Below are 57671 nucleotides of genomic sequence, written 5' to 3' on the forward strand. Positions count from 1 at the left end.
TGGCCCTGCGGCAGGTATGCGCGTGACCACATTCGCCATCTCATTGCCTCTGGGGATGTATCCTGCACCATCGAAGGCAAGGACCGCAATGACGACGATGTCGGCGTCTGCTTCGTTGGGAGCATCGATCTCGCGCGCGACCTGGTAAAGCACGGATTGGCGGTCGCCGACAAACAAGCGCCTCGATACCTTGCCGAAGAGCGCGAAGCCCGCAGTGCCAAACGCAACTTGTGGGCAGGGGAATTTATCGACCCCGGCGAATATAGACGGGGTGGTCGCCCATAGCTGCTACGATGGCCCAGGACGGCGTTAAGGTGCAGATCGAGGAGGACAACGCCGAAGCCGAATGGGCGATGGTCGTTACTTCCTCTTCGGAGTCTGAGGTGGCACTAGTGTGACATAAGGTGTCCTCGGCTCCTTGCCGGGCTCCCGGTAAAACGGGGCCAACTCGCCGGGTGGTCCGAGTGATTTGATGTAAAGATACACCGAACGCAAGTCGCTGTCGCTCATGGCTTGGACTTGGTACCAGGGCATTGGCGGCAAATTGACCTTGTTCTTGAGGTGGTCGACCCATTTGTCCTCGTTAAAGCCCATCGCCAAGTCCCTGAGGTTTGCTGCATAGGTTGTGCCCCATGGACCCTGCCAGCCAACGGAAGAGCCTTTCAATGCTTTCTCCGGGTCGATTTTCCCATCGGCTTCACGGTATCCTTCCGTGTGGCAGAAATGGCAGCCGCCTATGATCGAAATATACAAACCGCGCTCGACGGAAACTCCGTCGGCCGCCAGCAGGCTGGAAGGCACGATGCACAGAGCGCCGGCCGCAAAAATATCGATTGTTCGCATATTCGCTGCCTCCCCATGACTGATTGCCGCCCATCATACGTGAATGATCCGCAACCATTCGACGGGCATCGTCAAGGCGGGCAAACTACACCGGGCCCGTGTGCCGATAGCCAGCGATGTTGATTCCTCCTCTGGAAAGGGCAATGCTCGTGCATATGTGCGGGCCAGTCACGATCGTTGGCTCGGATATTTATGACCTCGACCGTGACGGCGTAGGCTGCGAAAACGGTTAGAGCCAACGTCGCTCATAGCGGTTTGATCGGTTCGATAAGCCCGGCGTAGTCGTTGGGCTGTTTGTTGACAGCTGCCGCATTGACCTCTCGGCCGACCCGATAGAACTGCAGGCTTCCATCAATGTCGTGACGCAAGATGTCCTTCAAGTCACCACCTGGCGTGCTGGGGTCGAGCCAGGCGTCGTAATAGGCTGGATCGAGGATGAGCGGCTGGCGGTCGTGAATCTGGCTGACAGGCGCGGCAGACGGCTGCGTGATGATCGTACAGCTGGTGACGTCGAGGTGCGAGTTGTAGGCCCACAGCCCGGCGAATGAGAATGGCGCGTGGCCGGGCTGGAAAATGTGCCAAGGGTCTCGCTTCTTGTCAGCTGGTGATATTGTCCACTCGTAGTACCCGTCGGCGGGGATGAGACAACGCTTTGACTTGAAGGCGTCGCGGAAGGCTGGTGTGGTGTCGACGCCTTCAATCCTGGCGTTGAACATCGCGGCCTTGGGCATTTCCTTGGCCCAGAAGGGCACCAGCCACCAGCGGCCGGTCCGAAGCTTGTGGTTGCCGTCGTCGCCAGCGGTGATGAACGGCACCTCGTCGGTCGGCGCTATATTGTAGCGTGGAGCGTCATTGCGGCCGACCTCAGCCGGCGCCGTCAGCCGGTAAAGGCGGCGGATTTCCGACCATGACAGATATCGGGTGTAGCGACCGCACATGGCGTTGCCCCCTAATTTAACAGCCTCGCGCTAATTCACAGGCCCGCGCGCCAGGTCGGCATATGCTGTCTTGAATTCGCGCTCGATCTGGCCTTGCACGATCCGGAACAATTCCTTTGCCTCTTCCTCATTGGGCATGAGGCTGACGATCAGATCGGTCATAATCCAGCCGGTCGCAAAAATGGCGCCGTCCGGCGTGAGTTTGTTCAAGATTTTGCACGCCTTCTTGGCTGCCTTCTCGATTTCTGGACGGTCGCGCATAATGTTGACAGACAACTCTTCTTGCCGGCCTTCGGCGGTGTAAAGCACCTCAATCATTACAACTTTCTCCCGTTCGTTGTGGCAAGTCAGCCAGCGCTTCGATGCCTCGATCCGCCTCATGTGGCTATCCTGCCAACAGTGAACAAAATAAGAACAAAAGAGTCAACCCAGCCTTGACGAGATGGGAAAATGCTCCCCATTTCCAGGTATGCCGGAGCAACCAGAAAAGTGGCCGAAGGGCGTCCCTTGGACTTTGTTGCATGCCCACGACGCCGGGCAGGTAGCGCGCATCCGGTGCGGGCATTGCAACATCAAGCGGTTCTACAAGCCGAAAGAGTTATGCGAGGTGATCGGCAACGTTTCGATTGATCAGGTGCGAGCAAAGGTTCGTTGCGAAAAATGCGGCCGCAAGGAATCAATGAGCGCGGAGCTGTTCCACCCAGTGGGGCAGGAGCATGTGACGATCCGGTACCGGCGCCTGGTTGAGATTCGATGGGAGCGGCGGGTGATCTGGAGAGATGAATGAATTAACAGAAAGGGCGCCCATCGGGCGCCCCTTGAAATTACTGGTCTTGAAATAGAGATTCCGATCTACCAGCCTTGCATTGAATACCAGTCATCGACGTCTCTCCGGACCCGGTCCTTCTCAATGCCGTATCTCTCCTGAATCTTTCCTTCGAGCTGATCGCGCTTGCCGGCAATGCGGTCCAAATCGTCGTCAGTCAGCTTGCCCCACTGTTCCTTGACCTTGCCCTTGACCTGCTTCCAGTTACCTTCAACGCGGTTCCAATCCATGGCCGTTGCCTCCTTGGTTGTACAGCAGTTGAAACGCCTTCAGCGCGGCTAGGTTCCGCTGGGAGATCGTGGCTTGAAGGAACATTAGCCGCCGCTGATGGTTGAGGCCTGCGGCGGGTGGTGCCCTCCATCGCTCGCCGAAGATCGGGCCTCCGATCGGCCCGCGCCCTTCCCTAAGAGGCGCGGGCTTTCAAACTCGCCCAAGGAGCCCGAATGATCGACAGCGCGACCGGATTAGGCCTTTACCGATGTCCAGGAAATCCGCCATTTGCTTGTATCATGGAGGGTTCCAGAGGTAGTTATGTCACCCAGGACACCTATCGTGCGGCGAAGCACAAGCCCGACTTTGACGCGTTGCCATGGGAGGCCGACTATAGGGTGGCTAACCAGAAGGCCTAAGTGCGATGGTGCGCGACCGCCGGCACCGTCGACCGAAAAGGCCTAGTGGTGCAATTCTCGTTCGGTTGAAAGCGCTGCCACACATTCTTCCAGAATGGCCAGGCGAAACCGAAGCCACTTTAATGTCGGCAAGACTTGGCCGGGCGCGCATCCTGCCTTGGTCGCGGGCCCGCATCGCAGGCTGCGCTCTGTCACGCCACAGGTGGCGCAGGGCGCCCGCAACAGCAAAGGTCTGACTCGTGCACGCATTGGGCCTGGAGGAGCAACAAACCCTTGTCAGCTGAGTTAGGGCTCCAAAGGAGCGACCAGCCCAGATGCCCATCTCAGAAGAACTGCGTGACGTGTATCTTAAATTCGAATGCCCTTATTGCCTTGTTCCAGTCGTCCATAAAGGCTCATGGTTTAAAGTGATCTCCAATTTCAAATGCGCAGGATGTGCCGAGAACGTTCGGATCGGCTACGCGGACAAGCTCGTCTTTTTTGAACAGCATCGGCAAAGGCGAAACGAAATCGCCAAGGATGCGCGCTAAGCTCTGGTTCCTCGAAGGGTTGCGATAGGCCGTAAGGACTAGTTGACCCAATGTACGCTTCACCTAATCGTTTTTTTTGCATGGCCGGAACGTCCCGTCACCAAGACTGTTGTGACTCACCCGGCACGTGCTCCCTCAGCGTTTGCCGGTGACCAAGATGAATCCATCATGGTCGGCCCGCGCCGCCTTGACCGAACGCGCGGGCCATTCAGTTTTAAAGCCCGTTGGCTTCGATCCGAGGGCGGCTTGTCGCCACCTGCGCGGCCGCGAAGCGGAGGCTCGATGCATATCGGAAGCGAGTGCTACAATTTCAGGTTCTGTTGGAAACCTTTTCTCCTAATCGACATTGCATTAGCACGGCTGCATTTAAGCAGCTAAAATCGATCAGGAGGAATTTCATGAACTCGAAAATGCTCGTCCTCGGCGCATCGCTCGCACTTATGACCGGTGCCGCCTTCGCCGGAAGTTCCACCGGCACTTCAGCGCTCGATGATCCGGCAAAAATGTCTCCCTTCTTCACTGACGCCGGCATGAAGACCATGAAGTCGGAAGCGGACGTCAAGGCAGCGTGGACGGCCATGAGTGCGGACGACCGGGCCGCAATAATGAAGGAGTGTGCCGACGAAGCCGTCGCGAAGTCGCATGCAGATTTCTGCAAAATGGCAATGCAAATGGGCAAATAGGCCCAAAATCACGTCAAAGGAAAAGCCCGCTGGCTCGCGCCGGCGGGCTTTTTTGGATCTGGTTGGAACATCCGACGCGCTCTTGTAGTTGGTTTCTTGCGGTGGGCTGAACGGCTTTCTTGGCCACTGCAGATCGCCCTCCGTGGACGATCGAGGCCCGCTGCCGTGCTGCGGTCGTCGTGCGGTTCCTCGAGCACACAAAGAATCTCGAGCCAGGAAGTGCAGCGGGCCAGTTTGGGGGCAGTCCTGTCCGCTCATCAAAAGTTAATGAGACCGCGGACCGAAGCCTCCGCATCGGCACTGTTTGCGTATTGGGAGTTGCAATGCCTATTTCAGATGACATGCGAGACGAAGATTTGGAATTTGAATGCCCAAACTGCGGCTGTCTGATCGTCAAGAAGGGCTCTTGGCTTAAAGTTATTTCCGCTTTCACCTGCAGCCGGATTGGGTACCCTGCCAAAGTTGCGCTTTTCGAACGAAAGAAGAAGAGTTCTGATCGGCCCGTCTGATAGACGTCAGTCTAACGGCGAAGGCCGCCTGGAAACTCGTGTTCATTTTCACGCTCGTCAATGACGCGGATCCAGTGGGGCTCGGCGATTTCGCGCTCCGCCTTCCGCGCCGCGCGTTCGGGGCTGGAAGCCTCAACAATGCGCCATGAACTAACCGTATCCCGATACATTTCGTGGACTACATATTTCGTCATGTCCTCTCTCCCGCCAAGTCAATAGCGACGTTAACTTTTGGCCACGTCAAAAGTTCCTTGCAAAGAGTGACCGCCTTCACAGGCTGAAGGCGTATTCGAAAATATGGCCGCGCTTTTCGTCCATGACACGAATCCAAACCACTTCATTTGTGCGCAAGGTGATGCCTCGTTCGGTTGCGTCCTGGGCTGCCCTAAAAGGCGTTTTAGCGTTGACAACGTGGGTAGCGGTGACGGCATCGCCAGCCATTTCCTCGACATGATATTTCGGCACTATCGCGCTCTCTTCCGCAATGCCAACGCTGCCCGTTCAAGCGTCTCGCGATCATTCTCCCCGTTCGAGGCCATGCTAGCGCAGCAGTCCTTCGTCTTCGAACGCGTCCCAGCCCTTCAACTCAGGCGAGGGGGAGTCATCTTTCGGTTTCCTGGAAACGTGAACCTTCGTTCCCATGCTTTTGCCCGCCCGCGTAAGCGCTGCTTTCCCGGCACCGCGTCGCCTGTTCTCTGCAACCTCGTGTGCATCCTCCTCCCGCCAAACGCTTGGCAGATCTCGGTCAAGGATGTCCTCGATGTGCTTTGCATCGAAGACATGAAAGGTGACGGCCTTGGATCGCCCGCGCATCTTCACCGTGCGTGTGCCGACGCTTTGCAGCCGACCGTCTTTCAGCCATTTGTGTCGCTCGCGCGAAGAGATCGCGAGGATATCCTCCACCTCGCGGGGAAGCACCGGCAGTGTTTCGATCCCCTCAAGCGCCATCGAGATCTTGGTCGATGCAGCCTTGAACTCGTCTGCATCGTCTTCGCCCATTCGCAATGCGATTTGACCAGTCTCAGCTTTGACGTGTTTCCGCACAGCCAACGGCAGGCGCGCGCGCAATTCGCGTTCGATCCCCTTCATGCGTACCGACGAGCCGAGTGTCGCTGCAGGCGACAATGGCCACTCGGCAATGAGTACAGGTGATGGTGTTGTGCTTCGTCCTGGCATCTTCGCACTCGCTTGGCGATGCCGGAATTTATGAAGCAACCTGGCACCTGCTTGCGTCAATGCCATAAGCGTCGGTACCTTGCGTTTCCGGACGCTCTTGCGGGCTTGCGCTTTCGTCTTCTTCTCCAGTTTAGCCAATAGATACCTCAACTGCGGGATCGGGCCGAGCCTTATCCGCTTCCTTCTCGTACGGTTCTGACCGCCAGCGAACCGGCTGGAAGCGCCTTCAAAAACTCGGTCTCGGGTTTTGTAAGGTGTATCCATGCCGTCCAGTCCTCCGCAGCACCACGATCTGCCGATTGTGGATGGGCGCAACGTCTGGTCCGGCCCCGTTCGTCAGCATTGTGAGTGTGGGTGGCTTATTGCCTTCCCCGTCGCGCCACAGCCCGGCGATTGCCATGAACGAAGCACTATTGAGCGTGAAGCGATGCTTCGCCTTGGATACTTCTTCCCGGTGAATTCGAAGAAGGCCGATGCCGGGATGAGGCAGCGCTTACTGTTGCCAAAATTCCGACCCTCGGAGCGGAAGTTGAAGATAGGTTCGCCTTTGGGGCCGGATTGCGGAAAGGCAAAGGTCATCTGCGTGAGTTCGATCGTATCGCCGGCGGCGCGCATGATCGGGGCAGGGTCGTTGATTGGAATGTCGCAGGCCATCGGCAAATCCAGCTCGGTCTGATGGCTGGGAATGTCGAGCGCCAGCGATTGCGTCATCCGGCAATATTCAGCCCAGGCGATATGCTGCTCGTAATCGTTGCACATAGCTGCCCTAGGCGTTTGAGAGAATTACATTGCATAACATAGTGCGCCTTTGGCTTCCCGGTACTGCGGTACGAGATGTCTACCGCCCGATAGAGTCGGCCGCCTTACCATGCACACCAAGCTATGCATGCGTGACGCAACCCACCTGCGACACGTCAGCGGAACATCTGGGTTTGGCATCGACTATTGTGACAAAGGTGCCGTCGAGACTAAACCTCTGAGTGACATGCGATTGTTCGGGTGATGAGGTGCACGTTGGGCTTAAGCGAATATCCGCTTTGCGCAGCAACTCGGACGTAGTGGCCAATTTTGCTGTTGCCCAAAAGCAGCCATCTAACGCGACCACCTGTAGATCGCTTGCCAGGGAGCTATCCCGACAAGTGGGCAGCATTGTCGGCAGGAGCGCTTCGTCCGACTTTACGGTCGGTACTCAAGGGGTGTCATGCAACGATCAGAGCGCAACGTGCCCAAGCACAGCCAGGCGTGTCAGGGGTGGTCGGAATGCTGTTGATTCAGCAGGGTCGACAAGGCCGTGATGATCTGAGGCAGGAAAAAAGGCTTGGCAATCATGACGCTTTCCGGAACACCCTCGGCGCCCCAGTGGATGGCGCTATCGCCACTCATGTAGATCACGGGTATTGTCGGGTTGGCCTGACGCAGATGCCGTGCAACGTCCCAGCCGGATTTGCCCGTCCCCAAGCGTATGTCGGTGACGATGCCCTTGAACTTGCCCGGCTCGGCGTCGAAGGCCGCGATGGCCTGAGCCGCATTGTGAGCCGCCACGACTTCGAAGCCAGCTTCTTCCGAGGCCGACTCAACGTCGAGCAGGATGAGCTGCTCATCCTCCACGACCAGAACCGCGCCATTACTCATCTGGACGCTCCCCTCGGAATTGCCACGCCACGGTCTAGGCAAGCTCATACTACGGTTTCGACCCCGTTTTAGTTCCATCTCATAAATTCAACTGGATGTGAGGCCCGACCTAAGTCTTGAAACAATGAGTCAGACGATCCGCGCCTAGAGCTTCGGACGCGTTTCAATCGGCGACAGCATCCGGCGGATCTGTTCGACAATAGTGCCGTCATTATAGGGCTTGGGAAAAAAGTGACTTCCTTCAGGCAGGCGGCTCTGTTCGACGATCGACCTGCCGGAAGCGACGATCAATTTGACCGGCGGCCATCGGTTTCGGATGTGGTGAGCCAATTTGATACCATCCATGGTGCCGGGCATGCCGACGTCGGTGAACACCAGAACGATGTCGGTTCGCGCCTCCAGCAGCCGAATTGCGTCGTCGGCATTAGTGGCTTCCAGCGCCTCGTAACCGGCATGAACGACGAGGTCGGCCGCGCCCATTCTGATGACGGCGTTGTCTTCGACAATCAGAATGACGGCCTTGCGGTTTGTGTTGATTTCTGCGGCCTGCGCGGGACCGACGTTCGCCTTGGGCAACGGTTCCCCTCGGTATGTTGGACTGGTCATCCGCTATGCTGCCGCCGGCACGTCGTCGCTGACAGCAGCAATGTGAGCGATCGATACAATGGTTCCGGGCTTTCCGTCGGCTACGCTGATGTCACTTTGCAGGTTCCTGGCAAGCGCCTCTATGATACCAGTGCCAAGCCCGGCCTTTGCGGCGTCGTCGCCGGTTGGAATGCCAATTCCGTCATCCCGAACCGAAAGGGTCCAGTCCTGTCCGTCCGAACGGTAGTCGACCGAAATCCTGCCGGACCGCTCCTCCGGAAATGCGTGCTTCAGAGCGTTGATCACCAGTTCGGTCACGATAAGGCCCAAACTTATCGAAATGTCCGATTTCACAACACTATCGTCGACAGTGACAACGATAGAGAGCCGCTCCCTGTCGGAGATCATTGAGGCGCCAAGGCTTTGACAAAGCTGGGTGAAGTAGGTCCGTAGCGAAACACTTTCAGCGCCGGACTGGGCGAGGTGCCGCTGCACGGCTGCGATCGACATCACCCTGTTGTGGGCGTCGGTCAGATGGCCGCGTGCCTCATCTGACTGGACCCTGCGGGCGCTCTGCATCAGCACACTGGCGATGATCTGCAGGCTATTTGCCACCCGATGCTGCACCTCCTGCATCAGGATTGCCTTGTCTCGAATAAGATCGTCTTTTTGCCGGGCATCGGCGCGAGCGTCGGTGACGTCGGTGACAGCCACAAGGAGCCGGATACGAGAATGGTCGCCGTCTTCAAGCACGCGGGCGTTCACCACCAACTGCCGGATTTTCTGGCCCGGCCGCTTGAGGTCGATCTCGTAGGCCTCGATGTTAGCGCTGCCCGAGGCGGTCGCCTTGAGCAATGAATTCAGCTTCGGCATATCCCATTCGCCCGCGCCGAGTTCCGACAGCAATTTGCCGGCAACTGCTGCGGGATCGATCTGAAAGGTCCGGCAAAACGACGCGCTGACAACAATAACCCGGAGATCATCAGTCAGGAACAAGAGCGGCTCGTTCGATGAAACGACCACTGCAAGAGTGCTCGCCGCTTCCAGGTGGACTGTTGAAACGGATGCCATGACATTGGCCCTCAAGGGCCGAAAGCTCGCGAAGCGAGCCATCACTCGGCAGGAACGTCGACCGAATTCATACTCGGCCGAAAAACATGACCCACCCTATCACATTGTGGGTCGTTAGCTATGGAATTCGGTCTTGCCTGACCCCGCGGGCCTTGGTCGCGATATGACGGCAAGACGCTCGTTCAGTTGTCCTCAGGACCCTCGGCCCTTGGATCGGCCATTAAGTTGCATGATCTAGTTGCCATCGTCTTCGGAAATCAGAAGCTGCATTCAGCTTTTGACGCGGGCTGCCAGGCCGCAATGCGCCTAATCTCAGCCGTAGAGATCAGCTTAGTGCATTCCTGAAACCAGACATCGCCTTTGGCCACGCTGCATAATGCGAGCACTGCATGAGCGTCTTACAATTCTTGAAACTTGGGATTTGGACAGTCAGGCCGTTTTCCGGAGCCTTTGCGCCGGACGGTGAAGGCGCTCTTCAGCGGCAGGAAGCCAAAGACCGCTTCGGATATCATGACGCTGGTCACCAGTAGGGCGATCATCGTCATCAGCAGCGACAGCGTGATGGTCGTCGAAATGATCCAGCGGACGTCGCGCCGTCCGCGTACGATGGTCCCGTACCAGCGCCGGTTGAAGAATTATTCGAAACGAGCAACAGGAACATCGCCGCTCCCACTATCTGCCGCCACGTTGCCGAGCCAACCATATGGCCCCGCATCCTGTCGATCGTGAACATGAAATCGTTGCTTGCCGCACCTTGGTGGCAGGATTGGCAGCGCTCGGCAATGGCTGTACGGCGAACCTGCCTGTCCGGGTCGTATTGTTGAAAGTGCCAGTCGCCGGTGCGCTGCTCCTCGCTGAAGTCGAGACCCCAGCTTTCGCCCTTTTCCATCACAAAGTAGTCTGTCAGGGTGTTGTCATTGTAGATTTCGAGCACCAGCCTGGTGCCGGGCGGCTGCGGCTGGCCAGCCCGCGCGATGTCGATCGTTTCCTGTAGTGCATAGGCCTGCTCTCCACCAGAGCCTCGCCGGTAATCGCCGTACATAACCATCTGATCGAAATCGGCTGGGAAAGTAACTCGGTTCTGAGCCTGCGCGCCATCTATGAACAACGCGAGGAAGCACAGACAGGCGAGACAGATAGAGCGGTACTTGTAAGTCATGACGGCTCCAGAACCCCCACACATCAGCTTGAATTCATTTTGCGAATAGCGTCTGGCAACGACCAGGGATTAGCTGCCCAGTTTGCATTGGTTTTAGAAGCGCGCTTTTTGATGCCACGCCTATTCGCGCGGCAAGCCTGACCAGAGGCGCATCGACCGAACTCAAGCGAGCTTTTCCAGCGTGATCGGAAGGCTTCGGACGCGTTTGCCGGTCGCGTGGAAGACGGCATTCCCGATCGCAGGGGCGACCCCTACGACACCGATCTCGCCGACGCCTTTGCCCCCCAGAGCAGTTGCCTGCATGTCCGGAATTCCAACCGAAATCACCTGGATGTCGGGCACATCGGCGTTGACCGGGACGGCATAGTCGGCAAAATTCGCGTTGATGGTGCGTCCGTCCCGCTGGTCGACGTAACCTTCCTCCAGGAGAGTCTGCCCGAGACCCATCACCATACCGCTGATCCACTGGCTTTCGGCAAGCTTCGGATTGAAGATCCTGCCGCTGTCGAATGCCGAGAACATGCGCTTGACACGGATCGTGCCAAAATCTTCATCGACGCGAACTTCCACGAAATGCGCACACCAGCTATGAGCTGAGACGCCTCCTTCCACGGCGTTCTTCAACTGGGCGAAACTGCGGTCGGCCCCGTTCTTCATCTCCTCGGTGGCACCTGGAGCAAAGGTGTTACCCTCGATTTCCAGTTTGTCTTTGCCCACTGCCTTCAACAGGTTCGCAATGCTGATGCCGCCGTTCGGTCGACGGGTCGGCAGCACCGAGCCGTTTTCGAACGTCAGGTCAGTCGCCTTCGCTGCTGCCAGAGGCGACTTCGGATCGGATGCGGCAATCGCCAGCAAGGCATCGCGCGCATTCCTGGCCGCCTTGTCCACCGCTCCCGTCAGGTTGTTGGCTTGCTGGGAGCCGCCAGCGAGCGCCGATCTGGGGAGGATGGTATCGCCCAGCCGCACCACGACGGTCTCGACAGGAACACCCAAGGCGTCAGCCGCGGTCTGGGCGAGAATGGTATAGGTCCCGGTTCCCATGTCGGTGCCTGCGCTGAGGACTTCGATCTGTCCACTGGCATGGAATACGATCTTGGCTTCGCTCGCAGTTCGGATCATGGGGTATGACCCGGCGGCCATTCCATAACCGATCAACTCGCGGCCTTCGCGCATCGAGCGAGGGGCCGGGTTCCGGTTCCACCAGCCGATGGCTTCCGCGCCGGCGGCATAGGCTTCGCGTAACTGTCGAGTGGTCCACGGCATGCTGTTGCTGGGATCGATCTCCGCCCAGTTGGCAAGGCGCAGCGTGATCGGATCCATGTTGAGCGCGTACGCCAGCTCGTCGATCGCACTTTCCAGAGCATAGGCACTGGGGTTTTCGCCGGGGCCCCGCTTCCAGCCGGGCTGGACCGTGTTGACCGGCACGACGTTGAGGCGTGACGAGAAGTTCGGCGTCGCATACATGATTTTCGTCACATTGTTGCAAGCCTCGACATGGACTTCGTCGATCGCTGTCTCGTTCCAGCTCTCATGGACGATCGAGCTTATCTTTCCGTCCTTCGAGGCGCCTATAGACAGGGTCTGCCGAGTTGCCGGTCGACCGCCAAGGCCGGTGAAGGTCTGCGGTCGAGTGAGAGAAAGCTTAATGGGCCTGCCAAGCCTCCGCGAGGCCGCGCAAGCCAGCCCTACATGCGGATGTGCCCCGATCTTGGACCCGAACCCACCGCCGACGTAAGGCGAGATCACCCGCACATTCTCGATATCGATGCCGAGCCATTCCGAGACCACGCTTCGTGCCCCGCCAACCCACTGGCTGGGCTCCCAGACGGTGATTTTCCCGTTCTCCCAGGAAGCGATGCACGCATGCGGCTCCATCGGCACATTGTATTCCCGTGACGTCGTGTAAGTGACGTCAACCTTGACCTCCGCATTGGCCAGGGCTGTCGCCGCATCGCCCCAGGCAGCCCCCATGGGATCGATGAGCTGCGCTTTTGCCTTAGGATCGTTGATGTCGAGAATAGGGTCGCCCTCCTCATATTCGACCTTGAGAATGCTTGCCGCTTCCGTTGCCTGTTCAAAGGTTTCAGCGACCACGAGCGCGATATGCATGCCGTTGAAACGGACCACATCGTCCTGAATTGGGGTAAATTCCTCGGTGGCTCCGCCGCCCTTGCTGTAAACGGTCGGCTTGTTGAGCTTCAGGGAATTCTGCGCGGTATAGACATCCAAGACGCCTGGTAGAGCCCTGGCGGCCGACGTATCGATATTGACGATACGCCCTGCCGGCCGCGTCGATTGGACGGTAACGCCATAGGCCAGGTTCTCCAGCTTCTGCTCGATCGCATAGGGGGCCTGCCCGGTGACTTTCAACGGGCCCTCGGCGCGGGAAAGTCGGGCACCGAGAGCTGGCGTCTTGGCAGGGGCGGTCTCAGCCGCAAAGGCTTTTGGCGAGAGGTCGACAGCGGCGCCGACGACAGCGGCTATGCCGACGCCGAGCTTCACGACTGTGCGGCGGTTGAGTTCGAACTCGTTGCCGTGTGTCATGCGATATCTCCTATCGTCATCAGGGCGCGTGCCACGACCTTCGGTGCCAGCTCGATTTTGAACGCATTGTGTCCGCTCGACTTTGCGCCATCGACGGCAGCTGCAGCAGCAGTGCGAAGCGTTGCCTCGTCGAGTGTCTTTCCCTTTAGCGCATCCTCGACCGCACGAAGGCGCCATGGCTTGGTGGCAACGCCGCCAACGGCAATGCGCACATCGCGGATCGTCTTGCCGTCCGCTTCCATCTCGATACCAACGGCAGCACTGGCTGCCGCGAACTCATAAGACGCGCGATCGCGGACCTTGAGATAATGCGAGCGCTTCAAGGTGGCCGAACGCGGGATCTCGATCCCGACGATCATCTCGCCGGGCGCCAACTGGTGCTCGAGATGAGGTGTCTGTCCTGGAAGCAGGTAAAATGCATCGATCGGGATGCGGCGTTCCACAGATCCATGAACGAGGACGGTGGCATCGAAAGCCACGAGTGAAACAGCAAAATCGCCGGGATAGACGGCGATACAGGCGTCGCTCGTGCCGAGCACCGCGTGATTGCGGTTGACACCCTCAAGCGCTGCACATCCGGAGCCGGGATTGCGCTTGTTGCAGTTCGAATAGGCGCCGGGGTCGCGGAAGTACGTGAAGCGGGTTCGCTGCATCAGGTTTCCACCGACCGATGCCATGTTGCGCAGCTGTGCCGAGGCAGCGCGCCATAGGCTTTCGGAAAGAGCCGGCGCAGCCTCCTTGATATCGGCGTGGTCGGCGACCTTGCTCATCTTGGCGAGCGCACCGATACGAATGACGTCCGCGGATACCTCGATCGTGTCGAGGCCGGAAAGGCGCGTGATGTCCACCACGCGGGCAGGGCGCTCGACATTCAGCTTCATGAGGTCAAGAAGCGTGGTGCCACCGGCGAGAAATCTTGTCTCTGGCTTGGCAGCCTCGGCAATCGCCATCGCGGCATCTTCGGCCCGGAGATACTCGAAAAGTCTCATAAAGCTGCCTCCTTCTTGAGGCGGCTAGCAGCATCGCGCACCGCGGCGACGATATGGGGGTAAGCGCCGCACCGGCAGATATTGCCGCTCATGTATTCGCGGATGTCCTCGTCGGTGCCTGCATGGCCTTCGCGAATACAGGCAACAGCCGACATGATCTGGCCGGGGGTGCAATAACCGCACTGGAAGGCGTCGTGCTCGATAAAGGCGGTTTGAACCGCGTGCATCACACCGTCGGCTGTCTGCAGGCCCTCGATCGTTGTGATCTGACGACCCTCGACCTGGGCCGCCAGGGTGAGACAGCTCAGAACACGCTCACCGTCGACGTGGACAGTGCAGGCGCCGCACTGTCCATGATCGCAGCCTTTTTTCGTGCCGGGCAGGTCGGCATGCTCGCGTAGTGCGTCCAGCAGGGTCGCGCGTACATCAAGACTGAACTGGTGGTGGCGGCTGTTGATGTCCAAGGCTAGCTGTCGGGGCTCTGACATGTCGTCTCCTCGAGTGGCGGGCGGGATTGGGACTTCTCGCGAAGCTGAGCGGACCGACGAAGCCTGGCGGCATCAGTCCGAGAGAAGGGACGTCTATTCCGAAGGCCGGTCGTTGGCGGGCTCCCTAAGGGTCAACCCTCAGGAGAGCACGGACGCCACATTCGGATTAGCCCCCAGAATTCGCATGAGCCTATCAACGGCGCTCATGAATAGACCTGCGACAACGGCAGTGCCGGATGGGACGTTCAGCTGTCGAAGGCCAGTGAGCTGGATAGCTCCTCATGGGCATCGACCTGTTGCTGCAGCAGAGCGAGTTTTTGTCTGACCATGCCAAGAGCATCGGCGCCGGCGATGAACCGACGGGGCAGCTCTGGCTTGTCGACCAGAGTGATCAACGCCTGCGCGAGTTTGGCCGGGTCGCCGACTTGCTGACCGTTCGCGGCTTTCCAGCCCGTGATCTGCTGGGCGCGACGTTCGCTGTAGTCGCTAACGGAAGACGGAGCATATTGAGTGGATTCGTCCGTCAGTAGCTCTGTGCGGAAAAACCCGGGGTTCACGATCATCGTTTCAATGCCGAACGGCGCCACCTCGGCTTGCAGCGACTCGATCCAGCCATCCACGCCGAATTTGGCCGCGGCGTACGCAGAACAGAACTCGAAGCCGACCAAGCCTGCCGTCGACGAGATTGCAATGACCTTGCCAGAACCCTGCGCGCGCATCACCGGCAGGACTGCACGGGTGACATTCATGGCCCCGGTCAGGGTGGACGCGAGCTGAAGTTCGATATGGGCTGGAGTCAGGTCCTCGAAATAGCCCGCATAGAAGCCCGCCGCATTGTTGACGAGCACGTCGAGGCGACCAAAGCGGTCAACGGTTGCCTTCACCGCGGCATCGGCGTCGGCCGGCTGGGTCACGTCCAACGTGACGACCAAAAGATTGTCCGACTGCCCGATCGCCTTGGCGACCCGATCCCGGTTGCGACCCGTCGCAACGACCTTGTCGCCGATGGCCAAGACCGCCTTGGCAAAGTCGAGACCCATGCCTCGCCCCGCGCCGGTGATCATCCATACTCTACTCATAGCCGTATCCTTCCTGGCCAGTATCTTTTCAATTTATGCCGCGTTGGCTTTTGGCACGTCTGTCTCAGCGGTGATCTTGAACCACCCGGTGGCGGACTGAATCACACCCCATAGTTTCGCTGGAATATCGATGCCCGGAACGCTCGACGGCCGGATTTCGGTCTCGATCAGATCCTCGCGACCGCTCTTTGCCAGCTCGACCCACTCCGGGTTCATCACCAGCCCTTGCCCAACTGCGACGAGCGTGAGGCCTCTGTGCAGGGCGAGTTCGGCCTGCCCGGGCGTTCTGACCTGGCCGGCGGCAACGACCGGAACGCGCCCGCCGGCTCGGCGCGTGATCAGGTCAGAGATAGTGTCGCCCTCGGGTGCCTCTATAGGCTTTGCCTCGAGAACGCTCGTCAGTGATGCGTGGAGGTAGTCCACACCTTCGTCGATAAGACATTCAATCAGCTCGTACGTGTCAGCGATACGCAAGCCACCTGCCTCGGCTTCCTCGGGTGACACCCGGTACCCCACGAGGAAGGGGCGGTCCGCGTGCGCCGCGACCACTCGCTTCACTTCACGCACTACGGCAATTGGGAAACGCATCCGATTTCGAGGGTGCCGCCCCATTCATCGCCACGCTGATTGTAGAGAGGCGAGAAGAAGTTCTGGATCAGAAATCCGTGAGCACCATGCAGTTCGATGCCATCGAAGCCTGCCTCAATGGCCCGTCGTGTCGCCTCGCCAAAGGCGGCAATGATCGCGAGGATTTCGTCATTCGTCAGTGCACGTGTCTTCACGCCGCCCGGATTGAAGGGGCCAGGCGGGACTTCCAGCGCACTGGCGCCGACAACCTCGCCGCCGGGAATAAGCGCCGGCACGGCCTTGTTCCCGGCGTGGAAGATTTGCAGCACGGCTAGGGCCCCGCCGCTTTTGGCCGCTGACGCCAGCCGAGAGAGGCCTGGGATGAAACAGTCGTCATAGGAGGCGAATTCGCCCGTAAAGCCGATACCGTCGGGCAACACATGGGTGCAGCCTGTGAGCACAAGCCCGACGCCGGTCGCCCGACGGCGGTAATAGGTGATCTCCGCATCAGAGACCGTTCCGTCGTCGTTGGCCGACCAGGTGGTCATCGGCGCCATGACAATCCTGTTGTCGAGGCTCAACCCGTTCGGAAATTGGAACGGCTGGAAAATCTGTCGTTTGGTGTCCACAGGCGTTTCCCTTTCGACACGCGTTTCGTTGTCTCTAAGGGTGAAATAAGGCATGGGACTCGATACGATTAGCCGCTATAATCTGCATGAAGTTAGAAATGGGGTTGATAAATGAGGCGCGGAGATTTCAGCGAGCTGGCAGTCTTCATCGCCGTGGCGGAAGCAGGCAGCTTCACACGCGCCGCAGCAAAGCTTGGCCTATCGCAGTCGGCGCTCAGTTACGCTGTCAGGACGCTGGAACAGCGCCTGGGAGTCCGGCTGATCTCACGCACCACACGCAGCCTATCCGTGACCGTAGCTGGAGAGCGCTTGCTGCGAAGCCTGCGACCGGCCTTCGATCACATCGAAAGCGAGATCGCCGCCGTCACCGCCCTGCGTGACAAGCCTACTGGCCTCATTCGCCTGACGACATTCCGGTATGCTGCCAAATCAGTACTGTGGCCTGTCCTCACCAAGCTTCTGCTGGAGTATCCGGATATCGAAGTGGAATTGAGCCTGGACGAGGGTCTCGTTGACATCGTTGCAAGCAAATTCGACGCCGGTATCCGGATCGGCGAGCAGGTCCAGAAGGACATGGTGGCAGTAAGGATCGGCCCGGACCTGCGTATGGCGGTAGTCGGATCACCGTCGTATTTTGCAAACCGAACGGTTCCAAAGACACCGCGCGAACTTGGGGAACACAGAGGCATCAGTTACCGTCAGAAGACCGGCGGCGGGCTCTTTGCCTGGGAGTTCGAGAAAGGCGGTGAGAAAATTGAAGTCAGGATGAATGGCCCACTCGTCATCAATGACGGTGAAATGCTGGAGGCTGCGGCCCTCGACGGGCTCGGGTTAGCATACACGTTTGAAAGCCAGGTCGCTCCGTTCATCGCAGACGGACGCCTGATCCGGGTGCTAGAAGACTGGTGCCAACCCTTCTCGGGCTATCACCTCTATTATCCCAGCCGACGCCAGCACACTGCAGCCTTCGCTCTTCTTGTCGAGGCACTCCGTCTCAAGGCGTGACAGGGGGCAAAACCGTACACACACATGCCGCTCTAACTTGGCATAGTGTGAGTTATCCTTCCCTCATCAACACAATGTCGCGGGACGTCTACAATCGGGTTGCCCCCACGCAGGCAGAGCAGGCGCCCTGGCAGCTCGTCCTAGAAAAGGTCTCACTTACCCCTGAACGGACTGCGTCGCGGTGAACGGCCGATTCCAGAATTCCGAGGTTGGAAGCCGACATTCCGCTTCCGGCCCAAAAGCTGCCGGTCTGAATCGCGCTTCATTGCAGCCGTCAAGGTCGCCTCCGCCGCTTTCCAAAAGCAGACATCACAAGTGAACGCTCTGATCGTGGTCGGACCCGAGCGCCAATCCGACGGGCAAGCCAAATCCCAAGGTTATGCGCCACGCCGTCCGGATCCAGATTGATTCACTCGGCCATAACGTTTGGGGCCGGACGGGTGGCGGTTCCAGCAGGCGGCCTAAGGGGCAAAGTCTGGCCGTTGTCGCCTCAGCCCGGACAGGTGCCGTTTGCAGGGACTTCAGGAAGGAAGAAGCTTCGCCGCTCGCAAGGGGTCAGTTCGCGAGGGACGGTACGCCGGGCGAATTCAATAAGCTCGTTGGGTGTCTGGAAGACGCGAACGATGCTGACTCTTTGTTCGCCGGAAACAATCGCGACATGGGCGCCGTCGGAACTGAAAGCTGCGCGTGTAAAGCCCGGTCGAAAGGTTGCTTCGTCCTGGCTCCCAAGGACGGCAATCTGGCGCCCCGATTGCGCCGCCCACAACCGCACCGTTCGATCTTCGGTCGACGCGGTCACGACATACAAGCCATTGGGGCTGAACTCGGCGCTGTCCAGCGCGCCGCTGTGGCCCCTGAGAACCCTTTCCGGACTACCTGCGACGCTCCAGATCCGGGCGGTTCCATCGCGTGAAGCAGTCAGCAGCGACTGGCTGTCGGGACTGAAGGCGACTGCCGTCACCGCGCCGGTATGTCCCTCCAGCGTTCTAACGCTTGTCCCCTCGGTGGTCGACCAAATTCGGGCCGTGTGGTCGAGTGAGCCCGTGGCGACGAGTTGACCGTCAGGGTTGAAGGCCCCCGCCGTGATGCGATCCTGATGCCCGACAAGAGCACGTAGTTCGGCTCCGCTCGTCGTCAGGAGGTGTCCCACATTGTCTTCCCTGGCCGAGAGGATCCGACGTCCGTCAGGGCTAAGAATGGCTTGCGGCAGATTGCTGCTTGTGTGGATGACAGCCAGTTCGGCGCCGGTCGTCGCGTCCCACAGTTGGGCGGTGCCGTTGATCCATGCGCAAACAAGCGATTTGCCATCGCGACCAAACTGGATCTTGATCAGTCCGGCATCTGATCGGAACTGGGCGGTCTCGTGTCCCGTGGCCACGTCAAAAATTCGGACCACGCCCTCAAGAGACGCCGTGGCGACGCGCCTCCCATCTGGGCTGAACGAGGCGCTTTGAATGATCTCGTGCGTGTCGAGGCGGATTATCTCGCGCCCGCTCACGACATCCCACAGGTGCGCTGCGCTGTCGCCGCCGCCGGTCAGCAGGTGGACGTTGTCGGGACTGAAGGCCGCGAAAGTCGGGCGATATTCATGTGAGAGCGCCGTCGTCAGGGCGCCGTCGACATCCCACAGCCGAGCGGTGCCATCGTGTGAAGCAGTGAGAAGAATGTTGCTGTCAACCGGGCTGAATTCCAGATGCTCGACCAAAGATTCATGACCGGCGATGGTCGTGACCAACGAGGCGTGTTCAACGTCCCAGACGCGGATCGGCCCATTGATCGAGGCGGTCGCAAGGAAGCGGTCGTCCGGGGTGAAAGCACCGTTCATCTCCACATCGCGTTCATCTGTGTCGATGTCAGGTTTCAACCCTGAAACCTCCTGGCCGAGCACATCATCCGGCGTTCCTAACGATCCATCCCAAATCCGGGCAGTGCCATCCAGTGATATGGTGGCGATCCGCTGACCCCCGTGGCTGAAAATCACGCCGTTCAATTGCGTGTCGCTCTTGCTGCCGGCCAACTTTGCGATCTCGGTTCCTTTCGACAAATCGAAAAGGCTGGAAGTGTCGCGGTGTGAATGCCAACCCCACGGGCCGGCCACCATCCGGCTTCCGTCCGGGCTGAACGCCAGGGTGTAGGGCCAGGAGGTCACTCGGATCGACCGTGTCAGCGCGCCGTCTGCGGTATTCCAGATCGAAACAAAATGCTTGCCTGCCGTCGCGAAGCTGCGGCCGTCTGAACTGAAAGCAGCACGCGTATATGCGTCGCTGCTTACACCTAGGACTTTCTTTCCGGTCCGAGCATCCCAGAGCGTTGCATCGCTGTTCTCTCCCGCCGTCAACACCCGGGTGCCATCCGAGCTGAAGATTGCCGTCGGGTAATGGCCTACCGGCCGCAGGATGTAGAGCTGCTCTCCCGAGACGGCGTCCCAGAGACGTGCCGTGCCGTCCCTCGCGGCCGTCAGGATACGGCTCCCGTCGGGGCTGAATTCGGCCCTCTCCACGGCCCCATCATGACCTTTTAGAATTGCAGTTTCGGCACCGCTGGAGATGTCCCAGACTGCTGCAGTTCTGTCATAGGATGCGGTGACGATGCGATCACCTGTAGGATTGAATGCCGCATGCGACACACCGGCGCCAGGGCGGAGGATTTTGATCTGCCGGTGCGCCAGCAGCGCCTTGTAGAGAGCTGCCTCCGCCTCAAAGAGATAGGGCCGCTCGGGTTGCTCTTTCGAGGGTAGCGCCTCAAGCGCCAACCGGATCGCAGCCTCGGTGTTGCCTGCCGCGGCGGACCGCTCCGAGAGGAACGAGAGCGAAAGGTACTGATTGCGCAGCGCCTGATCGCGTTGGCCTCTTGCTTCCTCCCGCGCTTTGAACGCGACCAGTGCGCCTGCACCCGCCATAAGAGCGAGCATTATTGCCACGATAGCGGCGTTCCGTGTCCGTCGGGCAAGCCGGTTTGCTGCGGCAGCGGCGAGGCTTCGGCGCTCGGCCTCGCGCTCCAGGCGCTCGCGTTTTGCCTCTTCGGCGGCCTCGATCAGCGCCAGCTCTGCGTGACGGTCCTTCTCCTCCTTCTGCCGATGGGCACGCAAGGACTCCTCGATGTATTCAAGGACGGCATCGTCGACCTCTTCCCGCCTTGACAGCATCAACTCTTCGCCCTCCGCCAGACGTTTGCCGGACGGAAGGAGAAGCTCTCGATTCCTGCTTTCCAGGTGCCATCGGTGGGCGTCAGCCCTCAGGCGTTCGCGCGTCGCGAGGAAGTTGCGGTTTGCATTCACAATGTCACCGGCGCGCGGCCAACGGCTCAACAGTGCCTCATGCGCAAGACGAACGAAGACATGCCCTGCGGCGTCCTCGTCGCTGACGAGGAGCCGGGCGTCGATTAATGCCCTGACGAGGGCCGATCGCGCGGGAGTGCCCGCGACTTCGGTATACAGGGCCGCACGTGCCGTGACCGTTTCATCGCCCAGGTTCGCCGTGGTGAGGGCGCGCAGCACCGCGGGCAAGGCCTCCTGGATCTCCGGCGCGAGCAAGTCCACGACTTCATCGGCGCGGCGCGCGATTGCGCCTTCGAGCCCACCGAGCGCGCGATAATGCGCAAAGGTGAGAACGCGTCGGTCGCCGCTGGCTTGGTACAACGCGTCGAGGACAAACTCGAGAAGCGGCAATGATCCGGGATCGGCAGTTGCTGCCGCCTGCAGCACGTCATCGAGCCGCCCCAACTCGGCACTCTCCTCGAAGCGGAGCCCGGCCACGACCGCAGGTTCGCGGATCATCTGCGCGATCTCTGGGCCGGTTGGTGGCAGAAGTTCGTAGCTGGCGAGGCCGTCCTTGAGCGTCGAGAAACCTTGGACCTCACCGCAGCGGTGAAAGAAATCCGAACGGATCGCCGCTATCACCCAGACCAGTCCGCTCGCGGCCAGCACCGCCATGAACCGCACAAGGGCCTCGCGCGTCGCCGGCTGCTTCTCCGTCGTGAACAGCTCCTCTAGTTGATCGATGACCACAAGCAGTCTGATCTGCGAGCGGGCCGGCCCGGCGGCCTTGCGAAGTGCCTGTCGGACCATCGCCAGGGCTCGATCCGGCGTGCTTCTGCAGAGTCGAGCAAACTCCGCGGCTGTTGCTTCTGAGGACAGCTCCGGCACAGCGGCGCCGTGAAGCAGCGCAGCAGCCAACACAGCGAATGCATCCGGTCCTTCGGAGAGGCGGATCAGGCAGCGGCGCCACAAGGATATGCCTGCCACGGCTCCAGGTCGCGTCAATGACGGCAGCAGGCCAGCGCGCAGGAGGGAAGACTTGCCACAACCGCTCATTCCGTAGATGAGCAGGAATGCCGTGCCGCTTGCTGCCTGCTGCTCCAGTCTGGCAGTGCAGGCGGCAATCGCCCGCGCTCGGCCGAAGAATAGATCGGCATCTTCGAATTCGAAGGCATCGAGACCGCGAAATGGCGACCTGACCGGTTCCTCGGACGCAAGACATACGCGGTAGATGCGCAAGGCACGGGCGACATCCTTCAGTTTGTGCTCGCCGAGATCGATGAATTCCAGCGAGAGGTGGTCCTGAGCCTGGGAGCGGACCGCTTCCGTGATGCAAATCCCGCCGGGGCGTGACAAGGTTTGAAGACTAGCTGCGACCTCGACGGCCTCGCCCCTGAGGTGCTCGCCCTCGGCGACGACGTAACCGAGGTCAACGCCGATGCGGAAGCGCAGCCGCTTTGTCTCGGGAACCTCGCAGTTCCGTCTATGGACCTCATACTGGATCTCGTTCGCACACCGCAACGCCTCGACAGGGCCAGCAAACTCCGCAAGGACTGTCTCTTCGACGCTCGCAAAGACACGACCGGCATGTTTTATCAGCAGCCGATCAAGGACCTGCCTGTAGGCCGGGGTAGGTGCAGCAATGCTCCGCTCATCCTTGCCTGCCGGCCGGACCTCGGCGGCCAATTCTGCCGCCAGAATTGTAATCATTCTTGGTCCGGCATTTGAGGGAAGGACCAACCTGTAACCGCGCCTCGGCACTGTCTGCACGACGGCCTGGCGACTGTCGTTGAGCGCCGCACGGATCTCGTGAATGCATTGGACCAGGCTGTCATCGGTGACGGCTAGCCCGTTCCAGACCGCCTTCATCAGCTCGTCCTTGGTAATGACGCGATCAGCGTTCTCCAGAAGGTGGCGAAGTACCGCGAAGGTCTGGTGGCGAACTGCGATTGTCCTGTTGAACTGATCGCGCAAGGTCTCCCTGCTCACGTCGGCGGTCACGCCGTTGAGTACGAACGTCGTGGGCGGCGAGCTATTCAAGCCGGTTCCCCTCAAGCACGAAGCCGCAGTCCCATACTAGCACGGTTTCGCGCTGCGAAGACTGATCATCATCCAGCCCGTGCGGGGAGCTCGGATTTCGGCGAATGATCGTAAGCCGTTCGTGACTTGGCAAATGCCCCGGACCGACAATTCCACATTCCATTGTCGGTGAGAGGGGTTCGCTATGGACTGCTTAGTACGGATTGCTGGAAGCATGGGTGCAAGACCAGTGCTGCGGCTCACGGGCGCCTTCCTGCTCACCCTGTTCTTCGCGACAGCGCCACAGGCTCACTCGACGGACCGTCCCGCGGGCGCCCTGGCCGAAGTCGATTTGCAATTGATCCTTGCCGTGGACGTCTCGCCGTCGATGAGCAGAATTGAGCAAAAAGTGCAGCGCGACGGCTATGTTGATGCTTTCCGCCACGCGGATATCGCGATGGCAATCAAGGCGGGAGAACTGGGAAGAATCGCAGTGCTCTATCTGGAGTGGGCGGGGCCAAATCAGCAAACCGTCATCGTGCCGTGGACAATTGTCGAAAGCCGCGAGGATGCTCTGACTTTGGCGGACAGGCTCGCTGCTCTGTCGTTGACCGAAGGCCGGGGAACGTCGATTTCCGGCGCGTTGCAGGCCGCGAATGGACTGTTCGCGAAGAGCGGCTTGCGCAGCCCGCGCCGTGTTATTGACGTATCCGGCGACGGACCGAACAATGCCGGAGCACTCATTGACCCCATCCGGCAGTTTCTTCTCGCGGAAGGTGTGACGATCAACGGGCTGCCTATCGCACTGCCCCGCATTGGCGAGGCCGACGGGTTTGCGCGGTACGACCCCTCCAGGCTGCAATCCTATTTCGAGCGCTGCGTCATCGGCGGACCGGACGCATTTGCAATCGGCGTCACCGACGCCGCGATGTTCGCCACCGCGGTCCGTCGAAAGCTGGTTCGTGAAATCGCCATGAACATGGATCAGGTAATCTACGCCGCGTACACCGAGCGTTCCGGCCCCACGGTCGATTGCAACATGATCGGTCAGTTGCCAGGCCGATGAGGCTCGGCAATGTGGTGCCAGCAACGGACTAGCTTCGCGCATCGCTGCCGACAGGTAGCATCAACAGCGATGAACGCCGTCAAAGGGCTGAAGGGCTGCTTGTCGACAACTTCGTTCCGAAACCGGAAGGGCAAGTCTCGGCCCCATTGCAGTCGTGCAAGCACGGTCGGCTGACGGTGTTTACGCGAAGCGTATGCATCTGCCCGTCGCGAAGAGCGGACAAATGCTTTTCCATTTCTGTGGGGATATCTGTGGGGTAGGCAATGTTCGGGTTGCCTAACCCATTGTTTTTTCTGGTCGGAGTGGCAGGATTTGAACCTGCGACCCCCTCGTCCCGAACGAGGTGCGCTACCAGGCTGCGCTACACTCCGTGACCAGACCGCGGGCTTATAGCCGCCGTACTTCGTTCCTGCAAGCGGCAATGGCAGCGCTTCTGTCGCATTTCGTTCGCTTTCGTCGGGCATTGCCGCAAAGCGTGGATTTCCCGCCCGGGATAAACCCGACTTAAAGCCTTGCGTGCTAGGCAGCAGCCTCGATAAATCGTGTTTTCGCCATCTGGAGCTCTGCTGTCTTGCCCCTGAAAATCGTAGGCGACGCCCGGCCCAACAGCTTCGAATTCGAAACCGACGCGCTGATCAAGGCGTCGGGATTTCGCGAATACGATGCGCGCTGGTGGTTCGGTCACCCCGGCTCCGCGCAGCCGCCGGAGCTGAACCTGATCGGCGTCCAGGCGCTCGGCATGGGGCTGGGCACGCTGATTCGGCGTCTTGGCGCCGGGCCAGACATCGTCACCGGCCACGATTTCCGCGCCTATTCGCTCGGCATCAAGCTGGCCCTGGTCTCCGGCTTGATGGCTGCGGGCGCCAGGGTAAAGGACATCGGCCTGGCGCTGTCGCCGATGGCCTATTTCGCCCAGTTCGCCCTCGATACATCGTCCGTCGCCATGGTCACGGCGTCGCACAACGAAAACGGCTGGACCGGGGTCAAGATGGGCGCGGCGCGGCCGCTGACCTTCGGACCAGAGGAAATGAGCGCGCTGAAACAGATCGTGCTGGCCGGCGATTTCGATCTTGTCGGTGGCGGTTCCTACGAATTCGTCTCCGGGTTCCGCGAGACCTATCTCGACGATCTGGTCGGCGGCAAGCGCATCGCGCGCAAGCTCAAGGTTGTGGCCGCCTGCGGCAATGGCACCGCCGGTGCCTTCGCGCCGCAGGCGCTGGAGCGCATCGGTTGTGAGGTGATCCCGCTCGACGTCGAGCTCGACCACACTTTCCCGCGCTACAACCCGAACCCGGAGGACATGCAGATGCTGCATGCCATCCGGGACAAGGTGCTCGAGACCGGCGCCGATGTCGGGCTTGGCTTCGACGGTGACGGCGACCGTTGCGGCGTGGTCGACAATGAAGGCAACGAGATCTTCGCCGACAAGGTCGGCGTCATGCTGGCGCGGGATATTTCGAGCCAATATCCAAACTCGACCTTCGTCGTCGACGTCAAGTCGACGGGCCTCTTCAACACTGACAGCGTGCTGCGCGCCAATGGCGCGGTCACCGATTACTGGAAGACCGGCCATTCCTACATCAAGCGCCGCGTTGCCGAACTCGGCGCCGTCGCCGGCTTCGAAAAGTCGGGCCATTTCTTCTTCAACCCGCCCATCGGTCGCGGCTACGATGATGGTCTCGTCACGGCAATAGCCATTTGCCAGATGCTCGACCGCAATCCGAAAAGCTCGATGGCTGATCTCTACCGCGCACTGCCGCTGACCTTCGGAACGCCGACCATGTCGCCGCATTGCGCCGACGATGTAAAGTACGGCGTGGTCGAACGCGTGGTGACAGACTTCCAGGCAATGCAGCGCGACGGCGAGGCTTTTGCCGGCCAGAAGATATCGGACCTCATCACCGTCAACGGCGTGCGCGTCGTCGCCGAGGACGGCACCTGGGGGCTGGTGCGGGCGTCATCGAACAAGCCGGAGCTTGTCGTGGTTGTCGAAAGCCCGGTATCGTCCGACCGCCGCCGCCAGATGTTCGAGGCCGTCGACGCCGTGCTGCGCCGCAGCCCGGACGTCGGCGCCTACAACCAGACCTTTTGATTTGGACATTTCATGACCGAGCGCATTGTCAGTTTTGTCATGAGCGGTGGCGTCGGTTCGCGGCTCTGGCCGCTGTCGCGCGAGGACAATCCGAAGCAGTTCCACGATCTTTCCGGCGATGGCTCGATGCTGGCCAAGACACTGAGCCGGCTGACGGCGCGGCCGGAAGGCGAAACGCCGATCTTCCTGATTGCCGCCGAGCGCCATGCCGAGCGTGTCCATGCCGACCTTGCCGGCCTCGACCTCTCAGGCGGCGGTCCGCTATTCGAGCCGACCGGCCGTAACACCGCTGCTGCCGTGGCGCTGGCTGCGCTGCGCACGTTGTCCGAATTCGGCGACAGCCTGGTGATGGTGGTGCCGTCGGACCACGAGATAGCGACACCGAAGCAGTTCTGGCAGAGCGTCGAGGCCGGCTGTCAGGCGGCGCTTGCCGGCCGTCTCGTGGTGTTCGGCATCAAGCCGACGCAGCCCGAGACCGGCTACGGCTATATCGAGGTTGCAGACGAGAAGAGCGGCGTCTTCGACGTCTCGCGCTTCGTCGAAAAGCCTGACCTTGCCACCGCGCAGAGCTATCTCAAGGCCGGCACTTTCTACTGGAACACCGGCATCTTTCTGTTTCGCGCCGGCGCCATGCGCGATGCGTTCGCGGCGTTCCAGCCGGACATCTGGCAAGCCACGGAAGCGGCCTACAAGGCGGCGACATCGGATCTGTCCGGCCTCTATATGCCGCTGGAGCTCTACGCCGCCGTCCCGTCGAACTCGATCGACTACGCCATCATGGAGCGGGCCAAGGACATCGCCATGGTGCCGGCCGGCTTCCGCTGGAACGACCTCGGCTCCTGGCAGTCGCTGCTCGATGTCGGCCCTGCCGATGCCAAGGGCAATGTCGTGGTCGGCGATGTCGTCGCCATCGATTGCGAGAATTCCTACATCAGAAGCGACGGCCGGCTCCTGTCGGCGATCGGCATGAAGGATGTCGCTATCGTCTCGACCGCCGACGCCACCTTCGTCGCGCCGGTCAGCCACAGCCAGCACGTGAAGAAGATCGTCGAGCAGCTGGAGAAATCGGGCCGGCTGGAAACCAGGTTCACGCCGGCGCATGACCGCGTCATCGAAAGCGGGGCCTGGCGGCGGCGCGTGCATCACTGGCTGTTCGAGGAGACCTTGCCGCTGTGGTCGACGGCAGGCGTCGATGAGCGCCATGGCGGTTTTCACGAGGCGCTCGGCTTCGATGCCAACCCTCTATTGAAGCCCAAGCGCATGCGCACAACGGCGAGGCAAGTCTATGCCTTCGCCGTCGCTAAGGCGCGCGGCTGGGACGGGCCGGCGGACCGCCTGATTGCCCACGGCATCGCCTTCATGTCTGGCAAGGGCCGCACCGACAGAGGCGGTTGGGTGCGCACACTCAATGTCGACGGCTCCGTCGCCGATGCGACCGAGGACGCCTACGACCACTCCTGCGTGCTGCTGGCGCTGGCGCACGCGCATATGTGCGGCAACCCGGATGCGCTGCGGCTCGGCGAAGAAACGTTCTCCTTCCTCGACGCGCATCTCGAAGACAGCCGCATGACCGGCTTTCTCGAGACATCGGACGGTGAGGGCGAACGGCGCTCCAACCCGCATATGCATTTGCTCGAGGCTTTCCTCGCCTGGTACGAGGCGACAGGCGACCGCACCTATCTGCGACGCGCCGCCCGCATCATCGACCTCTTCCGCAGCCATTTCTTCGACGCCGAGAGCTGGACGCTGGGCGAATATTTCGACGCTGGCTGGAAACCGGCTGCCGGCGAGAAGGGCACATGGACCGAGCCCGGCCACCATTTCGAATGGGCCTCGCTGCTCACCGATTTCGCCGCCCGCAGCGGCCAGAGCGAGTTGAGCAATTTTGCCCGCAAGCTCTATGCCTCGGCCATCGCCAACGGCCTCAACCGCGCCACCGGCCTTGCTTACGGCGCTGTCTCAAGACAGGGCCTGCCGCTCGACCTTGTGTCGCGCAGCTGGCCGCAGGCCGAAGCGATCAAGGCGGCGATCGCACTGGATGGCTCGGGCGGTCCCGACCTGAAACCCGAGATCGAGGCGCGTGTCGGCCGCCTGTTCCGCTGGCACATCGACCCGGCCCCGCTCGGCCTGTGGATCGATCGCATCGACGAACGCGGCCGCTCGCTGGCGAGCGACGTGCCGGCCAGTATTTTCTATCATCTGGTCTGCGCGCTGACGCAGTATCTTGATGGAACGGCGCAGAAGGGGTGAGGCGCTTCGGTCCCTAATACGGGCTCGCCACGTCCCCGGTCTCGACATACACCGCTTTCAGCTGCGAATAGAGCGCCAGCGCCGCCAGCGAATTCTCGCGCCCGATGCCGGATTGCTTGACGCCACCAAACGGAATCTCCACCGGCGTCAGATTGTAGGCGTTGATCCAGCATGTGCCGGCCTGCAACTCGGCGATCACCCGATGCGCGCGCTGCAGGTCGCGGGTGAAGACGCCGGCGGCGAGGCCGAATTCGGTGTCGTTGGCGCGGTCGATCACCTCGTCCTCGCCGTCGAACTTCAGCACGCTCATCACCGGCCCGAAAATCTCCTCACGCGCAATGCGCATGGTGTCGGTGACGCCGGTGAACACTGTCGGCTCGACGAAGAAGCCGCCATCAAAACCCTGTAGTGACGGTACACTGCCGCCGCAGGCGAGCGTCGCGCCATCCTGCTGGCCGGCCTTGATGTAGGAGACGACCTTCTCCTGCTGTGCCTTGTTGACCAGCGGCCCCATCTGCGTCTCCGGATCGAGCGGGTCGCCGATGCGGATCTTTTTCGTCCGCTCGACCAGCCGGTCGACGAAGCGGTCATGGATGCCGCTCTGCACGAAGACGCGCGTGCCGTTGGAACAGATCTGGCCCGTGGAATAGAAATTGCCCAGCATGGCGCCGCCAATAGCGTTTTCGAGATCGGCATCATCGAAGACGATCAGCGGTGACTTGCCGCCGAGCTCCATCGTCGCGTGCTTCATCTTCGAACCGGCAAGCGACAGCACCTTGCGGCCGGTCGGCACCGAGCCGGTCACCGACACTTTGGCAACGACATCGTGGCCGACAAGGCCGGCGCCGACATCGCCATAGCCCTGGACGACGTTGAACAGCCCATCGGGCAGGCCGGCTTCGCTGTAAATCTCGGCCAGCGCCAGCGCCGACAGCGGCGTGTTTTCCGACGGCTTGAACACCATGGCGTTGCCCATGGCGAGCGCCGGTGCCGACTTCCAGCCGGCGATCTGGATCGGATAGTTCCAGGCGCCGATGCCGACGCATACGCCAAGCGCCTCGCGGCGCGTATAGGCAAAGGGTCCGCCGAGATCGATGGCCTCGCCGTTGAAGGCGGCAACCGCGCCGCCGAAATATTCGAGGCAGTCGGCCGCCGACGGCGCATCCGCCACCAGCGTTTCCTGGATCGCCTTGCCGGTATCGAGCGTCTCGATGCGCGCGAGATCGGCGTTGCGGGCGCGCAAAATGTCGGCTGCGCGGCGCAGGACGCGGCCGCGCTCCACTGGCTTCATCCGCGCCCAGGCCGGTTGTGCCGCGCGTGCGGCTTCGATCGCCAGTTCCAGCACATTCGGCGTCGCCGAATACAAGGTGGCGATGATCTCGCCCGTCGCCGGATAGATCACCGGCAGCGGCGCACCACCTTCATCCTCGATGTAGCGGCCGTTGACATAGTGCGATGCCGTTGGCTGGGCGCGCATATGAAGTCTCCAATGATCTTCGCTGGACAATGCCCTATCGATCCGCGACCTGCCAGCGCGGATTGATCCAGGGTTCCTGGTTGGACGGCGCCAGCGGCGTGCGGCCGAGAATGTGGTCGGATGCCTTCTCGCCGGTCATGATCGACGGCGCGTTGAGATTGCCGTTGGTGACGCGCGGGAAGATCGAGGAGTCCGCGACGCGCAGTCCTTCGACGCCGATGACGCGGCATTCCGGATCGACGACGCTCATGATGTCGTCGGCGCGGCCCATCTTGCAGGTGCCGCACGGGTGGTAGGCGCTCTCGGCATGATCCCGGATGAAGGCATCGAGATCCTCGTCCGACTGGACGTGCGAGCCCGGCGAGATTTCCTTGCCTCGAAAACTGTCGAAAGCCTTCTGGCCGAAGATCTCGCGGGTCAGCCTGATGCAGTGGCGGAACTCCGTCCAGTCATCTGGATGCGACATGTAGTTGAAGCGGATGACCGGCGTTGCTTTGGGGTCGGGTGAGCGCAGCGTCACCGAGCCGCGCGACTTCGAGCGCATCGGTCCGACATGCGCCTGGAAGCCATGCGATTTCGCCGCCGCCTTGCCGTCATAGCGCACCGCCGCCGGGATGAAATGATACTGGATGTCGGGGTAGTCGACGCCGGCAGCTGAGCGCACGAAGGCGGCCGCCTCGAAATGGTTGGTGGCGCCGAGACCGGTCTTGAAGAACAGCCACTGCGCCCCGATCAGCGCCTTGGAGAACGGATTCAGCACCGAGTTCAGCGTGATAGGCCGTGTCGATTCCTGCTGGATGTAGAGCTCCATATGATCCTGCAGATTGCGGCCGACACCGGGCCGGTCGGCTACGACCTGGATGCCGTTTTCAGCGAGATGCGCGGCCGGGCCGATGCCGGACAGCATCAGGATCTTGGGCGAATTGATCGACGACGCGGCGACGATCACTTCACGTCGTGCCTTAACGACCTGAATCTGTTTGTGAGCTTCGATCTCGACGCCGACGGCGCGCTGATTCTCGATGATCACGCGGCGGGCGAAGCCTTTGACCACACTGACATTTTGCCGTTTGAGAGCCGGCTTTAGATAGGCTGATGCCGCCGACCAGCGGCGGCCGCCGCGTATGGTCTGCTCCATCGGCCCAAAGCCTTCCTGCTTCGAACCATTGTAGTCGTCGGTCAGTTCGAACCCGGCCTGGCGGCCGGCCTCGACAAAGGCGCCGTAGAGCGGATTTTTGCGCGGGCCGCGCTGGACGTGCAGCGGGCCGCCGTGGCCGCGCCAGCCGTCCTCGCCGCCGTCATTGTCCTCCATCCGCTTGAAGTAGGGCAGCACGTCGGCGAAGCTCCAGCCAGTCGCGCCCTCTTCGGCCCAATGGTCGAAGTCGCGGGCGTGGCCCCTGACATAGACCATGCCGTTGATCGAGGACGAGCCTCCGATCACCTTGCCACGCGGCGTCGCCAGCACGCGGCCGCCGAGATGTGGTTCCGGCTCGCTGGCAAAGCCCCAGTCGTAAAGGCTCATGTTGAGCGGGATCGACAGCGCCGACGGCATCTGGATCAGCGGTCCGATATCGGTGCCGCCAAACTCGATGACGATGACCGAATGCCTGCCGTCTTCCGACAGCCGGTAGGCCATGGCCGAGCCGGCCGAGCCGGAGCCGATGATAACGAAATCTGCTTCAAGCATGGTTCATATGCGCCATGAAATCGGCGAGCGAAACGTTGCCGCCAGTAGCCACAACCAGGACGGTTTTACCCGCCACATTCACCTTGCCGCCGAGCAGCGCCGCCAGCGATGCGGCGCCCGATGGTTCGAGCACCAGCTTCATCCGCTCGAAGGCGATTTTCATTGCGCGCCGCACCGACGCGTCGTCGACGGTGATGCCGCGTACGCCGGCGGTCTTGACCGCCGCGAACGGCGCATCGCCCGGCCGTCGCGACATCAGCCCGTCGCAGATCGATTTCGGCGCGATCGGCATGGTCTCGATGGCGCCATGATCCAATGACGCTCCCATGCCGTTGAACCCTTCCGGCTCGACGCCGATGATCTCGGTCGCCGGCGACAAATAGTGGAAGGCGAGCGACACACCGCCGATCAGTCCGCCACCACCGACCGAGCAGAACAAGAGGTCGGCACTGGCGTCCTTTGCCTCGAGTTGTTCGAGCGCTTCGAGCCCGGCGCCGGCCTGGCCAGCAACGATCTCCGGATCGTCGAAGGGATGCAGCAAGGCCAGCCCCTCGGTCTCGGCAATCTCCCGCGCCTTGGCGGCAGCAACTTCCTCACGGGCGCGCTCGCCATGATCGGTCAGCACGACCCGCGCGCCATAGCCAGCGGTGGCATCCCGCTTGGCGGCCGGCGCATCGATCGGCATGACGATGGTGACGGGAATGCCGAGCGCCTGGCCGGCAGCCGCCAGCCCTTGCGCGAAGTTGCCGGAGGAGTAGGCGACGACGCCTTTCCTGGCTTCTTCAGGCGACAGCCGCTTCAGCCGCCAATAGGCGCCGCGCACCTTGAACGAGCCCGCCCATTGCAGCGATTCCGGCTTGATGAATACGCGCGCAGCACCGGTCTCCTTGGCGAGCGCCGCGGATTCCAGCAACGGCGTGATCTGCGTCGCCCTGGAGGTGACGGCGTAGGCCTGCTTGAGATGATCGAGGGAGGGAACGAACGTTGTTGTCATCATTCGCCTCGCGGATACCTTTTGCTTTCTTCGAGATTGTCGAGATTCATGTGGTTGCGCATGTAGCGCTCCGATGCTTTTTGCAGCGGCTGGAAATCCCATGGGTAATAGGCGCCGTTGCGCAACGCCGGGTAGACGACCCAGCGGCGCGCCTGGCTCTCGCGCACCGCGGCATCGAAGGCCACCATGTCCCAGCGCGCCCGGACTGCTCTGGTGAAAGCTGCCACGAGGGCGGCGTGCGTCGGATCGTCGGCAAGGTTGTCGCGCTCGAGCGGGTCGGCTTCGAGATCGAACAGTTGCGGCGGGTCGAGCTCGCAATGGACGAATTTGTATTTGCCGTCGCGGATCGCCACCAGCGGCGCGTAGGAGCCTTCGGCTGCGTATTCGATCAACACGGGCGTGGTGCGCTGTCCGCCCTTGGCAAGCGGCAGCAGCGACTGGCCGTCGGTCCATGGGGCGATCGCCCCGATGTCGATGCCGGCGAGGTCGCAGAGCGTCGGCGTCACGTCGAGGTTGGAAACCGGCGCCTCGATCAGCCCGGATGGCACGCCATTGCCGGCGATCATCAGCGGCACCCGCACCGAGCCCTCGAAGAAGCTCATCTTGAACCACAGGCCGCGCTCGCCCAGCATGTCGCCATGGTCCGAGCAGAACAGGATGGTGGTGTCGTCGAGCATGCGCGTGCGCTTGAGAACGTCCAGAAGCTCGCCAAGCTTGTCGTCGACATAGGAGATGTTGGCGAAATAGCCGCGCCGTGAACGACGCACCTGCTCACGGGTAATGTCGAAGGAGGGGTAGTCGGAGGCATGATAGAGACGCTGCGAATGCGCGTCCTGATCGTCACGCGCGATGAAGCCCGTTTCCGGGTCCAGCGCCTGGCTGTGTTCGTAGAGATCCCAGTACTGCTTGCGCGCGACGTAGGGGTCGTGCGGGTGCGACAGCGAAACGGTAAGGCACCAGGGCCGATGCTCCGCATCGTCCTGCTCGCGCGACAGCTGGTAGAGTTTCTGCGTCGCCAGGAACACGACCTCGTCGTCATACTCCATCTGGTTGGTGGTCTCGGCGACACCGGCGCCGGTCACCGAGCCGAGATTGTGGTACCACCATTCGATGCGCTCGCCGGGCTTGCGGTAATCCGGCGTCCAGCCGAAATCGGCCGGATAGATGTCGGTGGTCAGCCGCTCCTCGAAACCGTGCAACTGGTCGGGCCCGACGAAATGCATCTTGCCCGACAGGCAGGTGTAGTAGCCGGCGGCGCGCAGATGATGGGCGAAGGTCGGGATCGAGGAGACGAACTCCGCCGCATTGTCGTAGACCCCGGTGCGCGACGGCAATTGCCCGCTCATGAACGAGGCGCGGCCGGGAGCGCAGAGCGGCGAGGCCGTATAATTGTTGGCAAAGCGAGCCGAGCGGGCGGCCAGCGCCTTCAGATGCGGCACATGCAGGAAGTCGGCCGGCCCGTCGGGGAACAGCGTGCCGTTGAGCTGATCGACCATGACGATCAGGAAATTGGGTCGCCTTGATGTCACTGAGGCTGTCACTGTGTCTGTCGCCCGCCGAGTTTGATTTCCAGATAGTCTTCGACCAGCGCGATCGCGGTCGCCGCGTCCGGCACGCCGTCCTTCAGCGCGCGCCTGATATAGAGGCCGTCGATCAGCGCTGCGGTTGCTTCCGCCGCACGGTCGGCTTCATGCCTGGCCAGGATGCCGGTCAGGCCGCTCATCAGGTTCGAATGCAGCCGCCGCGCATAGACCCTGAGCAGTCGGCGCAAAGCCGATGATTTCTGGGCCTCGACATAGAAGGCGAGCCAGGCGGCGATGGTTTCCGGCTGGAACTGGATGTCGGAGAAGTTGACGGCTACCACGGCCGAGACGCGTTCGCGCGGCGTGGCGGCGGATTGAAGAGCACGCCGCATGTCGATGGTCAGTTCTGCCAATATGTGCCGCATCGTCGCCAGCAGCAGTTCATCCTTGGCGCCGAAATAGTGGTGGGCGAGCGCGGAGGATACGCCGGCCCGGCCGGCAATCTCCGACATGGTCACGTCAAGCGAGCCGCGCTCGCCGATCGCCGAGATCGTCGCGTCGATGAGCGCCTTGCGGCGCAACGGTTCCATTCCGACTTTCGGCATAGTTGTTCCCGGCTTTTGTCCCGCATGATTATTTTTTATTGATCCGTCAATCAACAAAAAATCGATCCTATGGCGGGCTGCACCAAGCGATTGTCCGCTTGCGGCCCTTTTCGGCGCGGTGGGGATTGTTTATATTTGAACAATAAAGGCGAACTGCGCCATGAGCCCACATGTTAGGCTGGCGCCAAGGATGGAGACCGCCATGACCGCATGCATCGTTGGCTGGGCGCATTCGCGCTTCGGCAAGCTCGAAGGCGAGACGCTGGAAGGCCTGATCACCAAGGTCGCGGTCGACGCGCTCGACCATGCCGGCATCGGCCCGGACGAGGTCGACGAGATCGTGCTCGGCCACTTCAATGCCGGCTTCTCCCCGCAGGATTTTACCGCCAGCCTGGTGCTGCAGGCCGACGACCGGCTGCGCTTCAAGCCGGCGACCCGGGTCGAGAATGCTTGCGCCACCGGTTCGGCCGCGGTCCGGCAAGGCATCCGCGCCATCGATGCCAATGCCGCCCGCGTCGTGCTGGTGGTCGGCGCCGAGCAGATGACCACGACACCCGGTCCCGAGATCGGCAAGAACCTGCTGAAAGCTTCCTATCTGCCGGAGGACGGCGACACGCCGGCTGGCTTTGCCGGCGTCTTCGGCAAGATCGCGCAGGCCTATTTCCAGCGCTATGGCGACCAGTCGGACGCGCTCGCCATGATCGCCGCGAAGAACCACAAGAACGGCGTCGACAATCCCTATGCCCAGATGCGCAAGGATTTCGGCTACGAATTCTGCCGCCAGGAAAGCGAAAAGAACCCCTTCGTTGCCGGTCCGCTGAAGCGCACCGACTGTTCGCTGGTTTCCGACGGCGCGGCAGCCCTTGTGCTGACCGACACGTCGACGGCGCTGAAGATGCGCCGCGCCGTCGCCTTCCGCGCCAACGAGCATGTCCAGGATTTCCTGCCGATGTCGAAGCGCGACATCCTGTCGTTCGAAGGCTGCGAACAGGCCTGGAACCAGGCGCTTAAGAAGGCCGGCGTGACGCTGGACGACCTCTCCTTCGTCGAGACGCATGACTGCTTCACCATCGCCGAACTGATCGAATATGAGGCGATGGGCCTGGCCAAGCCCGGCGAGGGCGCCAAGCTGGCGCTCGACGGCACGACGGCAAAGGACGGCCGGCTGCCGGTCAACCCTTCGGGCGGCTTGAAAGCCAAGGGCCATCCGATCGGTGCCACCGGCGTATCGATGCATGTGCTGACCGCCATGCAGTTGACCGGCGAGGCCGGTGGCATCCAGGTGCCGGGCGCAAAGCTTGGCGGCATCTTCAATATGGGCGGTGCTGCCGTCGCCAACTACGTTTCCATTCTCGACCGGATCAGATAAACCGCCCTGCATTTCTGGGAGGTGACATGACAAATCCGGTTCTGGTCGAGGTCTTGCGCGGCGCGATCGTCGAGAGCGCCCATCGCGGCGCTGTCGCGGTCTTCGACGGTGACGGCAAGCCTGTCTGGGAAATCGGCGATACGGCGCGGCCCGTGTTTCCGCGCTCCGCGGTCAAGGCAATCCAGGCATTGCCGCTGGTCGAAACGGGTACCGCTGACGCCTACGGCTTCGGCGACCGCGAACTGGCGCTGGCCTGCGCCTCGCATTCGGGCGAGCCGGCGCATGTCGAACTGGCGCAGGCGATGCTGGCCAAAGCCGGTCTCGACAAATCGGCGCTGGAGTGCGGCGCGCATTGGCCTTCCAGCCATGGTGCGGAGATTGCACTGGCCCGCGCAGGCGGCTCGCCAAATGCGCTGCACAACAATTGTTCCGGCAAGCATTCCGGCTTTCTCTGCACCTGTGTGCATTCGGGGTTTGCCCATCAGGGCTACGTCAAGCCCGGCCACCCCTTTCAGGAGATGGTACGAGACGCCATGCAGGCGGTGACCGGCGCTGCCCACGATGCCAATGACCGGGCCATCGATGGTTGCTCGATCCCGACCTACGCCGTGCCTCTGAAAAGCTTCGCGCTGGGCTTTGCCCGTATGGCGACAGGCAGGGGCTTTGGCCCTGAGCGCGCCAAGGCCGCCAAACGTCTGCTCGCGGCCTGCATGGCCGAGCCCTTCCTGGTTGCCGGCACCGGCAAGGCCGATGTCGCGCTGATGCAGGCCGCGCCCGGCCGCATCTTCGTCAAGACCGGCGCCGAGGGCGTCTATTGCGCCGCCGTTCCCGAGCTTGGCCTCGGCATTGCGCTAAAATGCGACGACGGCGCCGGCCGCGCCGCCGAGGTGATGATTGCTGCTGTGCTCGTCAAGCTCCTCAAGACCGACGAGGCGCTGGCAGCAAACCTTCTGGAACAGTCCAACCCGCCGATCGAAAGCCGCATCGGCGCCCAGGTCGGCTCGCTGCGCCCGACAGCGGCGCTCAGCTGATGCGGTTTCGTTCAACCGTCAGATGCGCATAGCCGGTATCGCTTGATTTGGCGAGGTCGCCGGTCGCCGGTTCGGCCCAGCGCTGGCCAATGATGGCGCCGTTCCTGGCGCCGTCGATGACATTGTCGGAAATAATAGCCGAGCCGGCTCCCTCGACGACCGTGACGGCGATGCCGGTTCCGGCCTGACGGATAATGTTTCCCGTCGCCACCACATTGCGCATATAGGCGCCCCAGCCGATCTGCATGCCGTAGAGCGGCGCGTTCTCGATGACGTTGCCGGACACTGTGGTGTCGGCCTCGACGCTGATGCCGACGCCGAAGCCCGGCGCATCAGCGGGGTAGGGGCCTGTGGTGGAGAGATTGCGCACGATGTTGTTCGAGCACACGCCTATGCGGCCGCCCTCGTTGAAATTGACGATCGAGATGCCGTTGGCCGCACCATCGACGATGTTGTTGCCGATGATGGCGCCCTCGAAGGAGAATTCGGAATAGAGCGCGGTTTCGCCCGAGCGCGAGCAGGTGTTGCCGGTCATCTGCAGATTGCTGGAACTGTTGGCGCGGATCGCCGAGAAGGCGCAGTCCGAGACGATGTTGCCGGAGATGGCGACATTGCCGGCGCGGAAGGCGTTGATGCCATTGCCGTTCTGACCGGTGCCGCCGCTGCGCGCGCCAATCCGCTGCACGCGGTTGCCGCTGACGACGGTGCCGTCCTCGGCCTGCTGCCAGCGGTGCACGAGGATGCCGCCATTGCCGCAATCGGACACCGTATTGCCCGATATCTCAAGGCCGGCCGCTTCGACGGAGTAGATGCCGGCGTCCGCTGCTCCCGAAATCTCCGTGCGCTCGACGCGGCCCGATGCATGCTCCAACGCCAACCCGTGCTTGCCGCTGCCGGTGATCATGCAGTTGTCGATGACCAGGCGGGCGACGCGTCGCAGGTCGAGCAACCCTTGCGCATCGTCGGCCAGAGAGCCGTTGGCGCCATCGAAGACCAGCCCGGTGAGTTCGATATGCTCGGCCTGTTCGGCCGTTAGCAAATGGCCATTGCCGCCATAGAGAATGCGCGAGGCGCCGGGCACGCCGGAAAGCCTGACACGGGCTGGCAAGGTCAGGTTGGATACGACATAGTTTCCGAGCGGCAGGAACACCGGCGCGTTGCGCTCGCTCGCCTCGGCAAGCATCTTGGCGAAGGCTTTGCTCTGGTCGTCCGCTGCGTCCGGCTGCACGCCAAGCTCGGCGGCGTTGATCGAGCCGCGTGCTGCCGTCTTAGCCAAGGCGTTGCCCGACGAAAGACCGAGCACGGCAAAGCCGGCCGTCCCCTTTAGCAGCACTCGTCTGTTCAACATCGGCACATCCCTTGCGATCCCCCGGCTAACCGCAGGAATCATGCCAGCCGCAGCGGTCTTCGCCCGGTCATAGTCCGGGCAATGACCGGGTCCGGCAAGTGGCTTGTGCAGTCGCCGAAGCGAGCCTAAGTTCATCCGATGAGCAGAGCCTTCACCCGCGAGGAAGACAGCGAAAACGCCATTGCCGGCATTGGCGAGCGGCCGATCAGCCCGCACCGCAATCTGGTAACGGAGCGCGGGCTGGCGCAGATCGAGGACAATCTGACGGATCTGCGCGACATATTGGCGAAAGCCGAGAGAAAAGCAGACCGCGAGCGCATCGCCGTGGTGTCGCGCGACCTGCGCTACTGGACAGCGCGCCGCGAAAGCGCCGAACTCTCCGTGCCGGAGCCGGGCAGCGACCAGGTGCGTTTCGGCATGGGCGTCACGCTGGAAGGCGACGACGGCAAGAAGGTGCACTGGAAGATCGTCGGTGAGGACGAGGCCGATCCTTCAAAGGGCAGCATTTCCCACGTCTCGCCGATGGCGGTGGCGCTGTTCGGCAAGAAGGTCGGCGACGTCGCAAGCGTCAACGGCAAGGAATGGGAAATCATTAAGCTGTCGGAGAGCTGACTGCGTCTAGTTTGCCAGTCTTTGCAACGCGGCCTCATACTTGTCCATGACATCGCGCGCGGCACGCATTTGCCTTTCGAGATCGTCACACGGAATCGGCCTTAGGATGATGCCGTCATCGGTTTCGATGATCTGGAGTTCATCGCCCACTTGCAGCCCCAAGCTTTCGAGCATCTTCCGCGGCAAGATTACAACGCCCGATCCGTCCTCAAGTCCGTGAATGATGGTGTTCATGTCTATACCGTAGGTTGCGCCATACACTATGACGCAACTCTGATAGGCATTGCAACTGTTTCGCTCAGCCCGCCAGCAGCCGATCCAACAGCCGATCCGCCGCTTCCGGGATAACCGTGCCCGGTGGGAAGATTTCCGCAGCACCAGCCGCAAGCACCGCATCATAATCCTGTGGTGGGATGACGCCGCCGGCGACGATCAATATGTCGGCGCGACCGAGTTTCTTCAGCGCATCGCGCAGTTCGGGGATCAACGTCAGATGGCCCCCCGCCAGCGACGAGGCGCCGACGATATGGACATCCTGCGCCACCGCCAGTTTCGCGATCTCATCCGGTGTCTGGAACATCGCACCGACGGTGACGTCGAAGCCGAGATCGGCAAAGGCCGTAGCGATAACCTTCTGGCCGCGGTCATGGCCGTCCTGGCCCATCTTGGCCACCAGGATGCGTGGCTTGCCGCCGGACTTCTTCTCGAAAGCCTCAAGCTTCTCCAGCAGCCGCTCAACCGCCAGATTGTCGCCAAGCGCATTGCGATAAACGCCGGAGATCGTCTGCACCGAGGCGACATGGCGGCCAAAGACCTTTTCCAGCGCCAGCGAGATCTCGCCGACGGTCGCATTGGCGCGCGCGGCGCGGATGGCGAATTCCAGCAGGTTTTCGTTACCTTGCGCAGCGCGGGTCAGCGCATCGAGCGCGCTCTCGACCGCGCCGACATTGCGCGTGCCTTTCAGGTTCTGCAGCTTCGACAATTGCCGGGCTCGGACCTCGGCATTGTCGATCTTCAGCACGTCGACCTCGATGTCGTTCTCCGGGCGATGCGCGTTGACGCCGACCAGCATCTGTTCGCCGGAATCGATGCGCGCCTGGGTGCGCGCCGCCGCCTCCTCGATGCGCAGTTTTGGGATGCCCTGTTCGATCGCAGCGGCCATGCCGCCAAGGCTCTCGACCTCCTCGATATGTGCAAGCGCGCGCGCTGCAAGATCATGTGTCAGCCGCTCCAGATAGGCCGAGCCACCCCACGGGTCGACAATGCGCGTGGTGCCGGATTCCTTTTGCAGGATGAGCTGCGTGTTGCGGGCGATACGGGCCGAATGGTCGGTCGGCAGCGCCATCGCCTCGTCGAAGGAATTGGTGTGCAGCGACTGGGTATGGCCCTGCGTCGCCGCCATCGCCTCGATCATGGTGCGGGTGATGTTGTTGTAGGGGTCCTGCGCTGTCAGCGACCAGCCGGAGGTTTGGCAATGGGTGCGCAGCGACAGCGAACGTTCGTCCTTCGGCGCAAAATTCTTCTGCATCAGGCTCGACCACAAAAGCCGCGCGGCGCGGAGCTTGGCGACCTCCATGAAGAAGTTCATCCCGATCGCCCAGAAGAAGGACAGCCGCGGCGCAAAACGGTCGATGTCGAGACCGGCGGCGACGCCGGCGCGGGCATATTCGATGCCGTCGGCGATGGTGTAGGCGAGTTCCAGGTCGGCGGTCGCACCGGCCTCCTGCATGTGATAGCCGGAGATCGAGATCGAATTGAACTTCGGCATGTTCTTCGAGGTGTAGGAGAAGATGTCCGACACGATCCGCATCGAAGGCTTCGGCGGATAAATGTAGGTGTTGCGGACCATGAACTCCTTCAGAATGTCGTTCTGAATGGTGCCGGCGAGATCCTTCTGCGCAACGCCCTGTTCTTCGGCTGCCACGATGTAGAGCGCCATGATCGGTAGCACGGCGCCGTTCATGGTCATCGACACCGTCATTTCGTCGAGCGGGATGCCGTCGAACAATTGCCGCATGTCGAGGATGGAATCGATGGCCACGCCCGCCATGCCGACATCGCCGGCAACGCGCGGATGATCGCTGTCATAGCCGCGATGGGTGGGGAGATCGAAGGCGACCGACAGGCCTTTCTGGCCGGCAGCGAGATTGCGCCGGTAGAAGGCATTGGATTCCTCGGCCGTCGAGAAGCCGGCATATTGCCGGATCGTCCAGGGCTGCTGGACATACATGGTCGGGTAGGGGCCGCGCACGAAAGGCGGCATGCCCGGATAGGTGTCGAGATGGGTGAGGCCCTTGAGGTCGTCCTGACTGTAGAGATGCTTGACGGCAATGCCTTCCGGCGTCAGTCGCTGGCCCTTGACCTCGACGGGCGCGCGCCGCGGCGCCGACCAGCCGATCTCTGAGAAATCCGGGATCAAGGCGCGGCTCCGATCGACTGGTCGATGCGCACCGGAAACAGGGCCTCGCACACCGCCACGCCCTCGGTGAAAGGAGGCCGCCGCTCGGCCGCCAGCGTCTCGACCGGGGTCTCGCTTTTCAGCGGGTAAAGCGTGGTGCCGATGATTGCCCGTTCACCCGACCGGTAGGCCTCGGCGCGGCGCTCGGATGCTGCCTTGACGCGCGCCTGGATGTGGCCTTGCTGCAGGCTTGCCAGAACGCCGCCTTCCGCTTCGATCCTCTGGAATTCTACCCACGCCGCTTCGCACAGGCCCAGGGTCAGCGCCTCGACCGCGCCCGAGCCATAGGTGGGGTCGGCGACATGGTCGATATGGCTCTCATTGGCCATGATCAGCTGCGCATTGCGGGCAACACGGCGGGCAAAAGGTGCCGGCAGGCCATGAGCGATCGTGTGCGGCAGGATGGAGATCGAATCGGCGCCCCCGGCGGCTGCGGCAAAACCGGCGATCGCAGTGCGTAGAATATTGGTCTCGGGGTCTGCCGCCGTCATCATGCGGAACGACGTCTCGGCATGGATATTGGCGGTCGAGGCCGGGATCGAGCACGTCTCCTGGATTCGCGCCCACAGCCTGCGCAACGCCCTGAGCTTGGCCGTCGACAGGAACTGGTCCTGGTCGACGCTGAGCGCAAAGCCGATATGCGGCGCGGCATAGACAAGCGGCTGGCGTGCGTCCTCGAACATCCTGAGATAGGAGACCGCGGAAGCGAGCATGGTGCCGAGCTCCTGCGCCTCGGTGGCGCCGGCATTGTGGAACACCCGCCCGTCAGCCTCGAGCAGCACGCCTGGCACGCCAAGCGAAAAGAAATGCGCCAGCGATTGCGGCATCGATGCCTGCAAGGCCTCGATCGACATCCGCAGCCGTCCGGTTCCGGCAAAGATCGCCGCCGGGTCGATGCCGAAGGAGAGGTTGAGCTTCGCCGGATCGGAGCGGCGCTTGCCCAGAAACGCCACTAGCCAGTCGGCGACGGCGCGGCTCCAGGGATGGGCGTCGATGCGGATCTGCACGCGGTTGAGCGGCACGCCGTCCAGCACCGTCTCCAGCGCCTGCGCCGTCCTCGGCAGGCCATAGCCGAACGCATTCGGGGCGCCTTCGAAGACCAGCGACAATCCCGTCGCGCCTTGCGCCACGTCGTCCAGGGCCTGCGCCTTGGCGCGGCCGATATCGGGATCGTCGATGCGCTGGCTGACGATCCAGGGCAGTTTGGGGTTGGCGCGCACAAGCGGTTCGGCGCCAGCAGCGCGATCGTAGAGCGGCTCGATGCGGATGGCGTCGTCGGTGTGCGAGACCAGACTGTCCTCGAAGGATGCGCCGGCCAACGCTTTTTCGGCCAAGGCCAGCCATCGCTGGCGCTCGACGTTTGTGGGTTCGATTTCCTTGGTCAAGGCTCCGGCGCCCATCAATTTTCCTCGTTCTTATGCGGCCGCACCAGCCTGGAGCGGTTCAGTCTACGGTCCCCTGTCCGATATCGCAATGCAATGCGCCCTTCAGGGTCCGAACTCGATCTCTCTGATATAGGTCAGCCTGCGTGGACGAACCATGAACGATTGCCAAACACCGGCAAAATCCGCAAGCTCCAAAAAGCCGATTTGGAGCATTGGCCAGCTTAGACAATTGGCCCATCTGAGGATTTGGATTGTCGCTGTGCAACGGCCTCACTATACGTGCGGCAAGGCCATTGGCTTTAACACCAGTTTGCGGAGACATGGACATATGGCTGACGAGACCAGCATTTTCCTCGGCGCCAGCCGCAAGCCCGACGACAGCTACCAGCGCGCCGAGCAGCTTTTGCTGCAATATGGCAATCGTCATGGCCTGATCACCGGCGCCACTGGCACCGGCAAGACGGTCAGCCTGCAGATTCTGGCAGAAGGGTTCTCCAATGCCGGCGTGCCGGTGTTCTGCGCCGATATCAAGGGCGACCTGTCCGGCATCGCCATGATGGGCAAAGCGCAGGATTTCCTGGTCAAGCGGGCCGATCAGATCAAGCTCGATCCCTACGATTTCCAGGAATTCCCGGTCATCTTCTGGGACCTGTTCGGTGAGCAGGGCCATCCGATCCGCGCCACCGTCTCGGAAATGGGGCCGCTGCTTTTGTCGCGGCTGATGAACCTCTCCGAAGCGCAGGAGGGCATCATGAACATCGCCTTCCGCATCGCCGACGAGGACGGTCTGCTGCTGCTCGACATGAAGGATCTGCAGGCGCTGTTGGCCAACATCGCCGAGCGCGCCGACGAGATCAGCTCGCGCTACGGCAATGTCACCAAGCCGTCGGTCGGCGCCATCCAGCGCACGCTGCTGGTGCTGGAACAGCAGGGGGCGGCGAATTTCTTCGGCGAGCCGGCACTGCGCATCGCCGACATCATGCGCACCACCCGCGACGGTCGCGGCGCCATCAGCGTGCTCGCCGCCGACAAACTGATGATGAACCCCAGGCTCTACGCCACCTTCCTGCTCTGGCTGATGTCGGAGCTGTTTGAGGAATTGCCCGAGGTAGGCGACCCCGACAAGCCGAAGCTGGTGTTCTTCTTCGACGAGGCGCATCTGCTTTTCGACGAAGCGCCGAAGGTGCTGATCGACCGCGTCGAGCAGGTGGTTCGCTTGATCCGCTCCAAGGGCGTCGGCGTCTATTTCGTTACGCAGAACCCCTTGGATATCCCTGAGAAGGTTCTCGCCCAGCTCGGTAATCGCGTGCAGCACGCGTTGCGCGCCTACACGCCGCGCGAACAGCAGGCCGTGAGGACGGCCGCCGAGACGTTCCGGCCCAACCCGGATTTCGACTGCATGACCGCGATCACCCAACTCAGCACCGGCGAAGCGCTGGTCTCGACGCTGGAGGCCAAGGGCGTGCCGTCCATGGTGCAGCGGACGCTGATCCGCCCGCCGTCGTCCAGGCTTGGCCCGATCACGCTGGACGAGCGCCGCAAGCTGATCGACCTGAGCCCGGTCGCCGGCCAGTACGACCAGACCATCGACCGCGAATCGGCTTTCGAGATGCTGCAGAACAAGGCCAAGGATGCGCAGGACGCGGAGGCACAGCAGGCCGACAGCGGCCGTTCGCGCTGGACCATTCCGGGCTTTGGCAATGACGATCGGCCACCGCCGCAATCAACCGGCCGCCGCGCCCCGGCGCCGCGCCCGTCCAACCGCCAGACCGTGGCCGAGGCCGCGATCAAAGCTGTCGTGCGCTCGGTTGGCTCGTCCGTCGGGCGGGCGATCGTGCGCGGGATTCTGGGCAGCCTGTCCAGGGGACGGTGAACAGTGTCGGCCAGCCCGCCTCGGACATGATCAGCGGCCAGAACATCGCCATCGACGGCGGCTGGTGAGGGATGGCCGGCCTGCTGGAACTGCGCGACGATCGCGCCCGTGTCGTCCTGGCGCCACAGAAGGGTGCGGCGATCGCGCGCTTCGACGCTCTGGTCGGCGGCGCAGCCGTGCCGCTGCTTAAGCCCGGCAATGGCACCGGCGCCTCCGGCTGCCAGCTTCTGGTTCCCTGGTCGAACCGAATTTCAGGCGGCGGCTTCGAGTTCGACGGCCGTTTCCACACCGTCGAGCCGAATGTGGCGGGAGAGGCCTTTCCGATCCATGGCGACGGTTTCCAGAGGGAGTGGCGGATTGCCGGCCACAGTGCCACCGAAGCGGAACTGGTCCTCGACGCCGGCGGGATCGGCCCCTACCGATACATGGCGCGGGTTGTCTATACGCTGCATGACGGGGCCCTGGATGCTACGCTCACCGTGGAGAACCGCGCCGGCATTCGCCTGCCTTACGGCCTCGGCTTTCATCCGTGGTTCCCGCGCAGCGCCGCAACGACGCTCGAGGCGAAGGCGGCGCGGGTCTGGTTGGAGGACAAGCGTCATTTGCCGACCGGCGTGGCGCCCGTGGCCGATTACCCCGCGTGGAATTTCTCGCGCGCCTCCCTGCTGCCGCGAAGCTGGGTGAACAATGCTTTCGACGGCTGGGACCGCCTCGCCAGGATCACCCGGCCCGAGGACAGGATCGCCATCTCGCTCACGGCCTCATCGGCGCTCGACGTCTTCATCCTCTATTCGCCGTCGCAGGACGCCGATTTCTTCTGCTTCGAGCCGGTGTCGCATTCCGTCGATGCGCATCACGGCGAAGGGCTGACCCCGCTTGAGCACGGCGCCACATTGAGTGCAAACATGCGCCTTGATTGGAGTTCCACTAGTTCGCGTTGATGCGAAACAGCGCCCAACCGAATGCCGACAGCGGGCTGGTGCTTGGGCAGCTGGGTTTCACCGTCCGCGCGAAGCAACGACCGGTGGGGTGAAGGGCTCCTGAGCCACAGCAGGGCCTCATGTACACACCCATTCGCGGATCTTGCATTTCTGCCCACTCCGTTCGCAGGCCTGCAGTGTCAGGTCTTCGGCCTGCCGGCGTGTTTGCGCCGTCTCCGCGCCCCAGCTGGTGGATTGCCCGCTCGTCTTCTCGCCCACCGCGAGCGCGCCGCAATGATTGTATGGAAAGCCGGTGTTGTCGTCGTCGTCCCAGTGACGATGATTGCGAAACACGCTCACCACGGCGCAGCTGTCGCCGCCGGCGGTCTGGCAATGCTTGAGGGCGATGTCCATCGCCTCCTGACGCTTGTCGGCACCCCAGAAGAAGCCGTGCTTCCCGTCAGGGTTCGAATAAGCGATCGCCGCCCAGATGCCTTTCTCTTCCTGGGCCGGCGGCTCGGGCACGTCCGCCGCGGGGGCGAGGTCCGCCGCAGCGAGCCGCCCGGCGCAGGCCAACAGCATGCCGATTGCCGCAATGGCGGAATTCACCCTCATTGTACGCCTCCTTGTTTTCCTGCTGCCGAGGCCACGGAGATGACGACGCAGCTGTTGCCTGTCGGCAGCAGCATCGCGTTGCCCCCTCCATTGGCCAGTTCATAGACGCTGATTTGTCCAAGATTGTTGGCAAGCTTGCTGCCCTTCGGAAGCAGGGCCGGAACGTCGGCGCAACTGGCCGCGAACGGCGCAACCCTGACCATCGTGCCTTCGCAGACAGATGCGGTGGGTGCTGCGAACACCAGGCCCGCGGCCGGGCCGCTGTAGCCCTGCGTGGCGTAGTTCATGCCGACCAGGGCTTCCACGACGTGTTTGTCGGGGGCCTCGTTGTTCCAGATCGACTGAACGCTGTAGGTCGTGCCGGTCGTCAGCATCTGCCCGAGGGCCGGGAAAATGTTGGAACAAGACTGCAAGCCTGCCTGTTTGGCGTGTTGCAGAAATGGCGTGTCCGCCAGCGCCGGATCGGGCTGGTTGGTCTCCGCGACCGCCGGCTGCGGCAATAAATTGCGGACCAGGCCGTAGCGCATGGCTGCGAAGCCGGCCGCGGCGACGACGGCAATCGCGAGCAACGAGAAGACAGTGGTCTTCGCCAGGTTTCGTTTCGGTCTGCTCCGGTCATCGATGCCGGCCTGAACAGCACCCTTTCCCTGGTTGCGGGACATTATCCGGTCATGGATCGATTGCTGGTTCATCGCAATGCCTTCGTCAATTGATCGCCGCGACGGCCGCGGCCAAGCCCTTGAGGGTTGCGGTCACGTTGATCGTCCTGCCATCCGTCGTCGGAAAGGAGATGACGGATGCCGCGGCCTTCGAAATTTGTTCGCGCATGATCGGGCCAACCGGCAGCATGCCGACGCAGACGGCTTGATTGCATCCGTCGAGTTGAATTTTTATCGGTTCCTTGCGCCCCTCGAATGTCAGCGAGACAGGACTGTCGCTCTTGGCGATCGGCGGGGTGCGCAAGATCATATAGGGGTTGCCTTCCTTGGTGGCGGCCAGCGACCAGCTGAACGCAACCTGTCCTGCCTGGTCCTCGATGATCTGGGTGACGTTGCAGACCTTTTGGCGGGCCTGCAGGTTCTCGTCGCAGATCAGCGTCCAGTTCTCGAACGGACGGGTGGTCCGTTGATATTCGCCAAGCTTCGCATCCGCAGGCACCGCGACGTCGGAAGGCCTTATTCTGTAGCCGGAAGCTACCGCCTCCTGTCCGACCGCGTACGAGCCGGACAGGAGCATTGACGTCATGGATATCGCGACAGCAAAGACTGCCTGCCTGATCATAGCCGGGCTCTAGTTCAGCGTAAGGCTGACGCCCGCGCCGACACCCCAGTTCCCGCCTGCTGTCGTGCCGGACAGGTTCGCTCGAACACGTCCCTCCTCGCTGGTGTAGCCGGCGCCGAAGGCCAGCGCCCCTTCACCGCGCCAATAACCTCCGCCGGCGGCCACGCTCAGCTTACCGGGACGGTCGTCGTAGCGTAGCGAGGCGGCCGCCAGGCCGATCGCGGCAGCCTGGCGCGCCTCGCCCTTGACCTCGCCCATGTCCATGTTGAGCTGGCTGAGTTTGGAGTCCGCATACGCATTGGCCTGCTGCAGCGTGGTGGCCGCCACCTGGTTGGTGTAGGTCTTTGAATCCGCCAGGTTGAGCGACAGCCCTGTGTTGAACTGCTGCACGTTGACTGCATCAGTGTTGGCAACGCCCGCCCCGACATTGTGGATGACGACCGGCGTGTTGGGGTCGCCGCCGGCAAGCGTTATCGAGTTGGATTTGCTGCCGTCGCCGTTCTTGTCGTACTGGACCGCGAACTCGTTGAGATCGCCGACGCTCCCCTGCATGGCTTCGACAGCCTGGTTGGTGGCGTAGAGCTGGCTGCCGTTGATGGCGTCGGTGGAGGTGCCGCTGATCCTGCCCGCAGCGACATTGGTGACGGTGCGCTCGTTGCCGACGGTGCCGACGCTCACCGTGCTCGTCGGGCTTGTCCCGGCAAACGTGTAGTTGACGCCGTTGATCGTGGTGCCGGTGGTGGCGACCGCCGCCGCCGTCGTCGAGCCAGCGCCTAGCGCGACGCTGCCCGGCTCGTTGGCCGTGGCACCGGCGCCGAGCGCCACTGCCTGGGCTCCGTTGGTCGTCGAGTTGGTGCCGAGCGCGATGCTGTCGGCCTGGTTGACGGTCGAGTTCTGGCCGATCGCGATGCCCCCCGGCGCCGTCTGCTGCACGATGGCGCCGTTGCCGATGCCGATGCCGTTGTCGCCATTGACGGTGGTGCGCGGACCGACCGCAACCGAATCGACGCCGACCGCAAGCGAATCCGCGGCTGTCGAGTTGGCGTGGAAGTACAGGCTTCCGGTCACCGCGAAGGAGCTCAGCGCGCCCTTCAGCTGGCGAAGCGTGACCGCGTCCTGGTCCGCGGTACCGTCGGCGACGTTGATGATCTGGCGGTAGGAGGTGGAGGTGCCGACCGAGACGGCGCCGAGCAAGGTCGCGTCGGTGGTGTTGTAGGGAACGAGGCCGGTGCCGGCGAGTATCGATCCCGATGCCGGCGCCACCGCACGGTCCGAAACCGAGCCGGAGCCCAGCGCTACTCCGTCGGCGACAGTGACCTGGGTGCCGCGGCCGAGCGCAAGCGAATTGGCGGCGGACGCGGTCGCCTGGTAGCCGACCGCGGACGAACCGACACCTTGCGCGAAGGCGTCGGTGATAGGCAGCGTCGTGTCGTTGGTGCGCACATAGCGGATGCCGTCGCCATTGGCGTCGGTGTAGGCCGTCGAGGTGTCGCCGGCGATGTTGCTGATGGCATTGCCGAGATTGGTGATGTCGGTGGTGTTGGCCGCGATGTCGGCGGTGTTGGCGGCGATATCGGTGGTGTTCTGCGTCACCTGCTGGTTGGTCGCAAACAGCTGCGAGCCGTTGACCGCATCGGTCGAGGAGCCGCTCAGTTGCCCGGCCGCGACGTTCTGGATCTGGCGCTCGGCGCCCACCGAGCCGACCGAGAAAGCGCCGGCCGGCGTCGCGCCCGCAAAGGTGTAGCTCCCGCCGCCGATCGTCGTGCCGCCAACCGCGGTCGTGGTGCCGGAAACCGAATTCAGGCCGATCGCGACGTCCCCGGCATTGTTGGCCACGGCATTCGGGCCGACCGCGACGGAATCCGTGCCCAGCGCTTGGGAATCGGCCAGCGTCGAATTGGCATGGAAATACTTGATGCCGCCGCCGGTGCTGATGCTGTTGATCGTGTTGCCGAGATTGGTGATATCAGCGGTGTTGGCGGCGATATCGGTGGTGTTTTGCGTCACCTGCTGGTTGGTCGCGAACAGCTGCGAGCCGTTGATGGCGTCGGTCGATGAGTTGCTCAGCCGGCCCGCCGCGACATTGGTGATGGTCCGCTCCGCGCCGAGCGCGCCGACGCTGACGGTGCTCGTCGGCGTTGTGCCGGCGAAGCTGTAGGCCGTGCCGCCGATCGTCGCACCGCTGGTGCCGACCGCCGTCGCGGTGACCGAGCCCGAGCCGAGCGCCACGTCGCCGGAGCTTGCCGCCGCCGTCGCGCCATTGCCGAGCGCGACATTGCCCGCAAGGCCGGCGGCGCCTGCGGTGGAGCCGTTGCCCAGCGCGACGGAGCCTTGCCCGATCGCCTTGTTGTTGTTGCCGATGGCGACGGCGCCTGCGGCTTGGTTTGCGGCGGTGGCGGTTGCCGTGCCGTCGCTGTTGGCGATGTTATTGGCGCCGCCGGTGAAGGCGCCGGTGCCACTGGCATAGCTGGGATCGCCGATGGCGACCGCGCCGTCGCCGTAAGCGGTGTTGCCGTAACCGATGGCGACAGCCTTGCCGCCATCGGCGATCGCCCCCGTGCCGATGGCGACGGAGTCGGCGGAGATCGCGCCGGCAGCGGTGCCGATGGCGATGGCATTCACGTCGAGTGTCACCGCGCCCGCTCCGATTGCTGTCGAGCTCGCCGCTGTCGCGATGGATGTCGTGCCGATAGCGATGGAATCGTCGCCTTGGGCAGTGGTGGAACGGCCACCCGCGAACGCACGGGCGCCGGTCGCTTTGGAGGTGGAACCAAGTGAAGTGGCGTATGTTCCGCTAGCCGTGGCGCCCAATCCCAGTGCGCTGGCATTTGCCGCTGTTGCTGCGGCGTTGTTACCGAGCGCAGTGGTGGAGACGTCCGTGGCCTGGGCTCCAGATCCCGCCGCGACCGACCCTACTCCGCTCGATACAGCCGAGTTGCCCAGAGCCAGTGCAAAATTGCCCGAAGCCGTGGCGACGTTGCCGAACGCTGCCGAGTTTTGCGCCGTTGCATTTGCCTGGGGACCAATGGCGATGGTATTGGTCGCCGTGGCCTTGCTCAGCACACCGAGCGCCGTGCTGGTGACGCCGGTCGCCTGGCTTTGGCGCCCCATCGCCATGGCGTCGACCTGAGACGCCGTCACATCGGTGCCGATGCCGATGGCGCCCTGGGCCAGCGCTCCCGATCCGGCGACAGTGCGCGAGCCGAGATAAACGGAGTTTATGGCACTAGCGGTCGCCTGGAAGCCGACGGCAACGGCATTTTGGTTGCCGGCAGTGGCGTTGGTACCTTGGGCAACGGTATCCACTCCCGACGCGGTCGTACCATACCCGAGCGCTGTGGCGCGCAGCCCGGTCGCTCGGGAAACATAGCCGATCGCCGTCGAGTTCGTACCGTCGGCACGCGCGTTCAGGCCAAAGGCGGCCGCACCTGCGGCTGCAACCGAGTTGACGCCAATGGAGCTTGCTCCGTCCGCAGTGGCCTGGGCGTTCCCGCCCAACGCGAGGGCGTTGACGCCGGTCGCCTTCGCAAAGACACCTATGCCGATGGAGTTGAGGCCATTGACACTCATCGAATAGCCTATGGCGATCGAAGCATCGCCCGTTGCGCTGTTAGAGGTACCCAACGCCACGCTGTTCGCGCCATTCGCTTGCGTAGCGTTACCGATGGCGATGGCGTTGCCGCCGGTCGCCGAACCGCCGCCAGCCTGGTACTGTGCATGGGCCGGTGTGGCGAGGCCGAGCGCGGCGATTGCCACCAGGCCTCCGATCATGCTGGCCGGGCTGATGCCGCAGGCCAGGGCCGAACGCACGCTGCCGCCGCTGCCGAGCGCGCCAAGCCCCAGACCTTTGCGGCGCATGCCAAGCACCCGATACGCCAGGCGCAGCACCGCCATCAGGCGGCGGCGGACCGAGCGGCTGTCGGCCGCACCCGAGAGCCAGTTTCCGACAAATCCGGGAAGAAATTCGATCCTTCTCCGCCCCTCGACGCGTCTGGTCATGCTACTTTTCCCTCGCAATTGCCGAGGCGCCCTGATGTGCCGCATCATTCGCCTCGACGGCCAAAAAATCCTTGAAATTACCCGTCGTCTCTCGCAGCGAGAGACCTATCTTCGCACCTTGTTTTTCAATCAGCTGGCAGGCGCTCGCGACCCATGGCTGCGTCGGCTCGGGAACCGTGTGCAATGCGGCTTCGGTCCGCTCCGGCGACAGGTTTATCGCCACCAGCGCGCGGCAAAGATCGAAATGAAATCCTGGATCGCCTTCGCCACAAGCCGGAGAGGTCAGTCCAAGCACGAAACACGCCAGAAGATGGTCGAGTTCCGCACCGCTGATCCGGCTGGCATATTGGCGTTGCAGCGCGGCCCAGGCCGCTTCGGCCTTGGGTGCGAAGACTTCGATTTCCGCGAATTGAATGTCCATGGGACAATCCGACATGCCGCATCATCTGGTTGCCCCCGCCCCAAATGACTTTCCATCGCGACCATGGGCACGTTCGCGGTGCATGTATTTTGTAAAAGTCTGGAATCTTTTTAGAAAAGTCCGGTCTTTGAGCGCTGGGCGGCAGGTGTGGCCGCTCTGCCACGCAACTTTTGGCTGCGGAGACGCACCGCGGCAAATATCACCGCTGCAGCTTCACCTGCTTAGGGGTTCTGCCGCGGTATTTCGACATGGTGACGGTCAGGTGACTCTGATCTGAAAAGCCGCTCAGATGAGCGACTTCCGCAATCGACAGATCGCTCTCGATGAGAAGTTTTTCGGCGAAATCGAGACGCAACCGCAGCAGGTATTTGTGCGGCGGCTCGCCAAAGGTCTTGGTGAAGGCCTGGATGAAATGGCTCGGCGAAAGGCCGGAGAGTGTGGCTAGCTCGGCCACCGCGATCTTGCTGGAAAAGTTCACGTCCAGGAATTCCCGCACCCTCCGGGCACTGCGGTTCGACAGACCGCCCTTTGGACCTTGTGGCAACTTTCCCGCTCCTGCGTAGTTCCGAAGCATATGAACGCCGAACATGGTGACCAGCGAATCGACATAGAATTCGTTTGGAGTTTCCCGCTCCGTCAATTCCACCTTCAGCAGTTGCGCCAGCTGCAGAGCCTGAAGGTCGACGGTCCCGAGAGGCGGCGGCTGGAGCTCGGCTCGGCCAGTGCCGAATTCGCGCGCCGCCAGGTCAAGGAGGCTATCGGCGGTGAGCGCCACGATCATGCTCTCCATGGCGGATGACCACGTCACGCTGGCTTCGATGTTCGCCGGGATGACCACGATCATGCCGGTGTCGCCGTCATAATCGTGGACTTCGTCGTTGCCGAGCGAGACCCTTATCCCGGGCGAGGGTGCCAGCATGACCGCACCGAAATGCTCCACCGCCTTGAATGTGTGCGATCCCGGCGCGCGAACGGCATGAGCCGCGCCGCCCCGAAAGGTGACCATCCGCGCGCCCGCGTCTTCCTGAATTCCATCGAAGATGCTCTGGTCCGCGCGCCGCCGGCCTGTCCAGGTGCGCTCCAGAACGTCGCCTCTGTGTTGCATTTCCGTCGTGCCTCAGCCCTGTGCCGATCGATTGAACCTGTGCTGCATCGAGGCGCCCAGAATTCACGTGGATTCCAGAACGTTCCTTCGAACCTTAGAGGCGTTGCTTTATATTTAAAAGAAGGTTTTCAGCTGGAATAAAAATTTTGGCAGGATTTGGTCTATAAATCTACAGATTTTGCTTGTTTAGCGCGAACTAATCTGACGATTTGCCGATCTTATCTTACCATTTTGTGCCTAGTTGTTGTGCATCGCGCGCCGCTTCACAATCCAGCGTTGCATGCAGAATATAAATCGCGCGGCTATTGCCGAACCTGCTCGGCCTATGCCGCCATTGCGACGGACGCGCTCCCCGCATGGTGGCCCTTCTCCGACCAGCGCTTTCGAGGATTATGTCCAGGACGCGCCGGGCTACCCGGCCGGTGACCGTGCGGTGACCCCCGATACAGAACTATCCGGCTCGCGCAGGGCTGTTAAAGATCGCCTCGACGCTTCTCATACAGATCCCAGGACAGCTCAACCATGGCGAGAAGAACATCCTCCCGGCTCCACCCGGCGGCAACCGCCGCGTCGACAATTCCGCGGACGAGCGGCAGCAATTGGCGCTCGCATTCGGCCGACAAATTGACCTCGGCGCTGTCGGCAGGCGGACTATCGAAATGAAATCCCACCATTGGCGTTCCCCCGCCATCAATGATCTAATGAAACGTATATCTCTGCAATTCTATCCCAGCCTAATATACATGCATCGGGGCGGAAATACAGGAACGGCGGAATCGACGGTGCATGGGTGCGTCGATTGTACCGGCTCCATGGCTTGTCTGGAAGCCTTCCTCGGCCTTCTGCTGCCGGCATTGCATGTCTTGGCTGCGGACCCCAGGCATTCGCGTAAAGCTATCGGAATCCTGGCGAAGTTTGCCGCATGGAGCGGCGGACCTGCCGCTTCACCAACATCGACGAACGTCGATCAGTTCACCGGGCCGAGCAGGACCGAACCGTCAGGCACGCCGCCGTCGATCGGAATGGCCTGACGGTTTGCGCTCGCCACCATCGGCTGGCCGATATCGGACGTCACGATGACCGGGCTCTTCGAGGGCACGCGGTCGTAGAGGTCGATGATGTCCTGATTTATCAGGCGCACGCAGCCCGACGAGACGGATTTGCCGATCGAGTTCCATTCCGGCGAGCCGTGCAAGCGGTAGAGCGTGTCGACATTGTCGTGGAACAGATAGAGAGCGCGGGCGCCGAGCGGGTTCTTGAGGCCGCCGGGCATGCCGCCATTCTTGGCGCTGTATTGCTCCAGTTCCGGTTGCCGGGCGACCATCTCATCCGGCGGCGTCCATTTCGGCCATTTCTGCTTCCATTGAACGACGGCGTCTCCCGACCATTCGAAGCCGGCACGGCCGAGGCCGACGCCGTAACGGATAGCCTGGCCGCCCTCGCGCACCAGATAGAGGAAATGGTTGGTCGTATCGACGATGATGGTGCCCGGCCGCTGGCCGGTCGGATCAGGAACGATCTGGCGCAGGAACTGCGGGTCCATCTTCTTGATCGGGATAGCCGGGAGGTCGAAGCCGCTGTCCGACATCGGGCCGTACATCGTCGCGTAGTCGCCGAGCGGCGGGTCGACATAGGTCGGTGGCGGTTCGACCGGCGCCGGCACCGGTTCGGTGGTGGCGCAGGCGGAGACCGCAATCGACGCGGCGCCAAGGGCTGCGGCGTTCAGAAAGCCGCGACGGCTCAGGCGATAGAGGTCGATTTCGGTCTTCAACATGGTTGCCTTTTTTAAGTCTCAAGTCGCAAGAAAGCGTGAATGCTTCCAGGCGGCGCAGTGTTGGTCTCACCCAATGCCTGGGGCGATAGGCGGTTCCGATTCTGGCCTGAGGGTGGACAAACAAAGGCGAAGCTGTGACCGTCATGCCACTGTTGCTTTGAGGCAACAGAGTTCTTGAGCAGTTCATCGTTTCACAGAAACGCCCCGACTGCTCTGCGTCTTTCCTTCTGCGCAATTTCCGGACGGAAAAACCGTTTCACACTTTTCCTGGAATTGCTCTAGCCACCTGTCAACAATCCTTCCAGCGACGGCAGGATCAGCGCCGGCGGGAAGTCCCGGTATTCCTCGGGCTGGTTGGCGCGGTTGATCCATACGGTGCGAAAACCGAATTTGGTCGCGCCGGCAATATCCCAGCGGTTGGAGGACTGGAACGAGACCGCGCCGGGATAGAGACGCCAGCCCGTCGCCACCATGTCGTAGGTCGACGGGTCGGTCTTGAAGCGCCTGACGGCATCGACCGAAAAGATGTCGTCCAGCACCTGGTCGAGGGCCGCCGATTTGACCGCCGCTTCCAGCATCTCGGGCGAGCCGTTGGAGAGGATTGCCAGCTTGGCTCCGGACGCTTTGAGCGCCTTCAGAACGGCCGGCACTTCCGGATAGCAGTCAAGCCGCCAATAAGCTTCGAGCAGCTTGGCCTTCAGCCCCTTGTCTGCCGAAGGGACCTTGCGCAAGGCAAAGTCGAGCGCCTGTTCGGTGAGTTGCCAGAAATCGGCATAACCGCCCATCAGCGTGCGCACCCAGGAATATTCCAGCTGCTTGGCGCGCCAGATTTCCGACAGAAGCTGGCCGTCCGGCCCGATCTCGCCGTCGTGACGGCGCACGGCGGCGTGCACGTCGAACAACGTGCCGTAGGCGTCGAAAACGTAAGCCGCGTAATGCATGGCGACAGTTTTGAGGGCAGGCGGGGCAAGGTGCAAGCATCGATTGCAGACTTGATCGCTTTCTGGGCTCGCTGGCCTCAACAAAATCCGCCTGATGCCGGTTGACGGCGCCCGCCAAAGCATCTTCCAATGATACCAGACAGGCAGCATCGAAGCGGAACCGAGCAATGACACTGGCGACTGCGGCGCAATCGGCGACATGGACCTTCGTCGACGGCGACTGGTACGAAGGCAACGTCGCCATCCTTGGCCCGCGCAGCCATGCCATGTGGCTTGCCACCAGCGTCTTCGATGGCGCCCGCTGGTTCGAAGGCGTCGCCCCCGACCTCGAACTGCATGCCGCCAGGGTGAATGCTTCCGCGATCGCGCTAGGTCTCAAACCGTCGATGAGCGTCGACAAGATCGTCGGCCTGACCTGGGACGGGCTGAAGAAGTTCGACGGCAAGACGGCGGTCTATATCAGGCCAATGTACTGGGCCGAGCACGGCGGCTATATGGGCGTGCCGGCCGATCCGGCATCGACCCGCTTCTGCCTTTGCCTCTACGAATCGCCGATGATCTCGCCGGCCGGCTTTTCGATCACGGTCTCGCCGTTCCGGCGGCCGACGATCGAAACCATGCCGACCAATGCCAAGGCAGGCTGCCTCTACCCCAACAATGGCCGCGCCATTCTCGAAGCCAAGATGCGCGGCTTCGACAATGCACTTGTGCTCGACATGCTGGGCAATGTCGCCGAGACCGGAACCTCCAACATCTTCCTGGTCAAGGACAGCCATGTGCTGACGCCGGCGCCGAACGGCACCTTCCTGTCCGGCATCACCCGCTCGCGCACCATGACGCTGCTTGGCGACTACGGTTTCAAGACCACCGAAAAGATGCTGTCGGTGCGCGATTTTCTCGAGGCCGACGAGATCTTTTCGACCGGAAACCATTCCAAGGTCGTGCCGATCACCCGCATCGAGGACCGCAACCTCCAGCCCGGGCCGGTGGCCAAGAAGGCGCGCGAACTCTATTGGGAATGGGCGCATTCGACGCCTGCCGGCTGAGCCGCCGCCGCTTCGTTTGCTGGGCGTTCTTTTTTGACGCAGCATCCTGTCCGCAAAACCGTGTGACACTTTTCCGGAACCCGCTTAGAAAGGAACCGGCGCTTCATTCCGGAGTTGTTCCAGAACAATCCAGCCCTATCTTAATCCGGTATCCGCACCGGATTTTTCCATGAGGAGTATGACCGATGGCTTTTGAATTGCCCGCCTTGCCCTATGACTACGAGGCCCTGCAGCCCTACATGTCGAAAGAGACGCTGGAGTATCACCACGACAAGCACCACAAGGCCTATGTCGACAACGGCAACAAGCTGGCCGCTGAAGCCGGTCTTGGCGACCTGTCGGTCGAAGAGGTGGTCAAGCAGTCTTTCGGCAAGAATGCCGGCCTCTTCAACAACGCCGCCCAGCACTACAACCACATTCATTTCTGGAAGTGGATGAAGAAGGGCGGCGGCAGCAACAAGCTTCCGGGCGCCCTGCAGAAGGCGGTCGATGCCGACCTCGGCGGCTACGACAAGTTCAAGGCCGACTTCATCGCTGCCGGCACCACCCAGTTCGGTTCGGGCTGGGCCTGGGTCTCGGTCAAGGACGGCAAGTTGGCAATCTCCAAGACGCCGAACGGCGAGAACCCACTGGTCCATGGCG

48 protein-coding genes, 1 tRNA gene and 2 pseudogenes (1 of these 51 running past the window's edge) are annotated in these 57671 nt (G+C 62.0%); 14 read left to right on the top strand and 37 right to left on the bottom strand.

Features of this window, described 5'->3' with window-relative positions; translation table 11 throughout:
* Positions 1–285, top strand: a 285-nt coding sequence (locus tag AC04SH_RS27000; protein WP_488577264.1) for a thermonuclease family protein, incomplete at its 5' end; no start/stop codon positions are given.
* Between the two features lie 75 nt (positions 286–360).
* On the opposite strand, the gene AC04SH_RS27005 is transcribed toward AC04SH_RS27000, so the two are convergent.
* The 4 genes from AC04SH_RS27005 to AC04SH_RS27020 all read right to left on the bottom strand — a co-directional run bounded on the left by AC04SH_RS27005 (position 361) and on the right by AC04SH_RS27020 (position 2837).
* Positions 361–843: a hypothetical protein gene (locus tag AC04SH_RS27005; protein WP_488577265.1), complete on the bottom strand. Its 483-nt coding sequence runs from the start codon at positions 841–843 to the stop codon at positions 361–363.
* A gap of 245 nt (positions 844–1088) precedes the next feature.
* Entirely contained in the window at positions 1089–1781 is a 693-nt protein-coding gene (locus AC04SH_RS27010) for an SOS response-associated peptidase (protein WP_488577266.1), read from the bottom strand.
* A 30-nt stretch (positions 1782–1811) separates the two neighbouring features.
* A complete protein-coding gene (locus tag AC04SH_RS27015) occupies positions 1812–2162 on the bottom strand; it encodes a hypothetical protein (RefSeq protein WP_488577267.1) in 351 nt (116 codons plus the stop codon).
* A 471-nt stretch (positions 2163–2633) separates the two neighbouring features.
* Positions 2634–2837 carry a CsbD family protein gene (locus tag AC04SH_RS27020; RefSeq protein ID WP_112564507.1) on the bottom strand — a complete coding sequence of 68 codons (204 nt, stop codon included), beginning with the start codon at positions 2835–2837 and terminating at the stop codon, positions 2634–2636.
* A gap of 1327 nt (positions 2838–4164) precedes the next feature.
* Here AC04SH_RS27020 and AC04SH_RS27025 point away from each other — a divergent pair.
* Positions 4165–4449: a hypothetical protein gene (locus AC04SH_RS27025; RefSeq protein WP_477238022.1), complete on the top strand. Its 285-nt coding sequence runs from the start codon at positions 4165–4167 to the stop codon at positions 4447–4449.
* Between the two features lie 520 nt (positions 4450–4969).
* Here the strand turns inward: AC04SH_RS27025 and AC04SH_RS27030 are convergent.
* The 13 genes and pseudogenes from AC04SH_RS27030 to AC04SH_RS27090 form a co-directional block, all read right to left on the bottom strand.
* On the bottom strand, positions 4970–5152 hold the full coding sequence (locus tag AC04SH_RS27030; protein ID WP_488577268.1) for a hypothetical protein: 183 nt from the start codon (positions 5150–5152) through the stop codon (positions 4970–4972).
* 76 nt (positions 5153–5228) lie between these two features.
* Complete coding sequence (locus AC04SH_RS27035) at positions 5229–5423, bottom strand: hypothetical protein (RefSeq protein ID WP_488577269.1); 195 nt, start codon at positions 5421–5423, stop codon at positions 5229–5231.
* A gap of 75 nt (positions 5424–5498) precedes the next feature.
* Complete coding sequence (locus tag AC04SH_RS27040; protein WP_488577343.1) at positions 5499–6134, bottom strand: hypothetical protein; 636 nt, start codon at positions 6132–6134, stop codon at positions 5499–5501.
* A 170-nt stretch (positions 6135–6304) separates the two neighbouring features.
* A pseudogene (locus AC04SH_RS27045) lies at positions 6305–6893 on the bottom strand (SOS response-associated peptidase family protein).
* A gap of 486 nt (positions 6894–7379) precedes the next feature.
* Positions 7380–7766, bottom strand: a complete 387-nt coding sequence (locus AC04SH_RS27050; RefSeq protein ID WP_488577270.1) for a response regulator — start codon at positions 7764–7766, stop codon at positions 7380–7382.
* A 144-nt stretch (positions 7767–7910) separates the two neighbouring features.
* Entirely contained in the window at positions 7911–8303 is a 393-nt protein-coding gene (locus AC04SH_RS27055; RefSeq protein WP_488577344.1) for a response regulator, read from the bottom strand.
* Positions 8304–8375: 72 nt separating this feature from the next.
* On the bottom strand, positions 8376–9422 hold the full coding sequence (locus tag AC04SH_RS27060) for a sensor histidine kinase (RefSeq protein ID WP_488577271.1): 1047 nt from the start codon (positions 9420–9422) through the stop codon (positions 8376–8378).
* A gap of 544 nt (positions 9423–9966) precedes the next feature.
* The gene (locus AC04SH_RS27065; RefSeq protein ID WP_488577272.1) at positions 9967–10581 is read right to left on the bottom strand and encodes a cytochrome P460 family protein; all 615 of its coding nucleotides are present in this window, start codon (positions 10579–10581) and stop codon (positions 9967–9969) included.
* A gap of 162 nt (positions 10582–10743) precedes the next feature.
* Positions 10744–13125 (bottom strand): xanthine dehydrogenase family protein molybdopterin-binding subunit, encoded by a 2382-nt coding sequence (locus AC04SH_RS27070; protein ID WP_488577273.1) that lies wholly within the window; start codon positions 13123–13125, stop codon positions 10744–10746.
* On the bottom strand, positions 13122–14114 hold the full coding sequence (locus tag AC04SH_RS27075; protein WP_488577274.1) for an FAD binding domain-containing protein: 993 nt from the start codon (positions 14112–14114) through the stop codon (positions 13122–13124). Before AC04SH_RS27075 ends, AC04SH_RS27070 begins: the two co-directional genes overlap by 4 nt.
* Positions 14111–14602 (bottom strand): (2Fe-2S)-binding protein, encoded by a 492-nt coding sequence (locus tag AC04SH_RS27080; RefSeq protein WP_488577275.1) that lies wholly within the window; start codon positions 14600–14602, stop codon positions 14111–14113. The genes AC04SH_RS27075 and AC04SH_RS27080 overlap by 4 nt, the downstream gene beginning before the upstream one ends.
* 245 nt (positions 14603–14847) lie before the next feature.
* Positions 14848–15681, bottom strand: coding sequence for an SDR family oxidoreductase (locus AC04SH_RS27085; RefSeq protein ID WP_488577276.1), 834 nt, complete (start codon positions 15679–15681; stop codon positions 14848–14850).
* A 33-nt stretch (positions 15682–15714) separates the two neighbouring features.
* A pseudogene (locus AC04SH_RS27090) lies at positions 15715–16931 on the bottom strand (NADH-dependent flavin oxidoreductase).
* 57 nt (positions 16932–16988) lie between these two features.
* Here AC04SH_RS27090 and AC04SH_RS27095 point away from each other — a divergent pair.
* Entirely contained in the window at positions 16989–17882 is an 894-nt protein-coding gene (locus AC04SH_RS27095; RefSeq protein WP_488577277.1) for a LysR family transcriptional regulator, read from the top strand.
* Between the two features lie 490 nt (positions 17883–18372).
* Here AC04SH_RS27095 and AC04SH_RS27100 read toward each other — a convergent pair whose 3' ends face one another.
* Positions 18373–23178 carry an nSTAND1 domain-containing NTPase gene (locus tag AC04SH_RS27100; RefSeq protein WP_488577278.1) on the bottom strand — a complete coding sequence of 1602 codons (4806 nt, stop codon included), beginning with the start codon at positions 23176–23178 and terminating at the stop codon, positions 18373–18375.
* Between the two features lie 214 nt (positions 23179–23392).
* Here AC04SH_RS27100 and AC04SH_RS27105 point away from each other — a divergent pair, with 214 nt between their 5' ends.
* Complete coding sequence (locus AC04SH_RS27105; RefSeq protein ID WP_488577279.1) at positions 23393–24223, top strand: DUF1194 domain-containing protein; 831 nt, start codon at positions 23393–23395, stop codon at positions 24221–24223.
* 294 nt (positions 24224–24517) lie between these two features.
* On the opposite strand, the gene AC04SH_RS27110 is transcribed toward AC04SH_RS27105, so the two are convergent.
* Positions 24518–24594, bottom strand: a tRNA-Pro gene (locus tag AC04SH_RS27110).
* A 200-nt stretch (positions 24595–24794) separates the two neighbouring features.
* Between AC04SH_RS27110 and AC04SH_RS27115 the strand changes: the two genes are divergently transcribed.
* Positions 24795–26315, top strand: a complete 1521-nt coding sequence (locus tag AC04SH_RS27115) for a phosphomannomutase/phosphoglucomutase (RefSeq protein WP_488577280.1) — start codon at positions 24795–24797, stop codon at positions 26313–26315.
* A 12-nt stretch (positions 26316–26327) separates the two neighbouring features.
* A complete protein-coding gene (locus AC04SH_RS27120; RefSeq protein ID WP_488577281.1) occupies positions 26328–28565 on the top strand; it encodes a mannose-1-phosphate guanylyltransferase/mannose-6-phosphate isomerase in 2238 nt (745 codons plus the stop codon).
* A 13-nt stretch (positions 28566–28578) separates the two neighbouring features.
* Here the strand turns inward: AC04SH_RS27120 and betB are convergent, their stop codons facing one another.
* The 5 genes from betB to betI are packed head-to-tail and all read right to left on the bottom strand — an operon-like array spanning position 28579 to position 34851.
* Positions 28579–30042, bottom strand: a complete 1464-nt coding sequence (betB, locus tag AC04SH_RS27125) for a betaine-aldehyde dehydrogenase (protein ID WP_488577282.1) — start codon at positions 30040–30042, stop codon at positions 28579–28581.
* A 34-nt stretch (positions 30043–30076) separates the two neighbouring features.
* The gene (gene betA / locus AC04SH_RS27130; RefSeq protein ID WP_488577283.1) at positions 30077–31729 is read right to left on the bottom strand and encodes a choline dehydrogenase; all 1653 of its coding nucleotides are present in this window, start codon (positions 31727–31729) and stop codon (positions 30077–30079) included.
* Entirely contained in the window at positions 31722–32723 is a 1002-nt protein-coding gene (locus AC04SH_RS27135; protein WP_488577284.1) for a threonine/serine dehydratase family protein, read from the bottom strand. Before AC04SH_RS27135 ends, betA begins: the two co-directional genes overlap by 8 nt.
* On the bottom strand, positions 32723–34252 hold the full coding sequence (betC, locus tag AC04SH_RS27140) for a choline-sulfatase (RefSeq protein ID WP_477234115.1): 1530 nt from the start codon (positions 34250–34252) through the stop codon (positions 32723–32725). The genes AC04SH_RS27135 and betC overlap by 1 nt, the downstream gene beginning before the upstream one ends.
* A gap of 8 nt (positions 34253–34260) precedes the next feature.
* The gene (betI, locus tag AC04SH_RS27145) at positions 34261–34851 is read right to left on the bottom strand and encodes a choline-binding transcriptional repressor BetI (protein ID WP_477234117.1); all 591 of its coding nucleotides are present in this window, start codon (positions 34849–34851) and stop codon (positions 34261–34263) included.
* Between the two features lie 202 nt (positions 34852–35053).
* Here betI and AC04SH_RS27150 point away from each other — a divergent pair, with 202 nt between their 5' ends.
* Together AC04SH_RS27150 and AC04SH_RS27155 are read left to right on the top strand one after the other, a co-directional pair.
* Positions 35054–36220 carry an acetyl-CoA acetyltransferase gene (locus AC04SH_RS27150; protein ID WP_477302530.1) on the top strand — a complete coding sequence of 389 codons (1167 nt, stop codon included), beginning with the start codon at positions 35054–35056 and terminating at the stop codon, positions 36218–36220.
* 26 nt (positions 36221–36246) lie between these two features.
* The gene (locus tag AC04SH_RS27155) at positions 36247–37251 is read left to right on the top strand and encodes an asparaginase (RefSeq protein WP_488577285.1); all 1005 of its coding nucleotides are present in this window, start codon (positions 36247–36249) and stop codon (positions 37249–37251) included.
* On the opposite strand, the gene AC04SH_RS27160 is transcribed toward AC04SH_RS27155, so the two are convergent.
* Positions 37244–38599, bottom strand: coding sequence for a TIGR03808 family TAT-translocated repetitive protein (locus AC04SH_RS27160; protein ID WP_488577286.1), 1356 nt, complete (start codon positions 38597–38599; stop codon positions 37244–37246). The genes AC04SH_RS27155 and AC04SH_RS27160 overlap by 8 nt on opposite strands.
* Before the next feature lie 138 nt (positions 38600–38737).
* Between AC04SH_RS27160 and greA the strand changes: the two genes are divergently transcribed.
* Complete coding sequence (greA, locus tag AC04SH_RS27165) at positions 38738–39211, top strand: transcription elongation factor GreA (protein WP_477234125.1); 474 nt, start codon at positions 38738–38740, stop codon at positions 39209–39211.
* A gap of 6 nt (positions 39212–39217) precedes the next feature.
* On the opposite strand, the gene AC04SH_RS27170 is transcribed toward greA, so the two are convergent.
* The 3 genes from AC04SH_RS27170 to AC04SH_RS27180 all read right to left on the bottom strand — a co-directional run bounded on the left by AC04SH_RS27170 (position 39218) and on the right by AC04SH_RS27180 (position 43069).
* Positions 39218–39445 (bottom strand): AbrB/MazE/SpoVT family DNA-binding domain-containing protein, encoded by a 228-nt coding sequence (locus AC04SH_RS27170; RefSeq protein ID WP_488577287.1) that lies wholly within the window; start codon positions 39443–39445, stop codon positions 39218–39220.
* A 64-nt stretch (positions 39446–39509) separates the two neighbouring features.
* Complete coding sequence (gene scpA, locus AC04SH_RS27175) at positions 39510–41630, bottom strand: methylmalonyl-CoA mutase (RefSeq protein WP_488577288.1); 2121 nt, start codon at positions 41628–41630, stop codon at positions 39510–39512.
* A complete protein-coding gene (locus tag AC04SH_RS27180) occupies positions 41627–43069 on the bottom strand; it encodes a methylmalonyl-CoA mutase subunit beta (RefSeq protein ID WP_488577289.1) in 1443 nt (480 codons plus the stop codon). Before AC04SH_RS27180 ends, scpA begins: the two co-directional genes overlap by 4 nt.
* A 313-nt stretch (positions 43070–43382) precedes the next feature.
* Here AC04SH_RS27180 and AC04SH_RS27185 point away from each other — a divergent pair, with 313 nt between their 5' ends.
* Positions 43383–44927: a helicase HerA-like C-terminal domain-containing protein gene (locus tag AC04SH_RS27185; RefSeq protein WP_488577290.1), complete on the top strand. Its 1545-nt coding sequence runs from the start codon at positions 43383–43385 to the stop codon at positions 44925–44927.
* A gap of 71 nt (positions 44928–44998) precedes the next feature.
* Positions 44999–45868 (top strand): aldose 1-epimerase, encoded by an 870-nt coding sequence (locus AC04SH_RS27190; protein ID WP_488577291.1) that lies wholly within the window; start codon positions 44999–45001, stop codon positions 45866–45868.
* Positions 45869–45985: 117 nt separating this feature from the next.
* On the opposite strand, the gene AC04SH_RS27195 is transcribed toward AC04SH_RS27190, so the two are convergent.
* From AC04SH_RS27195 to AC04SH_RS27220, 6 genes are all read right to left on the bottom strand, one after another.
* Positions 45986–46462: a DUF4189 domain-containing protein gene (locus tag AC04SH_RS27195; RefSeq protein WP_477234137.1), complete on the bottom strand. Its 477-nt coding sequence runs from the start codon at positions 46460–46462 to the stop codon at positions 45986–45988.
* Entirely contained in the window at positions 46459–47154 is a 696-nt protein-coding gene (locus AC04SH_RS27200; RefSeq protein WP_477234139.1) for a hypothetical protein, read from the bottom strand. Before AC04SH_RS27200 ends, AC04SH_RS27195 begins: the two co-directional genes overlap by 4 nt.
* Before the next feature lie 13 nt (positions 47155–47167).
* Positions 47168–47743: an invasion associated locus B family protein gene (locus tag AC04SH_RS27205; RefSeq protein WP_477234141.1), complete on the bottom strand. Its 576-nt coding sequence runs from the start codon at positions 47741–47743 to the stop codon at positions 47168–47170.
* 9 nt (positions 47744–47752) lie between these two features.
* Entirely contained in the window at positions 47753–51742 is a 3990-nt protein-coding gene (locus tag AC04SH_RS27210) for a YadA-like family protein (RefSeq protein ID WP_488577292.1), read from the bottom strand.
* Between the two features lies 1 nt (position 51743).
* Entirely contained in the window at positions 51744–52163 is a 420-nt protein-coding gene (locus tag AC04SH_RS27215; RefSeq protein ID WP_488577293.1) for a hypothetical protein, read from the bottom strand.
* Positions 52164–52362: 199 nt separating this feature from the next.
* On the bottom strand, positions 52363–53007 hold the full coding sequence (locus AC04SH_RS27220) for a helix-turn-helix transcriptional regulator (RefSeq protein ID WP_488577294.1): 645 nt from the start codon (positions 53005–53007) through the stop codon (positions 52363–52365).
* Between the two features lie 132 nt (positions 53008–53139).
* Here AC04SH_RS27220 and AC04SH_RS27225 point away from each other — a divergent pair, with 132 nt between their 5' ends.
* Positions 53140–53409 (top strand): hypothetical protein, encoded by a 270-nt coding sequence (locus AC04SH_RS27225; RefSeq protein WP_488577295.1) that lies wholly within the window; start codon positions 53140–53142, stop codon positions 53407–53409.
* Positions 53410–53741: 332 nt separating this feature from the next.
* Here AC04SH_RS27225 and AC04SH_RS27230 read toward each other — a convergent pair whose 3' ends face one another.
* The 3 genes from AC04SH_RS27230 to AC04SH_RS27240 form a co-directional block, all read right to left on the bottom strand.
* Positions 53742–53942, bottom strand: a complete 201-nt coding sequence (locus AC04SH_RS27230) for a hypothetical protein (RefSeq protein WP_488577296.1) — start codon at positions 53940–53942, stop codon at positions 53742–53744.
* 293 nt (positions 53943–54235) lie between these two features.
* The gene (locus AC04SH_RS27235) at positions 54236–55042 is read right to left on the bottom strand and encodes a L,D-transpeptidase (protein WP_488577297.1); all 807 of its coding nucleotides are present in this window, start codon (positions 55040–55042) and stop codon (positions 54236–54238) included.
* A 278-nt stretch (positions 55043–55320) separates the two neighbouring features.
* Entirely contained in the window at positions 55321–55983 is a 663-nt protein-coding gene (locus AC04SH_RS27240; protein WP_112564279.1) for a haloacid dehalogenase type II, read from the bottom strand.
* Between the two features lie 167 nt (positions 55984–56150).
* On the opposite strand from AC04SH_RS27240, the gene AC04SH_RS27245 reads away from it, so the two are divergent.
* On the top strand, positions 56151–57029 hold the full coding sequence (locus AC04SH_RS27245; protein WP_112564120.1) for a branched-chain amino acid aminotransferase: 879 nt from the start codon (positions 56151–56153) through the stop codon (positions 57027–57029).
* Between the two features lie 185 nt (positions 57030–57214).
* Positions 57215–57671: the 5' portion of a superoxide dismutase gene (locus tag AC04SH_RS27250; RefSeq protein ID WP_477342469.1), read on the top strand. Its footprint extends 146 nt past the window's final position; the window shows 457 of its 603 coding nt (coding positions 1–457); the start codon lies at positions 57215–57217; the stop codon falls past the right edge of the window.

It is taken from the genome of Mesorhizobium sp. CNPSo 4688 (genome assembly GCF_057784295.1).

What these genes read in the sequence shown, in the direction of transcription:
- AC04SH_RS27240 (WP_112564279.1), bottom strand. Translation starts at nt 55,983, where the DNA reads ATGCATTACGCGGCTTACGTTTTCGACGCCTACGGCACGTTGTTCGAC.
- AC04SH_RS27225 (WP_488577295.1), top strand. Translation starts at nt 53,140, where the DNA reads ATGAGCCGCGCCGCCCCGAAAGGTGACCATCCGCGCGCCCGCGTCTTC.
- betA (WP_488577283.1), bottom strand. Translation starts at nt 31,729, where the DNA reads ATGCTTGAAGCAGATTTCGTTATCATCGGCTCCGGCTCGGCCGGCTCG.
- AC04SH_RS27210 (WP_488577292.1), bottom strand. Translation starts at nt 51,742, where the DNA reads ATGACCAGACGCGTCGAGGGGCGGAGAAGGATCGAATTTCTTCCCGGA.
- AC04SH_RS27070 (WP_488577273.1), bottom strand. Translation starts at nt 13,125, where the DNA reads ATGACACACGGCAACGAGTTCGAACTCAACCGCCGCACAGTCGTGAAG.
- AC04SH_RS27180 (WP_488577289.1), bottom strand. Translation starts at nt 43,069, where the DNA reads ATGGGCGCCGGAGCCTTGACCAAGGAAATCGAACCCACAAACGTCGAG.
- AC04SH_RS27245 (WP_112564120.1), top strand. Translation starts at nt 56,151, where the DNA reads ATGACACTGGCGACTGCGGCGCAATCGGCGACATGGACCTTCGTCGAC.
- AC04SH_RS27185 (WP_488577290.1), top strand. Translation starts at nt 43,383, where the DNA reads ATGGCTGACGAGACCAGCATTTTCCTCGGCGCCAGCCGCAAGCCCGAC.
- AC04SH_RS27080 (WP_488577275.1), bottom strand. Translation starts at nt 14,602, where the DNA reads ATGTCAGAGCCCCGACAGCTAGCCTTGGACATCAACAGCCGCCACCAC.
- AC04SH_RS27230 (WP_488577296.1), bottom strand. Translation starts at nt 53,942, where the DNA reads ATGGTGGGATTTCATTTCGATAGTCCGCCTGCCGACAGCGCCGAGGTC.
- AC04SH_RS27190 (WP_488577291.1), top strand. Translation starts at nt 44,999, where the DNA reads ATGGCCGGCCTGCTGGAACTGCGCGACGATCGCGCCCGTGTCGTCCTG.
- AC04SH_RS27135 (WP_488577284.1), bottom strand. Translation starts at nt 32,723, where the DNA reads ATGACAACAACGTTCGTTCCCTCCCTCGATCATCTCAAGCAGGCCTAC.
- AC04SH_RS27170 (WP_488577287.1), bottom strand. Translation starts at nt 39,445, where the DNA reads ATGAACACCATCATTCACGGACTTGAGGACGGATCGGGCGTTGTAATC.
- AC04SH_RS27220 (WP_488577294.1), bottom strand. Translation starts at nt 53,007, where the DNA reads ATGATCGTGGTCATCCCGGCGAACATCGAAGCCAGCGTGACGTGGTCA.
- AC04SH_RS27105 (WP_488577279.1), top strand. Translation starts at nt 23,393, where the DNA reads ATGGGTGCAAGACCAGTGCTGCGGCTCACGGGCGCCTTCCTGCTCACC.
- AC04SH_RS27150 (WP_477302530.1), top strand. Translation starts at nt 35,054, where the DNA reads ATGACCGCATGCATCGTTGGCTGGGCGCATTCGCGCTTCGGCAAGCTC.
- AC04SH_RS27085 (WP_488577276.1), bottom strand. Translation starts at nt 15,681, where the DNA reads ATGAGTAGAGTATGGATGATCACCGGCGCGGGGCGAGGCATGGGTCTC.
- AC04SH_RS27005 (WP_488577265.1), bottom strand. Translation starts at nt 843, where the DNA reads ATGCGAACAATCGATATTTTTGCGGCCGGCGCTCTGTGCATCGTGCCT.
- AC04SH_RS27195 (WP_477234137.1), bottom strand. Translation starts at nt 46,462, where the DNA reads ATGAGGGTGAATTCCGCCATTGCGGCAATCGGCATGCTGTTGGCCTGC.
- AC04SH_RS27235 (WP_488577297.1), bottom strand. Translation starts at nt 55,042, where the DNA reads ATGTTGAAGACCGAAATCGACCTCTATCGCCTGAGCCGTCGCGGCTTT.
- AC04SH_RS27015 (WP_488577267.1), bottom strand. Translation starts at nt 2,162, where the DNA reads ATGAGGCGGATCGAGGCATCGAAGCGCTGGCTGACTTGCCACAACGAA.
- betB (WP_488577282.1), bottom strand. Translation starts at nt 30,042, where the DNA reads ATGCGCGCCCAGCCAACGGCATCGCACTATGTCAACGGCCGCTACATC.
- AC04SH_RS27095 (WP_488577277.1), top strand. Translation starts at nt 16,989, where the DNA reads ATGAGGCGCGGAGATTTCAGCGAGCTGGCAGTCTTCATCGCCGTGGCG.
- greA (WP_477234125.1), top strand. Translation starts at nt 38,738, where the DNA reads ATGAGCAGAGCCTTCACCCGCGAGGAAGACAGCGAAAACGCCATTGCC.
- AC04SH_RS27060 (WP_488577271.1), bottom strand. Translation starts at nt 9,422, where the DNA reads ATGGCATCCGTTTCAACAGTCCACCTGGAAGCGGCGAGCACTCTTGCA.
- AC04SH_RS27075 (WP_488577274.1), bottom strand. Translation starts at nt 14,114, where the DNA reads ATGAGACTTTTCGAGTATCTCCGGGCCGAAGATGCCGCGATGGCGATT.
- AC04SH_RS27010 (WP_488577266.1), bottom strand. Translation starts at nt 1,781, where the DNA reads ATGTGCGGTCGCTACACCCGATATCTGTCATGGTCGGAAATCCGCCGC.
- AC04SH_RS27215 (WP_488577293.1), bottom strand. Translation starts at nt 52,163, where the DNA reads ATGGACATTCAATTCGCGGAAATCGAAGTCTTCGCACCCAAGGCCGAA.
- AC04SH_RS27030 (WP_488577268.1), bottom strand. Translation starts at nt 5,152, where the DNA reads ATGACGAAATATGTAGTCCACGAAATGTATCGGGATACGGTTAGTTCA.
- AC04SH_RS27120 (WP_488577281.1), top strand. Translation starts at nt 26,328, where the DNA reads ATGACCGAGCGCATTGTCAGTTTTGTCATGAGCGGTGGCGTCGGTTCG.
- AC04SH_RS27155 (WP_488577285.1), top strand. Translation starts at nt 36,247, where the DNA reads ATGACAAATCCGGTTCTGGTCGAGGTCTTGCGCGGCGCGATCGTCGAG.
- AC04SH_RS27040 (WP_488577343.1), bottom strand. Translation starts at nt 6,134, where the DNA reads ATGCCAGGACGAAGCACAACACCATCACCTGTACTCATTGCCGAGTGG.
- betI (WP_477234117.1), bottom strand. Translation starts at nt 34,851, where the DNA reads ATGCCGAAAGTCGGAATGGAACCGTTGCGCCGCAAGGCGCTCATCGAC.
- AC04SH_RS27025 (WP_477238022.1), top strand. Translation starts at nt 4,165, where the DNA reads ATGAACTCGAAAATGCTCGTCCTCGGCGCATCGCTCGCACTTATGACC.
- AC04SH_RS27160 (WP_488577286.1), bottom strand. Translation starts at nt 38,599, where the DNA reads ATGTTGAACAGACGAGTGCTGCTAAAGGGGACGGCCGGCTTTGCCGTG.
- AC04SH_RS27200 (WP_477234139.1), bottom strand. Translation starts at nt 47,154, where the DNA reads ATGAACCAGCAATCGATCCATGACCGGATAATGTCCCGCAACCAGGGA.
- AC04SH_RS27050 (WP_488577270.1), bottom strand. Translation starts at nt 7,766, where the DNA reads ATGAGTAATGGCGCGGTTCTGGTCGTGGAGGATGAGCAGCTCATCCTG.
- AC04SH_RS27020 (WP_112564507.1), bottom strand. Translation starts at nt 2,837, where the DNA reads ATGGATTGGAACCGCGTTGAAGGTAACTGGAAGCAGGTCAAGGGCAAG.
- AC04SH_RS27205 (WP_477234141.1), bottom strand. Translation starts at nt 47,743, where the DNA reads ATGATCAGGCAGGCAGTCTTTGCTGTCGCGATATCCATGACGTCAATG.
- AC04SH_RS27065 (WP_488577272.1), bottom strand. Translation starts at nt 10,581, where the DNA reads ATGACTTACAAGTACCGCTCTATCTGTCTCGCCTGTCTGTGCTTCCTC.